Genomic DNA, 57,671 nt, shown 5'->3' on the forward strand with positions numbered 1-57,671 from the left:
TGAAAACCCCAAACGAGGTGCATGAAAAAGCCAGTAGGGAGTACCAACTGGCTTAATAAAAACCGTCAACCTATTTTAGGACTAGACATGATTTTAAATTAACTCGTAACATAATTATTGACGAATGAGAGGTGGCAGTTTTTTATGCTCTCTGCCCATTTGAACTGGACGACGTTCAACTTCAGTCGATATTGCCTCAAAGCCGCTCACTCTTGCTGGGTTACTTGAATTTACTGGCGTAATGGCAATATTATCATACCAATTTATACCAGCAGTCATATTAATGGGTTCAGGTAATGCATTAAGCAGTGTTTTACCGTCAACCTCTGGCATGATTTCATCAATAACGAAGGCTGCTCTATTTAACAGTTCAGCTGAGCCAACTCTGCCACGTTGTCCCCAATCAACGATTAAGTCCGTTGCATCAGTTACTGCAACATCACGTTGGATTTGATATCTATGACTCATGAAGGATTCTTCAAACAGCATTGCTGCATCCTCACGAGTTGAAGAGTATGCATAAAAGTCATTTGCATGATCTGTTAAAAAGAAGCTGGTAATGTCGCTCGGTAAATAGGCTTTTTGGGTTGCATTAGCGTCAGTGCCTTGAAAGCTAACACTGGCTAAACCATACATTTCACTGCTGGTGAGTGGGTCGACATTTTGAAGTTGGTCTGACACCAATGAATTACTATCGGTTCTTCGATAAAAGTCATCAATGAGAGTTGGCCCTATTAAAGTGCCATGTACTGAGCGAGGGAAAAAATCATTCGCATGAGCTAATTCATGATATAGCAAACTGGCTAGACTGGGGGTGATATCTGCAATGCTACGTGTTTGGCGCTCTGTTCGCTCTACACTGGAGTAAGCGTAATTATTATCCTTTACATATCGCCAAGGCATTATAAATTGTAACTCATTACCAAAATCACTACGGTAATCTGGTGCTTCGTTAATTGAATCTCGTTGCTCTGGTTTTAACCATAAATATTCAGGGTCTAGGTAAATAGCGCCAGTCGCAACCCAATAAAATGACGGTCTAACATCGTAGCTTATTACGACGGCTGTGACTGATTGTAACAGTTTAATAAAATCACTATTGGGGTCAGCTTGAGTTAAAAATGTTTCGAAATTTTTACCCATCCAATCGTGTGAAACAACAACACGATCCATCACAGAACTGATGTTTTCAGCATTATTCATTTGGCCAATTAAAGGTAAATCTACAATCTCACAAGTTTGCTGTAATTGAGTTGAGTAAACACATGAACTGGCAATATCTGCATAACTTGATTCAGTATTATATGAATAAGTTCGTGCTACGGGTTGATCAAAGTAAGGCGAGGTAATTGATGGTTCATTGGTTACCAAAACAAACACTTCATCAGATAAGCTTTGACCAGAAACTTGACCCGTTGCTTTTAAACCAATAATGCTGTCGGTGCTGACAGTTGGGGCGGTAAATAATGGACGTTCCTCGTTGGTTAAATCAAGGTTGATTTCTTGTCCTGAGAAGTAACACCATTCAATATCATTTGCGACTTGACCATTGATCCGCTGTAGTCTCAAACTCACGTCGTTACCTTCTACGACTTGATGGTCGCTATTGATGTTTAATTGGGCAATAGCAGCGCCTGCATCAATATTGACAGTTTCAGTAAGCTCGGTTTGATTGCCTGTAACAGTAACTGAAAATGAATAACTGCCTGGTTCAGGTATAACAAATGATAGCAAAGGGCTGTTTTCAGAAACCGTACTAATGATAGGGCCTGATAGTTGTTGCCACTTGAAGTTCATTCCAGATGACTGACCAGCGCTCATGCCTGCGATAATTGTTGCTGATTGCCCAGCAGTGTATTGCCGCTCAATATTAAAAATCAGATTTGATGCCGTTTCGACTTGAACTAAGCCTAAACTGGTTTCACATGCGTTAATTGGCAGTGAGTTGTCAGGGGTTCCATTGCTTTCTGAGTCGCTAGAAGAACCTCCACAGGCGGATAAAACTAATGCTGTAATACTCACAGCGAGTGTTGAAGATATTGAAAGCGAATTAATAGGGCCAAGTTTCATGCACAATCTCCGTTGCTTATTACTACTTACTTCGACGACCTTTTAAGCACTAAAGGCTAGTGCAAAGTTATTATAATTCACTATAGCATGGGAATTAAGTAACCTAAAGATTGTGTTAACCCATTGGTAACTTTAGTGTAAATATATATTCACTTATAAAATAAACCGAGATACTTGGAATAAAAATAATAAAAAAGCGCCATGAGGCGCTTTAAAAATCAACTATGACGATGTTATTTGTCTTGTTGGGGTTTTTTCTTTAAGCCTAAGCCTAACTCTCTACCGCGTTTACGGGCATAAAACGGAAAGCCTATGAGTAGGGCACTAATTAATAATGACTCAATAATGGCAAAGTATAATGCGTCTTCTGTGACCCAGACTAAAGTTAACCCATGTAATAGGTATAAGCAGAGAATGAAACTCGCCCAAGCATAAGTATAAGGCTTGCCTGTTAGGATCCCTTTAATAGGGAGCAATAGGGGAACAATCCATAATAAGCTAAACGCCATTGAATATACGCCACTAAGACCTTGTTGAATAAACCAACCTGTTAATAGCATTAGCAATGCAACATATCCTAGCCGGCACAGCTGAAACAAAGAATGTGTGCTCATGATGATCCTATAAAATCGCTAGTACATTTTCAGGCGGTCTGCCTATTGCCGCTTTGCCATTTGCAAGCGCGATAGGGCGTTCAATCAGTTTTGGTGTTGCAACCATCGCTTGAATTAGTTCTGCTTCAGTGAGCGCTGAGTCTGCTAAATTCTGTTCTTTATACTCAGTTTCTTTAGTTCGCATCAATTCGCGCGGAGTAAGATTCAATAATGAGAGAATTTGTTGGATATCTTCAACCGTCGGCGCTTGTTTTAAATATTCAACAATTTGAATAGAGGCATTATTTTCTTCAAGTAATGCAAGTGTTTGACGGCTTTTTGAACAGCGAGGGTTATGGTACAAAGTCACAGTAGTCATGGGCTTCACTTCTATTTATATTTTGGCGACAGTCTAGCAAAGAATCTTTCAAAAAGTTAGCCACTTCTAATGGAAGTGGCTAATTCATTTAGCGGTTATTTTAATGCGTCTAATGAGCGTTTAGCTTGTCTAAATTGCCTAATGCGAGCTTCAATTCTGGCAATCTGTAAAGCTTGCCCCTCTGAATGACGATAAGCATAATTAAGCTGGTCTATGGCGCCATCATAATTTGCTGCAAGTGCCATGGCTTCTGCATTGCTGTAGTGTTCTAGGGCTTTATTACCTAATTTACGATAAGCCTGCGTCATGATTTGATAAGGCAAGGTATTTTGTTTGTCGAGGAAAATTAAATCTTCTAACAAAGGAATTGCTTTTCTAGGTTGATCGGCTTCTACATAAATATTCGCTAAATTGGCAGCAATGACTGACGATGTTGGTTTTAATTTAAGGTGATGATTAAGCATTGCAATGGCTTCATCATAATCGTCTTTTTGCGCCAATAAATCGGTTTTGGTATCGATATAGAACAAGTTATTTCTATCTTGTTCTAATAATTTATCAATGATCTGCTCTGCTTCGTCAAAACGTTTAACTCTGAATAAAGCCAGTGCTTTACCATACTCAGCGGCACTTTTAAATGTGTAGGTCTTTTTACGCAATTGATCATCAAATAAAGACATTGCGGCTTGGTCGCTGTAATTTGAAAATCTTACTTGTATTCTGGCTTTTGCTAGTTGGTAATTAAGCTGATCTGGAATATAGCGATGAGGATATTGCGCTGCACGATTTCGAGCATCCGTGATCCGAGATTCAGGTAATGGGTGAGTAAGCAACATTTGTGGTGGCGTACTCGTAAAACGATATCGAATGGCCAGCTTTGAGAAAAAATCAGAAGCGCCGTTAGGATCAAAGCCTGCATCAGCTAAAATTTGCATGCCGATTCTATCTGCTTCACGCTCATGTAATCGAGTAAAGTTAATTCGAGCTTGAGTCGATAATGCTTGCGTGGTTGCTAGTGCTGCCATACCAGCTTGTGGGGCTGCAATTGTTAACAAAATAGCGCCTAACATACCAACAATTGTTGCTGTTGAGCTTTTGTCTTGGGCTTCTAATGACCGTGCTAAATGTCGTTGGGTTACGTGAGTAATTTCATGGGCAAGAACCGAGGCTAACTCACTTTCCGTATCGGCATGTAAAAATAGCCCTGTATGAACGCCAACATGACCACCAAAAAAAGCGAACGCGTTAATTTCATCATTTCTCAGTAAAAAGAAATAGAAAGGGGTTTTTACCCCTGTTGCGTGCGCAACTAGCTTATTTCCTAGCTCTGATAGGTATTGATTTAAGACAGGATCACTAATAACTGGCGCCGAAGAACGAATGACACGCATGTAGGCATCGCCATATATCATTTCTTTTTCAAGGCTGAAGGTATTAACTGCGGCAGTGCCAAGATCTGGAAGGTCATTATTGGCGAAACTTTTCGCAACTCCTGCCGTCAGTATTAAGGAGACTGCAGTAGTGATAACACCTTTGGAAAACTGAGAAAACGATAATTTGCGCAAATGAAACCTTTATTATAATTATTTCAATAGGGTGGTGTGTAAAATGACAATAATACTCACACAGTTTGGCTTGTGGTTTATCTTCCTTGCTAGGATAATAGCCAGAGAATATGTAAAGCAAGTTTAGAATGAAAATTATTGATTTAACTGCTCATCATTGTCCTTATCCTTTAGTGCAAATCAAGCTCGCATTAAAAAAAATGCAGCCTGGAGAATTGCTCGGGATTAGTATCTCTGACTCTGGTTCACGTCGAGATGTTCCGCCATTTTTAAAAAAAATTGGTCATCAGGTTGAGATTACTGATGATAACCCAAAAAAGCTATCGATGGTCATTACGAAAGGTAACACTTTCTAAGTTTAATTATGTGTATAGTTAACTTAATATCATTAAATAGTGAATTCAAAGTGCGACATTTTTTTAGGTATTTTACATGCTCTCTTATTTAGGCGATTGGTATAAAGCGAGATTCAGCGACCCACAAGCTATCACGCTTTTGTTTATCTTACTCGGAATTGGATTACTACTGTATTTTGCTGGTGGCTTGCTAGCGCCTTTATTGGTCGCATTAGTTTTAGCGTTTTTGCTTGAGTGGCCTGTGGCTCAAATTTCTCGTTTTGGCATTAATCGAAGTGTTGGGGCCTCGTTAATTTTAGTTTTATTTATCGGCTTGATGGTGCTGATCGCATTTGGTTTAGTGCCAAGTCTATGGCGACAAGGTATCGCTTTAGCCACTGATTTACCTGTAATGATTGATACAGGCATGCAGTCTTTAGTGTCACTGAGTGAAAAGTACCCACAATACATCAGTATTGAACAAATTGATGCGATGGTGATTGAGCTTAAAAAACTACTGGATACTCAGCACTTGCTGGATATCGGTAAGCAACTTCTGGGCTATTCAGCATCTTTACTTGTGTTAATGGTGTACGTCATTTTAGTTCCTTTACTTGTGTTCTTCTTTTTAAAAGACAAAGAACAACTGATTAAAAGCAGCAAACGATTTTTCCCTAATAACCGTGATTTAGCACGTAAAGTCTGGTTTGAAATGGATCAGCAAATCTTTAATTATATCCGCGGTAAAGTGATTGAAATCGTTATTGTTGGGGCAGTGAGTTATATCTTTTTTGCCGTTATGGGCTTGAGGTATTCAGCACTTTTAGGTGTGTTAACAGGATTGTCAGTGTTAATTCCTTACGTTGGCGCCACTTTAGTGACTTTACCCATTGCACTTGTCGCTTTTGTTCAGTGGGGTGTGAGCCCTGAATTTGGCTATGTGATGATTGGTTATGGAATTATTCAGGCGCTTGATGGTAATGTCTTAGTACCTATATTGTTCTCAGATGCTGTTGATTTACATCCTGTACTTATTATTGCCGCTGTGTTGGTTTTTGGAGGCTTATGGGGCGTTTGGGGAGTCTTTTTTGCGATACCATTAGCATCGCTAGTTAAAGCGGTTATTAATGCTTGGCCAGACAGCCAACCTGCTGAAAGCGAACCCATAGTCAAGGCCGATTGAGCCAACGAGTTTGAACTCATAACGGCCTTAATAATCGAATATAAAAAAAGGTGACATTATGTCACCTTTTTCTTGGGATACTTTTACTGATAGTGAAGATAATATTACTTATCTTTTTGAGTCTCTGAATCTGATACTGAATGCTCAGTGTTAGATTTGCCTTGGCTGTCAGAAGGCTTTTTAGGATCGCCAAACTGCGGCATTTTAAATTTAGCACTGTATTTCAATACGGCTAAATTACTTGCAATAATTCCAACCACCAAAATGATAATGATCCAAACTTCTAATCCAGATAAATCCATAGTTGCCTCAAATTTTGATGTTCAGTTAATCAACAGCTAAACGTTGTTCACATTTACGAATATCTTCAGGCGTATCTACTTCAGGTGAATCAAATGCACTGATTGCAACCTTAATCTTGTGACCGTACTCAAGCGCTCGAAGTTGCTCTAATTTCTCTAAGTCTTCTAATCTACCTAGAGGAAGCTTTGCAAAAGCATTTACAAAACGGCGAGTGTAAGCATATACGCCTAAATGCTTGTATACAGGATAGTCGTCTGTATCTCGGCCAAACGGAATACAAGAACGAGAGAAATATAAGGCATTAAACTCATTGTCGAATACCATCTTCACGTGTAGTGGGTCGTCTCTTTCTTGCTTATCAATGATTTCAAAACCTAATGTCGCCATCTCAAACTCACCTGGGTGACGTTCAAACAAGCTAATGATTTGTTCAATTGAAATAGGATCAATTAGCGGTTGATCACCTTGAAGGTTAATGACTAAATCGTCATCATCAAGACCCAATTGACTAATGGCATCATTGATACGGTCAGTACCCGACGCAGCTTCTGGGCTTGTCATGACGACTTGTCCACCAAATGATTCAACCGCTTCTTTGATACGGTCGTCATCTGTCGCAACGTAAATATTATCTAATCCTTTGGCTAATGATGCTCGCTCAAAAACGTGCTGGATCATTGGCTTACCATTAATAGGTGCTAGTGGTTTGCCAGGAAAACGGCTAGAACCATATCTAGCAGGGATTAAAAGGGTAACTTTCATTAAAAAACCTACTTATCATTATTCGATAAACAAAAGGGCTCAAAAGAGCCCTTAATTATAGCGAGGGGGGCTATTAAATACGACGGAAAAGTTTAGTCAGCATTTCGTCTGTTACTTTCTCTTCCCAGCCTTCGCCATAAACATTGTCCCATAATGGACCCATGCTCTTAGTTACAGCAACCATTTTAGCAATGGTTTCATCTGGTAAGTCTTTACAGATATTCTTAGGTAAAGTGATGTTGTGAACTTCCATCATTTTACGGAACTCTTTAACGCCTTCAGGGTAAAACTCTTCAAGTACGTCAAATGCTAAACAGTTACCTATACCGTGATGGTAACCCAACACGTAACCTAGACCATAAGATACCGCATGACATGCACCTACTTGGCTGTATGCGATGCTCATGCCACCCATGTATGAAGCCATCATGAGCTTGTCATCTTTTTCTTCATGATTGTCTAAGAACACTTCGCGGCATAAATCCATTGATTTTTCGGCAAATGCTTTAGCAAATTCATTTAAGTATGTGCCTTCTAATGACTCAACACAATGGATATAACAATCCATGCCCGTGTAGAACCATTGATCAGTTGGTACACCAGCAATTAACTCTGAATCCATGATAATTTGGTCAAACACAGTGTAATCTGAGTTCAAACCTAACTTACGTACTGGACCACAAAGTACAGCTGTACGTGATGCTTCTGCACCAGTACCTGATACAGTTGGAATACCAATATGATGAATAGCAGGGTTCTTAATTAAATCCCAACCTTGGTATTCAGCACTACCGCCTTCATTGGTCAGCATAAGTGACACAGCTTTAGCTAAATCAAGTGTTGAACCACCACCTAAACCAATCACACTTACAGGTGCTTTCGAATTAAATGCTTGAACTTGTGCGGTTAAGTCATCAACTTGTTTCGTTGTCGGCTCATCATCTACATTCACGTAGATTAATAAATCATGGTCTTTTGCAGGGACACGGCCAGCAAGTGGCTTATCTTGATGCACATCATCAACTAAAAAAACCACGAAATCGTTTGCTTCTTTACGCTCTTCTGCAAGTACGGCATCAAGTTGAGCAAAAGAACCGCGACCAAAAATCATTTTTGGCACACACTTAAAATTTTTGAAACTCATTACAACATTCTCCGTTGAGATTAGTACTGTAAAAAGTACTATTGAGCTATTACTTTGGTAAGCTTTAGCTCAATAGAAAGAGTAGGATTAATTAAGCAAAAGCACGCTTGATGTTTTCAATACGTTGAGCAATTTCTTCTTCTGTCCAAGATAACTTGATTAACATAGAGATAGTACGGCTCATGATTGCATCAGACTTTGGCGTTTCCACTTTAGTGTAATCTGGACGATCTTGAATTAATGTGATCGGTAAAGCAGCTGGCGATTTAAGCTCTTGAATATGCTTCCAGTTGTTTAAGTAGTGCCAGTTGTTAACATACCAATAGAAACAACCATCAACGCCGTTTTCTGCTAACTTCTTGTTGATTTCAATTGTGCGCTCTTCGGTCGGCATTAAGAAGGTTAAGAAACCTGCTGAGTCACCTTCAGGATCTGGGATTTCACGGAATGTGACTTCAGGGATTTCGGCCATTGCATCTTTGATTAGCTTTTTATTAGTACGCTGGATATCAATAATTTTATCAAGCTTACGAAGCTGTGCCAGACCCATCGCTGAGTTCATTTCTGAGATGCGGAAGTTCAGTCCCATGATAGGGTGGCCTTCAGCGCCGCGATCATTACCAACATGGTCATGACCGTGATCTGAGAACATGTGCGCATGGTTATAGATGGTTTCATTGTTAGTCATGATAGCGCCGCCTTCACCACAGGTGATGGTTTTAACAGAATCAAAGGAATAACAACCAACATCACCGATTGTGCCTAATGCTTTACCTTTGTAGCTGCCGCCGATAGCTTGACATGCATCTTCAAGGATCACTAGGTTATGTTTTTTACATACCGCTAAAATTTCATCCATTTTAGCCATAGAACCACACATATGAACAAGGTTAATTGCTTTAGTGCGTGGAGTAATTGCAGCTTCAATGCCTTCTGGTGATAGACATAGTGTTTCATCAATTTCAGCGAAAATAGGTACGGCACCAGCCATAAATACTGCTTCTACAGATGCAACAAAAGTAAACGGTGGAACAATAACTTCGTCGCCTGCGCCAATACCTGCAGCAGCCATTGCCGTTTGTAATGCAGCGGTACCACTAGAAACAAGATGCGCATGTTTTGCGTTCATCTTTTCACAAAGAAGCGCTTCCATTTCACGTGTTTTCCAACGATCGTTACGCATGTGATCGAAGTTGTAGCGAAAGGTAAAACCGTTTTCCATCACGTCAGCGACTTCTTGCTTTTCCTCTGGTCCAAATAATTCAAAACCTGGCATGGAAATTATCTCCTAAAAAATGCAGTGCGCGAGGTCGCGCTAAATAAACCCGAAGATTATAACTGTGTTAGGCAACTAAATGCATTAACAATATGACCTTATCTGAGCGAAGTAGGTGAGTTTACTTGCTCAAGAATGCATAAACAGCTAAACCTTCTCTATTTCGATTAATATTTAACCGACGTTATTAAAGATTGATGTTGTTCAATAATAGCTAAAGATGACAAATTTGAAGGGGTTTATTGAGTATCTAGCGATACGAGAGGGTTAAATACCAGGCAAACAAGTCCATATACCTATTATTGTAAATGTGTAAATGGACGTTAAGTTTGCTCTATGATTGATTATTACTGGTTATTACGCTTTATTGTCAGCATGCTCACTTGATACCGTGACATCTAAATCAGTCAATAATCCATTATTAATGCCGTAGATCCAGCCGTGAATAGCCAGTTCTTGACCACGATCCCATGCATCTTGAACAATTGAGGTGCTACTTACATTGGCGACTTGTTCCATCACATTTAATTCGCACAATCTGTCGAATCGTTTTTCGTCATCAAGCTGCTCTAAATCGCTACGGTGAATACGATAAATATCTTTTAAATGTCCCAACCAGTTATCAATTAAACCAAAGCGCTCAGTAGTCATTGATGCTTTAACACCACCACAACCGTAATGACCTACCACCATGATATGTTTAACTTTTAGTACTTCAACCGCATATTGAATAACTGACAAACAGTTTAAGTCGGTGTGAATGACCATGTTAGCGATATTACGATGAACAAAGACTTCGCCTGGCATTAGGTCAATAATTTGATTTGATGGAACACGGCTATCAGAACAACCGATCCACAAATATTCAGGGCTCTGTTGTTGTGCTAGCTGTTTAAAGAATTCAGGGTCTTCTTCGTTAATGCGTTCGGCCCAGCGGCGGTTATTATCAAAAAGTGGTTTAAGTAATTTCATCGTGTTTGGTAGACCCTAATAAATAAAAGTATGCTAATTCAGATTCGTAAACTGTCTGATTAATATCATTTTTAAAGTATATCAGTATTTATTGTTATGCTGGTCTATCCATTCGAAATAGATTGAGAATACTGATTTAGAAATAGCGAACTCAGCCACTACAGCTGAGTTCTTAAGCGTATTTGTCATTGATTGACGAGTGTGAGGCACAGCGTACAAGACTAACCTTTAGGTTAGCTTTCGAAAAAATTGATCAAATGTTGATTAACCATGGCAGCCTGTTCAACATTTGCTAAGTGACCTGCTGCAGTTAGTTGTTTTAAGGTACTTCCTGTAATGCAATCCTGCATTAAGTAAGCTTCTAAAACTGTTCTTAACTTGTTTTGCTCGCCAACTAAAATGAGGCAAGGCAAAGTTAATTGCTCCGCTAACTCGAGTGTGTCTCGCTTGTATAAAAAAAGTGGCGCCATCAATGCAAGCTCAGCAATGTTATTTGGACTGAGATTTTGAAGCGCTTGAGAAAACCTTTCTGGAGTTAATGAGTTATTCGTGTTTGCATCACTGCTATTCTCTGAATGACTCACTTCATTGTTATGGCTCTCAATTGCAAGATTAGCGAAATACTGCTCTGTAATAAGGTCAGCCATCTCTTTAGAGCAGCTTTGTTGTTGACTGATTTGATCAATCCATTGCTGATATTTGATGCAGTTAACTTGCGGCTCAAAACCAATAAAACCGTTTGCCATCACCATTTTTGTAACTGATGTGGGCGATATCAATGCCATCTCTGCGGCAATTGCACAACCTGAGCCGTTAGCAACTAATCTGAACTGGTTAAGGCCAAGTGATGATAACAGTGATAAACATTGCTCAGCGATGGTGACCAGTGATGTTGTTCCCTTAGGCATAGGATCTGATTGACCATGTGACCATAAATCAATGGCGATACACCGATGTTGTGATTTAAGCGCATCGATTTGAGCTTGCCACATACTACTGTCTGTTAAAAAGCCATGAATGAATACAATAGGTTGTGAATCTGTATTGTGTTTATCACTATCTGAGTAATACATAGATTGGCCATCAATTGTGGCAGTTAAGTAATGTAGCGGCTTTGTCATGTGGTTCTCGATGTTTTTAGCGATACTGTTTGATTATTTGAATACGGTCATGGCAGCTATCGTTACTGGAATCAATAAACATTATCAATGTTTATTGATTTGGCGGCTGCGCAACGTAAAAAACATATTCTTCTACAAGTTTATCTAGTCTTTTAAGTAGCGCAGATTGTAAAGCGATTTCTGATTGAGACAAGAGCTGTCTTAAAGATTCTACCTGATAATGTGACATAAATTGCGACGATTCTGGATAGTAACTTAAATGCCAAGGCTCTGGGCTAACACCACTCTTATTAGGTTGATACGGTAGGTAGAAACCAAACTCATGGGCATGTTGCGTTAACCAACTGGCTAACTGAGCACATGGTCCATTGCCCTTATATTCATCCGTAATCAAAGCTAAGTCAGCTTTTTGGATATTGTTGGCATCAAATATATCGATATCAGTCCCCCAATGATGGCGGGAGGCACCAGGCAAGGCTGACCAGGTTAAAATACAATCTATGAGTTCATTTTCTGAAAGACATTTGCTATCAATAGCTTGGTTATTAATATCGAGTAGTACTCGTTTACCATGAGCTTTAGCATTCCAAATTGCCATTTGCCTATGAAAATCACGATAGGCGGAGCAGATTTGAATATTAATACCTGAATCTGCCGCATGCTTTTGTAACCGCTGAAAAGCTGCAGCTGTTTTTTGAGTTAGCAGAAATTGATCAAAAGAGACAAGATGCTCAGCATCCAGCCCATAAAGAGCCGGATGAGCAATACTTTTGAGCGAAGAGGTTAGCAAAGGAGCTTTTCCAGAATAGACTCGTAACATTTGGCCAATAGTTCAAGATCTGAGATTTTTACACACTCATTCACTTTATGAATTGTCGCATTTACCGGGCCTAATTCAATAACTTGAGCACCAGTGGGGGCGATGAATCGGCCATCTGACGTGCCACCTGAAGTTTGCGGGTCGGTTTCATAGCCTGTGACTTCAAAAATGGCGTCTTTCGTTGCGTCCAGCAATGGGCCATCGCCAGTAAGGAAAGGAAGACCATTAAATACCCAATCGATATCATAATCGAGCCCATGAGCGTCAAGTATGTTTAGCACACGTTTGATTAATTCATCGGCTGTGACTTCAGTTGAGTATCTGAAGTTAAACATCACCTGTAAATCACCAGGGATAACATTAGATGCGCCTGTACCACCGTTAATATTTGCTATTTGAAAACTGGTTGGTGGGAAAAATTCATTGCCGTTATCCCAATGCATTTGCGCGAGTTCAGCAAGTGCTGGTGAGGCTTTATGAATAGGGTTATCAGCAAGGTGAGGGTAGGCAACGTGTCCTTGAATCCCTTTCACCGTTAAATTACCGGTTAAACTACCACGACGACCGTTTTTAACCACATCACCTAACTTATGAGTCGATGAAGGCTCACCAACCAGTGACCAAGTAATTTTTTCATTACGAGCTTCAAGGGTATCAATGACACGAGTTGTACCATTAATAAATGGACCTTCTTCGTCGCTGGTAATTAAAAAAGCTATGGAGCCATTATGATCTGGGTGTTTTGCCACAAAGCGTTCTGTAGCAATAACCATAGCTGCTAATGATCCTTTCATATCGGCTGCGCCGCGACCATGAACATAATCATCGATGACAGTTGGTTCAAATGGTGGAGTGTGCCATTTGTTTAAATCGCCTGTGGGAACAACATCAGTGTGTCCAGCAAAACAAAAAACGGGGCTTTTAGTGCCTTTTCTTGCCCACATGTTGGTGGTGTCTTCAAATACCATTGATTCAATGTTGAAACCAACAGCAGATAACCTATCAGCCATCAAAGTTTGACAGCCTTCATCAAGTGGGGTTACTGAAGGGCGTGCGAGTAAATCTTTAGTGAGCTCAAGTACGTCCTGGGTCATTAGTTAAACCACGCTTGATAGTCTGCAGCTTTGAAACCGATTAATATTTTATTATTTGTTATTAATACAGGACGTTTAATTAGCGTTGGAAACTCCAGCATCAGCTCGAGCGCCTTTTTCTGATCAATATCGGCTTTTTGATCATCGGTTAAATTTCGAAAACTCGTGCTACGTTTATTAAACAGTAGCTCCCAATCACTTAACTCAAACCACTGGTTGATAATATCAGCTGTGATGCCATCTTCGCGAAAGTCATGGAAGGTGAATGGCTGATTTTCTGCTTCTAGCCATTTACGTGCTTTACGCACTGTATCGCAGTTTTTAATACCATAAATAACACTGTTGCTCATGGGGTAATGTATTCCTTGAATTAAGTTATTGTTACGCATTGCAGTTATTGCTTTTCATCTATAGCTGGATATTGCACTACGCTCTGTTCAATGATGGGTTAAAGCAAGCCTGTTTTTAGCTATAACCCATATCTACAATGTAAATCGAATTTAAAGCTCAACGGTAAAAATGACACTTTTACCAGCTGTTACAGGACCTTGAGCTTTCACTAAGTATTGAATATCTTCCATGTTGGCAAGCACAACTGGGGTAAGCAGACTCTCTACTTGATCGGTTAAGTAGTCTAAATCAAATTGTAATATCGGATCGCCGACGTTTACTTGTTGTCCTTCTTCTGCGAGTCGCTTAAAGCCATTGCCTCTAAGCTCTACTGTGCCGACACCAAAATGAACAAATAATTCAAGCCCCTGAGGGGACTCAATACTGAAAGCATGATTAGTTTCAAAAATTTTGCCAATTGTGCCATCAATAGGCGCTAGAATTAGCTCGCCTGTTGGGTTAATTGCTAATCCATCACCGACAATCTTTTCAGCGAATACTACGTCGGGTACTTTTTCAATGTCTACTAGGTCGCCAGAAACAGGCGCAAAAATTTCAATGCCGCCAGTTAAGGTCGGCTGCCCAGATATAAGTCGGCGAATACGGCTTAAAAATCCCATGAGATATAGCCTCTTTTTTGTAATGTTATTATGGTTTTATTCTAGTGCTGTCTGATTTTTTTATAAACAATAATTATTGTTTTCAAGTAAATTAGTCAAATTAACTGAATAATTGATTAAGTTGTTCAATATGGCTAAACCCTAATGCTTGTTGGGCTTGCTGATAAAATTGTTGGTATTGACCATTACAAATGGTCGCTTTTACATCCAATAAGCTGGCAGTATTAACACTGAGCTCATCAATTCCTAGACCGACGAGTAAACTAATTAATTTCGTGTCACTGGCTAATTCGCCGCAAAGGCACACTTTTGTTTGGTGTATTTTACAGGTGTCTACAGCCATTTTTATGAACTTTATCATTGCTGGAGAAACTGGCGGATAATCATTAACTAGCACAGGATTACCGCGATCAGCTGCTAGAGTATATTGGGTTAAGTCATTACTACCGATACTAACAAAATCAAGTCGTGGCAATAGATGCGGTAAATTTAACACTGCTGCTGGTGTTTCAACCATGATGCCAATATTAAGATCGCCAAAGCCTTTTTCTTCTTCAATTAACTGTTGTTTACACCAATCAATTAATTCTAGCGCGAACTCCAACTCTTCAATTTGATTAACCATTGGGAATAGTAATCGGATACGTCCATGATTCGCTGCGCGAAGTACAGCTTTAATTTGAGTAGTAAAAAGGTGTTGGTGTTGTAAGCTATACCGAATACCACGCACGCCTAATGCCGGGTTATCTTCATATTGTTGAGTAAGGCAAGGGATTTCTTTGTCCGCTCCGATATCAAAGGTGCGTATGGTAAGGACCTTGCCATTTAAGCTATGTAATGCATCGCAGTATTGTTTGAACTGCTGTTTTTCATCTGGAACTGAGTCGACTTGCATAAGTAAAAACTCAGTCCTAAATAACCCAACGCCAGCAGCGCCGCTGCGCTCTATCTGAGTGAAATCACTCATGCTACTTACGTTGGCAAGCAAACAGACAGGGTGGCCGTCTCGGGTGACACTGGGTTTATCAACATAATGTAAAAGTGCTTCTCGGCGTTCTTTTTCTGCGGTGGCTTTTTGCTCTAGTTGCTGCTGTGTTTCAGCAACGGGATTAACATGCAATTCACCACTAAAGGCGTCTAAAATTAGCGGGGCACCATCTTGAATGTCATAGTCATCGAATTGACAACTTAATAACGCAGGTATCCCAGCAGCTTTGGCCAAAATAGCAGTGTGGCTTGTGAGCCCGCCAGTTTTAAGCACAATGCCTTTTATTTTGTTAAGCGGAATGGTTGCAAATTCTGCTGGTGTTATATCCTCAGCCAACAAAATACTATTATCAGTGAGTTTTGATACATCCCATTGAAGCGTACCATTGACGGCAGACATTAATCGCTTACCTAAACAAATAACATCATTACTACGGTTAGCGAGATAAGGGTCGTCTAGCTTGGCTAGCTCTTCAGCATGTTGCGCAAAAATCCGTTCAATGGAGACAACGGCAGAGAAACGAAATCGAGTAATATATTGGGTGAGTTCATCAGCTAAATCTTCATCTTCTAATAGCATGATATCAGCATCAATTAGATGAAAATGGTCGCTTTCAGTATTAAGGTTAACTTGACAATGCTTGAGGTGTTTTGCCAAAAAGTCTATGGCTTTAATGGCTTTGTCACATTCACTTTTAATTGACGCAACAGGCAGTAATCGGTAATCAACATGTTGATGATGCAAATTGATATGAACTGCTTTTCCAAAAGCAATTCCTGGTGACACTACGATTCCTGTTAAAGCCATAAACTATCCTGTTAACTGAGTGTAATTAGCAATTCAGACACGGTTTCTACCGCTTTTTCTGCCTGTTCTCCTTCAGCAAATACCTTAACCGACTGGCCTTGGTATAAGCCAAGAGTTTGCAATTTAAATAGACTTTTGGCGCTTGCTTGTTTTCCATTACATTCGACAATGACGTCACAGTCAAAGTTTTTTGCTGCTTTGACTAATAATGCAGCAGGTCGTGTGTGAATTCCGTGAGGGGCAATAATGGTAACAGTCTTTTCGTACATCAACAGGTAACTCTTAATAATAGGCTTGCGAAGTATGATACCGCAAAGCTTTTTAGGCTGACAGAGACTTTACGTGTTAAGGCTTATTTGAAGATGAATTTTACGAGGTCATTTAGGAGAGCGACAAAGAGATATACCAGCATTAACGCCACAATGTGGCGCTTGCTGGTATAGAAAGGTGACTTATTTATTACTAATACATTAGGCTTTAGCTGTCATTACATTAGCTGGTTTTAAATTGACCTAGTGTCTCAGTAACAGTTTGGCTAATCGTTTGTAATGATTGCGCTGCTTCAGAGTTTGTTTCATTGGTTTTTACAGCTATTTCGGTCAATTCAGAAATTCGGGTAATGTTACGGTTTATTTCTTCAGTGACTTGAGATTGCTCTTCTGTTGCACTGGCAAGCTGAGTATTCATGTCACTGATATTAGCAATAACGGCGAGTATCTCAGTCATGGCATCTTGTGACTGTAACGCCTTAGATTGCAATTGAATCGATTGTTCCTGGGTTTCAGTATTACTTTTGATAACAGACTCAACGCCGTTATGAATATCAGTAATGATTTTATTAATTTCATTGGTAGATGCTTGGGTACGTGTTGCTAACGCTCTTACTTCGTCAGCAACGACAGCAAAACCTCGGCCATATTCACCTGCTCGTGCGGCTTCAATTGCTGCATTTAGTGCTAATAAGTTGGTTTGATCTGCAATACCACCAATGGTATCTAGTATGGTACTAATTTCTACAGAAGACTTGCCTAGGTCATGGGTGGCGCTTTCTGCATTTTTTAACTCATTTACTAACTGATCTGTTTCATGCACAGTCTGCTGCATAAATGCGTGTGATTGCTCGGCTTGCTGTTTAACATTGTTAGCACCATCAGCGGCTTGATAGGTGTTTTGTGCCATATCATGGGTAGTGGCTAACATTTCATTGACCGCAGTAGCAACACTTTGAGTTTCACTATGGATCAACTCAGAGCTTTGATTCGACTCTTCTACAGCCACTAATAAATGTTGTGCATCATTATCTAGATCACGGCCAAGTGGTTTTAAATCCGACACCATGGCTGAAATTTTGATCACAAAGTCATTGAACGCATCGGCCATTTTAGCCACTTCATCCTTACCACTGTTATCAAGTCGCTGTGATAAATCGCCTTCGCCTTTAGCAATATTCTCCATTGCTGCAATTGCTGCATTAATCGGGGAGGTAATCGATACATTCAGTAATAAGAAGAAAGTAAAGATAGGAATAGAAATCAACATCATAATAATCAGATAGTTGATAACAACACTTCCCATGCTATCCATGACGTCGGTCGCACTGGCATGGGCAATAATAGTCCAGCCCAATTCTGGGTAGAACTGGGCTCCTGCAAGAATAGTTTCAACGCCAGATGTTGATGCAATATTATCTTTATATTCAACGTGACTTGTCGTTGTCGATTTAGCTTGTCTGGTAAGTTGCGCAAACGGTTTACTGCCATCAGCGGCAATATATTGCTCAAAAGAGCGGCCTTCTAGGTTTGGACTTTCAGGAAAGCTAATAATGACATTTTGATCATTGATAACAATATAAGCGTCATTAGAGCCATAACGCAGTTGAGAAATAATATTAAGAATGTCTTGTTGTTGCTGTTGGTCAGCAGATTGGGGCAAATCAGCTGATAGCGCGCTAAGCATTGAGGTAGCGGTGCTAACTTGCGCAGCAATTTGAACTTGCTTCTGTGCAATTAAATTATTGTATTGTTCGTTAATTGAAAAGCTGGCAAAGCAAACGGTTCCTATTGCTGCCAGGGCGAGCATTATGATCAGGCGCTTTAAGATAGTTAACTGTCTGAGGAAAGCGATCATGTTCGTCCTTAAAGAGAGTAAGTTCAATGTATTGCGCAAATATAGACAGAAACAGTTCCAGAAAGAACTGTTTAATAGTTGATATGTGATCTATTGAAAGATTTTTACAAAAAGATACATATGTTGAGTAGAGTTGGCCCACAAATAAACGGTAAAGAATATACGCAATATCAGCTTGTTAGTGTAACGCTTGTTAGCTTGTTTGTTTATTTTTGATAATGAGATGTTTAGTCTTTGATTTATTACTCGTTAAGCCTCAGAATGAGGGAAAAGTAAAAACTAGGTATACATTGTTATGGATTCAGTTCAAGTTGTTACAACAGATGATATTTTACTCAAATTATGTCACTCGGTTTCCCACGTTCTTTCAAGCACTAGCGACAGTCAAGTCACCCATGCCGGTATGGTGCAAAACATTACACGTACGTGTTTAAAGCCTGATCTAGGATGTTTTTCAATTTTTGATGGCGGGTTTTCTGGTTTAGTGGTGATTAACTTTTCCAAAGAAGCTGCAATAGAAATATATCGTCGATACATGATAAATATGGGGATGCCAGAGTCAGAGCTTGCTTTCTCACACACCTCTGATGACGTTGGTAATGTCATGGGGGAGTTAATGAATCAAATATTAGGTGATTTCATTAAAACTGTGTCTAAAGAATTACAAACATCTATCAGTCAAAGTCAGCCGAAAATGTTGACAATTAATAAAGAGTTAACTATATCGATTGATACTAATTTAGATGAAGCAGTATCAAGAAGAGTGTCGTTCAAAACGGCAGATAATCATATCTTTTACTTAGAATTTGCGATGGATAAAACTGAATTCATTAAATTAAAAGAGTTTGAATTAGATGAAGAATTTGACCCAGACTCATTAATTGAAGCACACAGAAATACACAAGGCGAAGCTGATAAATCAACTGCAAAAAAAGACCCAGCAGTCGTGGTTGCTGATGATGCTGACGACTTACTGAGTGAGTTAGGATTATAAAAGAAATTAAACGGTGAAAAGAAGCGTTATTTTAGGTATAAACAATACGTGAGTATCTAAAATAACTATAAAAAGGCCTGATGCAAAATGACATCTAAAGCTACCTCAATTGATATCGCATACCGTGCTGGCGTATCTCAATCTACTGTTTCTAGAGCGTTGAGAAATAGTCCACTTGTAAACTTGGAAACGCGGCAACGCATTCAAGCTATTGCCAAAGAGTTAAATTACAAAGTCGATAAAAACGCCAGTAATCTTCGTACCCAAAATAGCCATACTTTAGCGCTGTTAATTTGTGAAGATCCCACAAACGATGAGTCGTTAATTAATCCTTTCTTTTTATCTATGCTTGGTTCAATCACCCGTGCAACTGCACAGCAAGGGTATGACTTACTCGTTTCATTTCAACAGCTTTCGAGTGATTGGCATGCAGATTACGAAGACAGTAATAAAGCTGATGGGATTATTTTATTAGGTTACGGAGACTATGTAGATTATGAACATAAGCTGCAAAAGTTATTAGAACAAAATACCCACTTTATTATTTGGGGGGCAGAACATAATAACAAAGAAGTGCTGTCCATCGGTTGTGATAATCACCAAGGCGGTGTTATCGCCACAGAGCACATCCTCTCATTAAACTTAAAGAATATTGCCTTTTTAGGGGATGCATCAGAGCATAGCCCTGAGTTTCGAGACCGTTATTTAGGTCATGCCGAAGCGCTAAAAAAAGCGGGTATTAAACTCAATAAAAAATGTCAATTTGATGCTATTAGCACTGAAAGCTCAGGTTTTGATGCTGCAATGAAATTATTAGATAGCGGGCATCAATTCGATTCAATCTTTGCTGCCAGTGATTTAATCGCCATTGGTGCAATAAGAGCACTTAAACAGCGTGGCGTTAATGTACCAGAAGACATTGCCGTTGTTGGTTATGATGACATTCCGGTTGCAAGTTTTGCAAACCCTGCGCTCACCACGGTCAAACAAAATACTAAACTGGCAGGTGAAATTTTAGTTGAAAGTCTTTTGAAATTAATTCGTGGTAAGGACGTTGGACCGCAGTTAATTCCGACTAATTTAGTGGTTAGGCAGTCGTGCGGTGGCGTTGATAAGTCGTAACAAATAATGACTTTGGTTTATGTTAGCTACCTTATGATAGTCACTTTATGTTAACCACCTTATGATAGTCACCTTATGTTATTCAAAGTGCGGTAATCAGTGCTGCATTTTGTTTTAGTGACATTTGCCACGTTAATGACTATCGCTTAAGTCTTTGTTTCTTGTGTAAGTCCGTTTTATATCAGTCATTATGGAAAATGCTTTGTAATTTATGAAGGAATTAACCCGATTTAATCGATGCGCATTCACTTTGCTCACAAGGTTTAGCAAAATAAGTTTGTTAGGCATTACAGCGCTTTTTTGGCACACCCATGTGTATAGCCAAGATCTTGAACCTCGCAGTTATACCAATATCCCTATCGACATGCATTTTCTAGCCCTGGGCTATCTGCACTCAGAAGGGGCCTTATCGCCATCACCTTCAGTTCCACTCAAAGATGCACATTTAACGCTAGATGCTGCCGTGCTTGGTTATGCGCACTCATTTGCGCTAGCGGGTAGTTCATCAAAATTTGATATGTCCTTATCTCGCATTTGTATGGCAGGCTCAGCGAATTATCAAAACGACATTGTTGAAGCTGACAGATGTGGTTATGGCGATCCTAAAATGCGTCTGACTTGGAACTTTTATGGTGCACAAGCATTACAACGGAAAGATTTTGCCAAATCTAAAGATGGATTAGTTGTTGGCTCAAGTTTGCAACTTAGCTTGCCATTAGGAACCTATGATGAAGATAAACTGATCAATGCTGGTGCCAATCAATGGGTATTTAGACCAGGAATAGGGATGTCGTACCGAGTGGGTAATTGGTATTACGATGCCATGACGTCAATTCGAATTTATAGTGATAATGATGAGTTTTACAATCAAGTGTCACTTGAGAAACAAGCACAATACACGTTTCAAGCTCATGTTATATACAGTATAGGACCAGGACAATGGGTGTCATTGAGCGGAAATTACTTTGTTGGCGGAGAAACCAGCAAAAATGGAATTGACGCTGATGATGCTGAGGACAATTCTCGTTTTGGTTTGACGTATTCACTTGCCTTTAATCAACATCATAGTATGAAACTTTATGCCAGTACGGGCGTGATCACACGCATAGGGAATGATTTCGATACACTGGGATTAGTCTGGCAATACGCTTTTTAATCGCTTTGTCGAAAGTAAAACGTCGACTTGAGCTATCGTTAAGCAATATTAAACTTAGGTTTTAATCTTAAAAATACGATTAACATCATTAATCGCAACCCGATTAGTCAAAACGAAAACATTGACGACAAACAAGGACGAGATATGGCTGGCGCAAGTTTATTAATGTTATTGGATGACATTGCTGCAATATTGGATGATGTTGCTGCTATGAGTAAAGTAGCTGCCAGAAAAACTGCAGGTGTGTTGGGAGACGATTTAGCGCTAAATGCTCAGCAAGTGTCAGGTGTTGCCTCTGAACGTGAATTACCTGTTGTGTGGGCAGTTGCTAAGGGCTCTTTTCTCAATAAATTAATTCTTGTTCCAGCTGCTTTATTAATCAGTGCTTTTATTCCTTGGGCAATAACACCGCTGCTCATGTTTGGTGGGTTATTTTTATGCTTTGAAGGATTTGAAAAAGTCCATCATTGGTATGTTCATCGTAAAGATAGGCAAACTGACTTGTCAGAGCAGGCTGTTATTGAAAAATCAGTAGAAGATATTGCGGCTTTTGAAAAGACAAAAGTGAAGGGGGCAATTAGAACTGATTTTGTATTATCAGCAGAGATTATTGCGATTAGCTTGGGTGTTGTGGCTCAAAGCAGTTTGTTAAGTCAGTTTTTAACCTTAAGTGTCATTGCGATTATTATGACTGTTGGCGTTTATGGATTAGTAGCAGGCATTGTTAAGATTGATGATTTAGGGTTGTACTTAACAAAACGACAAGGCAAAGGGGCCTTAGTTGCTTTTTGGCATAAGCTTGGTTTTGGTCTATTAACCTCTGCACCGTACTTAATGAAAGGACTAACAATTGTCGGCACGATAGCAATGTTCATGGTAGGTGGAGGTATTCTGACACATGGTATGCATCAAGTTAGCGGTTTAATTACACAAACAGCGCTATGGATTGCTGAAGTTGAATATGTGGGCTATGTGCTGGCATTTATAACTCCAAGCATACTCAATGCGATTTTTGGTTTGATTGCCGGTGCCATTGCCGTATCGATATTTTCGTTATTTGCTAAACTAAAACAAGGACAATAAACGACAAAACGTTTAGGTATTCGCTAGATTTGTTTTAGCAAACTCCAAAATAAAAATGCCACTCATTGAGTGGCATTTTTTGATTTGTGGGTGTTGAACTGAAGATTGTTAATTTTCTGAATTCAATAACTCATTCTTTTAGCGATAGTTAATAATCTCTTTAAAAGCAAGCCAACTATCTAAATCTACAAGTTATTCAGCCAGTTTATCCGCAACAACAGGATAGAAATCCCATACTGCCTTATCAGTCATCGAGCGTACTAACTTGACGTATTCAGCATGTGTCCACGCAAGTGGTGTTGCTGAGTTAGTGCCTTGACCCATCGCGTAGTTATAACGAGTTGGATTACCAACACCATCCCAAGCTTGTTCTGGCAACATTAAGCCTTCATTAGCAAATGTTTCCATACCTTGAACGTAGGTATTAATTAATTGCTGGTGGACTTCTGGCGTTAAACTACCGGTCGATTTGGCAAGTGCCAACTCATAATGACCACGTTCACCGGTAAAGAATGGCCATACTCTGCCTCGTTGATCGGCGGTATTACCTTGCTCAGCATAGCTGAAACCAGTTGTGATATCTTCGCCATAACCATCATTACCATATCGACGGTAACCCGGAATTTTGCTGCCATCTTTGGCTGTAAATTCATATTTAACACGAAGATTATGCTCAAGAGTTGTATCGTCAATCAGCATGACGCTGTTCTGAATGATACCATCTGTAGCATCCTTAACACCGTAACGAACTAATTCAAGAAAACCGCCGTCTAGAATCTGGCGCTGATCTAACCCTGGCTTGCCATTATTATCCAGTAATTTATCAGCATTATTTGGGTTTCCGTTTGGACTGATACGCACATAGTAAGGTTTACCTTCTTTGGCAAGTTCGCCATTGTTAGTTACCATAGTGGTTTCAAGGCTTGCTTCTAGTTCTTTGGCTAACGTTAGATATTCAGCTGCTTTTTCATCGTTAACTAGTTGGGCAATATCACTGGCTGCCACTAATCCTGCAATGACAGCTGCAGTTGTCGAAGGTGAGAATCCTGCTTGTTCTTCCCAGCGCTCTTGTTGGGTACTTGGCGGAGTTATTTCAGTATCGTTCCAGTCTAATTTAACTTTACCGCCAGTGACTAAAAAGTCTGCAGCGGGTTTTAACATGTCTTGGTACCACTGAGTGATTTCAGCATCAGTTAATACGCCAGCTTGCCATAACTTCCACCCCAACATAATTGGCATAGCCGTTTGGTCTAACTGCACGCCAACCCATTCAATTTGACCGTCAACATGCGTTTTTTGTAAGAACCAACCAGGCGTGCCAACATATTCAGGCGTTTGCTGACTAACTTGCACTTTTTTCAAGTATTCAAAAGCCACTTTTGGCGTTTCAAGGTCGCCCATAGCAAGAAAGGCCATTGCACATTGATAAAAGTCACGTGGCCAAACTGCTTTATAGCCTGTACTACCGACTTTAGCAGAGACTGAGTCACCCCATGGGTTTGATAGCGAAGCAATTAATGCTCCGGCATGGGTTTTATCTTCTTGCGCTTTTAGCACTAACGCACTGGTATAAAGTAATTTGCCATCATCAGTAGTATTGCTGCTCATGGCATTAAGTGCGGGTAAGCCAGTTAAGTAGTCTTTCCAGCCAAGGTGTTTATCATCACCTAAATAAGCACTTAATACTTTGTCGTAACCTGCAGAAAGCGTGGCTTCAACACTAGCTAAGCTTTGGGCTTTGTCTGCACCAAAACCAATAGCCACATTCATTTCTAAGGTGTTTTCACCAGTGGCTTTGTTGAGTGTCTTGTACTGAGCAGTTAACGCAACGTTACCGACAGTTTCTGATGCTTTACTGGTAGATTGATAGTTGTTGTCCAGTACGCCATTATCTGCCAAATCTACTAAGCCGTCTGACTGACCAACAAAACCTGCTGAAGCTTTTGTAAAGGCTACATCGGATTTAATCGTCATCACAGATGAGTCTTTAGCATTGGTGTAAGCAACAAGTGCTTGCTCTTCAATACTCGCAATATCGTTAGCACCGCTATTATCTACATGCGGGTTGGCGTATAAATGAGGGGTTATTCCATCAGCAAAAGCGGTAAAAATAACTTTCATCATCATACTGTCACGGTTTGGATCAGTGAAAAAATGTTTTTCTATCTGATATTGACCGTTTTTAGCTTTATTAATGACTTTGTATGCTAATGAAAGTGGGCGACCTTGTTCATCGTGATGTAGGTATTCGATGGTGCTGATCGTGTCATCTTTTTCTGTATCGACAAACCCTTCACCAGTGATGATAAATTGCATTTCTTTTAGTTGTGCATTGTGGATCATGCCATACATGGTTTCGGTTAAGATCCCTTGTGCGAGTGAAAACCACACTTTACTGACAGGGTTCTCAGCTGTTCCTTGGTACTGACCGTCAATGTAAGGCTCATAAGATGTACCGATACCGGTCTTACCAGAAAAAGCCCATGTAGGCGCAGCACCTGGCGCGCCTGGTGCTATTTGCACTTGAGTTACTGCTGAACTGGTGTCTGCTGATGTTGGAACATCTTTATTGGCTGTAGTTTCTGAACAAGCCGATAAAGCGAAAATAGAGGCCCCAATTATTGCAATATTGATCGCACTTGCCAGTGTAGATTTTTTATAACTGTTAATGCTTTTACCCATCATGTGTAACTTTCCCCAATCAAGATCCGCGTATAGTCACGAAACGTTTTATAATTTGAATAATCAGAAATATGACTCAATAAGTTATTGTTTTGGTTGGTCTACAAACAACACTGCGATACCCGCAATAATCATAAACACACCGCCAGTAATTAATGCAAAGATTGGCTCTCCATCAAATAATGTATTAAGAATTACGCCTAAAACACTGGCCGCAAGCAATTGAGGGATAACAATGAAAAAGTTAAATATTCCCATAAACACCCCCATTTTCTTAGGTGGTAAGATCCCAGATAGCATTGCGTACGGTACTGATAAGATTGACGCCCAAGCGATGCCGACTCCAATCATAGGTATCCAAAGTAGGGCAGGATCGCTAATGAAATAAAAGCTGATAAGCCCCAAACCACCCAATGTTAAATTGATGGTATGTGTGAATCTTATTCCGACTGCTTTTGCTAGAAACGGTATTGCAATCGCAGCAACAGCAGCAAAACCATTATATGAAGCGAATAGCATACCGACCCAATCAGCGCCATCATTGTAGGCTTTGGTCAGTACATCACTGGTACCGTAATGGTAAGAGGTGACTGCTGAAGTGGTATAAATCCACATCGCGAATAAGGCAAACCATGAAAAGAATTGTACGATGGCCAGTTGGTGCATGGCTTTTGGCATATGGAATAAATTATCAACTACGTTAAATACCATGCCTAGACTTTCGCGCTCAGCGATGTCATTTGGATTAACTTTTGCGAGGGCTTTTGCGCAGTAAAATTGCAAAGGGCCAAATACAAAAATACCGATGGTCAATATATAAAGCTGCTTATCTAACGAAAGGCCAAAAACTAAACCTGTTAAACCACCACCAATAGCCATCCAAAGCATAGAAGCAAATTGATATTGCTTAGCTGTTCTAGTGGGGCTATCGCTATTGTTTTCAGTTATTAATTCTTCATCATTTTCTTGATGAAAAGAGGCCAGTTCTTCAGGTGAATATTCTTTAGAGGTTACGATGGTCCATCCAACCGCGAGGAACAAAACGGCGCCTCCAAAATAAAATGCGTAACGAACCGAGTCGGCAATTTCGCCTTCAGGAGCAGTATTCGCCACATCAAAATAGTTGGTTAATAAATACGGCAAGGCTGACGCTACAACGGCGCCGATTCCAATAAAGAAGCTTTGCATCGCATAGCCTTGAGTACGCTGAGACTTTGGTAGGTTATCTCCAACAAACGCACGAAATGGCTCCATGGCAATGTTAATTGAGGCATCCATGATCCAAAGCATGCCGGCTGCTACCCATAAAACTGGAGAATGCGGCATGATAAATAAAGCGAGTGTGGTACAAACTGCGCCAATTAAAAAATAAGGGCGACGGCGACCCAGTCCATTCCATGTATTATCACTTAAGTAGCCAATAATGGGCTGGACGATAAGTCCTGTTAACGGAGCTGCAATCCATAAGATTGGAATTTCATCAATCTCAGCGCCTAGGGTTTGAAAAATACGGCTGACATTAGCGTTTTGAAGTGCAAAACCAAATTGGATCCCCAAAAATCCAAAACACATATTGAAAATTTGCCAGAAGTTTAATTCTGGTTGCTGACGAAGCGATTGTTTATTCGGTGTACCCTGATGCGATGTATTATCGGCAGACATGTATCTTCCTTTATCTTCCATTATAAATGGGCTGTTCAGCATCATGGCTGAATTCTTATTGTTACTTGTTATTTTGCTAGGTATTCATTTCGGCTTGATTAGACGATAGTTAAAAAAATGGCGAATACACATCTCCCTAAGACGGGTATTCGCCAAAGACCTCGTATTCTGACTTCGATTGATAAAGAAGTTAGAAAGGTTCTTAAACCTGACACAATCCGATGAAGGTGATGCGCCAGTAACGACCTAGCCCATTTCATCCCCACAAGCAGAGGAAGAAATTTAGCAGGTTTTATATTAGCCTTGTGGTGGATTTTGGCACAACTAATTACATACGTATTCATCATTTATGCACAACGAAAACTGATCATATTTGTAACAAGGTTGTGGAGTGTTTTCTTAAATGTCATGGCGTCTTCGGTGTTGTTTTTTTGTGAGCTAAGGCAATGTAAATGAAGAAAAACCTGATGGCAACAATCACTTTGCGCATCAGGTTTTTGGGGGGAGACTTAAAGTTGAGTGTTAATCGAATGGGATAAAACGAATCGCTACACCGCCGCTGGTGGCAAGGGCTAATGTTAAGGTATCTTTCGCTGTTACTTGCTTGTTTTCAATAACATAATCGTATGGATTGGTCTTCCAATCAGCTTCGGCTCCATCACGATATATTTGTGCTTGATAGGATTTATCAGATGATAAAAAGTCTAACTTGATTGTTAACTCCCGCTCAGATTCGTCGGTTAGTGCGCCTAAATACCAATCCTCTGAAGCGCGGTCTTTTCGTGCAAAGGCAACAAAATCACCAATCTCGCCAGCGACTGCAATACTCTCGCTCCAATCCGTTGGTACATCTTGAATGAATTTAAATGCATCTAATCGTTCAACGTAATTTCTTGGTAAATCAGCTGCCATTTGAATTGGACTGTATAGTACAACATACAAAGCCAGTTGTTTTGCGAGGGTTGTCTGGACGCGGTTAACGGCATCAAGTCCCTCAGGGGCAAGATTAAAAATACCCGGAGTGAAGTCCATCGGTCCTGATAGCATGCGTGTATATGGCAATATTGCGGTATGCTCTGGACTGTTAGGAGGCGTTCCCCATGCATTAAATTCTTGTCCGCGAGCGCCTTCACGAGAAATCCAGTTAGGGTAGGTTCGTCTTAAACCAGTGTCTTTTATTGGCTCGTGAGTATTAATACTAATTTGACGTTTAGCAGCTTCTGTAATGCTATGAAGATACTCATTAACCATAAATTGACCATCATGCCATTCATGGCGAACAATACCTTGCGAGTCGACTCGCTTAATGTCGCCACCATCAGCAACATAACCTGTTTTGATTTGTGTTACGCCGTGTTGCTTATATAAATCATAAGCGTCACTCATTTGATTGCGGTAGTTGGTCACAGAACCTGAAGTTTCATGATGGCCAATTAAACGCACATTGTTGTTTGCTCCATGTGCACTGACAGCATCAATATCAAAATCATCATAAGACTGAGTAAAACTGAATACATCACCGTTATGGAACCAGCTTCCATCCCAACCAAGATTCCAGCCTTCAACGAGAACACCATCAAAACCGTACTTAGCTGCAAAATCCATATAACGTTTCGTTTCTGAGGTGGTTGCACCGTGTTTTTCGCCAGAACCCCAAGTGTTTTCATTAATGTGCATCCCCCACCAAATACCGACGTATTTACCAGGTTCAACCCATGAAACATCACCGAGTTTGTTCGGTTCATTCAGGTTAAGGATTAAATCTGAATTGAGTAGTCCAGTTGCTGCATCAGCAATTTGAATAGTGCGCCAAGGAGTAGTGAAACCAGGTTGAGTTTTGACTAAGGTGCCATCAGACCAAGGGGTGAGATCGGCTTTAAGCGTGCCATCTCGGCGCTGATCTAACACCATCGCTGCGTAATCTGTAAGAGCCGCTTCATGAATACTTAAGTGAAGCCCTGAAGTTAATTTGTAAGTGAAAGGTGTGTGGGCACGGTCGACTTTGTTAACCGATGTTGTTTGATATAAATACTCATAACGGTTCCAGCCTCGGCCAGGGATCCACCACGCAGTTGCTTGATGCGCATCAGGAACGGAAAATTCTGTCAGCTCATTGGTGATATTAAGGTGAGTCACTTTATCAAATGACGCTTGCTTGGGGACGAGATATCTAAATCCGATACCGTCATCAAATACTTTGAACTCCAGTGCAAATTGATGCCGACCATTAGAAAAAGTCGCTGTCAGCTTATTATGGTTGTCGTCTATCCATTCACGCTCGCCCCAAGGTTGTTGCCATCGAGAAGAGTGCGTTGACTTACTGGACTCTGTAATATCAAAACCGCTACCAAATTCACCAAATGTTTCAAAAACCAACCCTAGCCTTGAATTAAGTACGGCTTCTTTACCGTTAAAAGTTACTTTATATTCCGGTCTGTCACCGTCATCGGTCAAACTAACTGAAATACGCTTATCAGGAGAATTTACGGTTACTGTTTTTGCGAGAGCCGATTGGTGGGCGCCAAGCAAAAAAAGACTAATTAATAGCGGTAGACGAGCTAAATTTCTTTTGGGTAACAGCGAGACATTAGGTTGAGACTTCCTTGAAACCGGCGACATTGACAACTCCATTATAGATTTAATTATTTTTGTAACTTCATACTAGAGCTGTTCATATTTTTGCCGCAATTGACTGCATACGTATTCAAACCAAAAATTCGCAATGCTGATTTCAAAAATTAGAATTTGTTGTTTTTAAATACACTTTGCTGAGGGATAAATTTTTGGTAAGTCTTAGTTTGCACTTTTTAGGAAAATAACTGGATGTAACAGTGATTGTTTGATACTGACAATGTAAATATTGATCGCACGGATACATTTGTTTTTATTTTTACAGCTTTAAATTTTTAATGAGATATTTACTAACAATAACTTTTGATATGTGAAAACTTGATATCCAAAAGATGAAACTGTGATAGCGTTAAATGATTTTCTAAATGTTTGAACAGATTATATTTTTTAATCTTTTTTTGTTAACAAAACACAGCTATTTGCTATGGTTTTTTTGAATAACAATAAGGATTAAATGATGGCAATGAACAGACGTAGTTTTTTAAAAGGCAGTAGTGCTTTTGCATTTTCTGCGAGTATCATGGGGTGTTCTAGTAGCGATGATGACAATACAACAGAACCACCTGTAACAGAGCCGCCAACACCTGAACCCGACGGTGTTTTTCATACAACATGTCCAAGAAACTGTGGTGATAGATGTAGCCTGCTAGTTTCAACTAAAGATGGGGTTGCGGTTTCTGTTAGTGGCGATCCTTCGCATCCTGTTACTGCAGGTACGCCATGTGTAAAAGGCCATGCGTATCTTGAATCTATTTACAGTCCTGATCGCATACAGCAACCAATGAAACGCGTTGGTCCACGTGGTCCTGGCGCAACCTTCGAGCCAATTAGTTGGGAACAAGCTAATAGCGAAATGGCTGCAAAATTAAATGAAGTTATTGATACCTATTCTGGTAATGCCATTGTGCCTTATTTCTATTCAGGCTATAGCGGCATAGGTGCCAGTTCAGGTGCTAACCGTTTCTTTAACCGAATTGCGAGCCGTAATTTACAACGAAACATCTGTGCTAGTGCAGGTTATTCTGGCATGAGCTCAATTTTAGGCGAGTTCTCCGGTCCGAGCCCAGAAGATTACGTCAATACCAAGTGTTTTGTGTCGTGGGGAACAAACGAACAAGCGACCAATATTCATCACTTAAAATTTATCAATGAAGCGCGTGATAAAGGGGCAAAAGTACTGGTAGTTAACCCAGCAAGAACGCCGCTAGCATCACAGGCAGATATCTGGTTACAACCGACACCAGGGACTGATGCAACCTTGGTTATTGGTATTGCTAAGATATTGATTGAAGAAAGCTTGCATGATACTGGGTTTATTGAATCGTATACCCAAGACTATGATGCGTTATTGGCAAGATTAGAAGAATTTACCCATGAGCAAATTGAAGCTGAAACTGGGGTAAGCAAGTCACAGTATCAGTCTTTTGCAAGAGCTTATGCTGGCGCTGAATGTGCAATGATCCGTATTGGTTATGGCTTACAACGTACACTAAATGGTGGGCGTATGGTAAAAGCTATTCCAACGCTAGCTGCTTTAACAGGTAATATTGGTAAAGTCGGTGCAGGCGTTGTGTATCTGAACACTCAAGCTGGTGGGTTGTTTGACTGGGCATATTCTGGCGGTAGTCATTTAACACCAGAAGATGCTGTAAGAGATACTGTCAATATTAGTGAAATTGGTAAATCACTTCTGCCAGAAGATTATCAGCATGAAGACGGTCAAGTCGGCCCATTAGCGTTTGACGAACCATGCGATCCGATTAAAGCGATGATTGTATATTCAAGTAACCCGATTGCTATTGCTCCTGATGCTGATTTAATTGAAATTGGATTAATGCGGGATGACTTATTTTTAGTCGGGATTGATCTATTCCAAACCGATACCATGGACTACGTTGATTATTTACTGCCAACCTCAAGTTACATTGAGCAAGCTAATATGATTGATAGTTACCACTGTTATTATGCTAAACACAGCACGCAAGCGATTAGCCCGTTATATCAGTCAAAACCAGATACCATTATCTTCCAAGATTTAGCTAAAGCCATGGGTTACAGCGACCCTGAGTTTAGTGAAAGTATTGAGGATATTTTACGTGGTACTTGGAAGGGCAACATTAGCTACGATGAACTCTGTGTTCAAAACTGGGATAGCCCAGTGGTTGATTACCCATTCCGTAAAAATTATGACTTCCCAACGCCTAGCGGAAAAATTGAATTTAAAGACACCAGTGGTACTTATTTCGATCCTGAAAAATTCAATCCTGTTATCGATACTGGTACGCCAGAGTCAGATGACTTTGCCACCAAAGGCATGACAGATGATGAAAAATCACGTGAATTCCGTTTACTTTCACCAGCGCATCCCAAGCTGAGTAACTCGCAATGGGCAAACGTTAAGTATATTGAAGGCACTTTCCCGCAGCATATGGTTTATATTCACCCAGATGATGCTATGCGCAAAGGGATCAGTGATGGCGACCAAGTTAAGTTAACGGCAAGTCGTTATGGTCAGCGTGATGTGGTGATTCAATACACTGCAAGAGTTGAAGCTATGACACCAGCAGGAACAATTTTCGCTTGGAAAAATGCATGGAAAAAACTCAATGAAAACGGCAGTGGCACTGCTATTAATCAGCTTACCAATAGTGAATTAACCGATATGAACTTTGGTTCAACTTTCCACTCAACTCGTGTTGATATCGCTTTGGCGTAATCCATTACATTAAGGAAAAAACAAATGTCTGAACAAAAATGTTTTGTATTTCGCCAAGAAAACTGTGTCGGCTGTGAAGCATGTACTGTCGCTTGCCAAGCAGGTAACGACGTCAATGAATTCGTTACTTTGCGCGATATTAGCCAAGGCGAAAAAATAAATAGTGAAGGTAGAGAAGTTTCGGTATTTTTATCTCAGTCTTGTCACCATTGTGAGTCACCGGTTTGTGTCGAGAAATGTCCACAAGGTGCGATGATCCAACGAGATGATGGCATTGTATACATAGATGAATCTACTTGTATTGGTTGTGGTGTTTGCCATTATGCGTGTCCTTATGATGCGCCTAAGATCGACCCAAGTCGAGGTGTGCTAACCAAATGTGATATGTGCAAGGATAGGCTTGATCTCGGTGAAAAACCTTTCTGTGTAACGGGATGTCCTGTACAGGTTCTTGATGTGATGGATCTCAGTGAGGCGTTAGCGTTACCTGGTGCGAGTATGTCAGGTGATGGTCATCAAGATTTAGGTACGGCGCCAAGTACAGTCTTTATTAAATTAAGAGGTTAGTGACTGGCAAATCGTTAATAATATGAGCATTTAAAATATTAATGTCCTTTTTAAAGCTCAAAATGAAATGCTGTTATGTAAAAGCCTGTTAATTTAACAGGCTTTTTTAATACTAAAGTATAGTTTTTTAGACGAACAATAATAAATAAAGATTTGTTATCTAGGTGACAGAGTTTTTATGTTTATTTATAAACTAGCTTTAAAAATCATTACACAGTAAATCGAGTATTACGTCTTTGATTTAAATTTCTGATATGCTTATCCCAGTTATTTGCAACTTGAATAACTGAACTTGCTTGATCTAATAATGCTTGTTCATGGGATAAATCAATATCTAATGCAAAACCTCTTGCTAAAGCAATGATAGAATAGTCGGTTTTTGTAATGGTTTCTTGATTAATACTTTTATTAATTACTACGCTGAAGCCGTTAAAAAAAGCGCTTAATAATTCAGACTCCGTTAAGGTTTCAGGAAAGGTTTCCACACGTCTGAAGTCATTAATTACCATACTTGCAAGCTTTCTGCTGATAGCATCTATCGATTTTGCTGGGTTAGATGATGCTAACCACACAGCTTCATTCTTTAAGGTGTTTTCGATAGCACTGGCCAATTCGGCTGCTCGCCATCTTTCTTTAAAGCTCATGACTAACATAGTTTACCTATTATTAATAAACCGCATTGAAACATCATACGAATTTTTTAAGCATTGAATAATGATCTAAATCACTGTGCTTACAAATCATCGCTATTACTTTTTATAACTGGAAATGCATCACAGATATTAATAATAACCTGAAATAATATGGTGTAAATTAAATAATAAGGAATAAACATGAGTAATTCAGATAACGTTAAATCTATAGCGTTAATGTTTAATATTTTAGCTGAAATTTTTTATCGAAATCCTGATGAAGAATTTAAAAATACCTTATCTGAACTCGATACATCAATATTCATAACAAATAAAACGAATTTGCAAGATCTAGCTTTATTAAAAATAGATGAAATTAAACAGTTAGCATCACAACTGCCATTATTAGCACTTAAACAAGATTTTAATGCCTTATTTGTGAGGCCGAAGGGCAAGTTAGCGTATCCTTGGGGGTCAGTCTATTTAAATAAACAAAATCGTTTATTTGACCATACAACGCTTGCCTTTATGGACTTTTGTAAGCTTCAAGATCTTAATTTTAATCTTGAACATAATGAACCGACAGATCACTTTAGCCTGATGTTAGTTGCTTTGGTGCATTGTTTAGAACTTGATAGTGTCTCAGGCTTAGCATCTAGCCAAGGTGAAGAAGGGACAAGTCGAACAGAGGTGCTACTGAGCCAACATCTTTTACCTTGGAGTGAACGGTTTTTAACCTTGGTTATAGATAATGATAATAGTGGCTTATACAGTGCAGCAGCGCAGTTAAGCAAGCTATTGTTGGCTGAGTTAACTGCCGAGCTGAGTATTACCGTTGTTGAAGTTGAGTTATATAAATAAGTTGTTGTAATAAAAGTAAATAAAAAGCCAGATAACATGGCTATCTGGCTTAAACGGTTAATGATGAAAGACGTTATAGTTCAATCATTAGCACACTAGACTGTAATGGTTTTAGCGTTATCGATATTGTGCCAATATCTTGATTAACCGTCATCTCAGTCTGTTCTTCAGTCGTTAGTAAATCTGTCATCTTATAAACACCATCAGTTAAGCTTACCGCTTTAAGCAAGGCTTTAGGTAAACTTAACGTTAAGTCTGTTGCTTTTTGTTGACTAAAATTGCTGATGACAACGATAAATTGGTTTTCATCATAACGGCTAAATGCAAACAGCTTGTCTGAGTAACCATTTTTTGTTGCTACAGATGCATCACGGTTATGTGTATCTAGCTCAAAATATTCGCCATTGAGTGCAGATGCAGTATGGCTTAAATTTAACAATGTTTGATAGTAAGCACGAAGAGATTTCTCTGCTTCAGTTGATTGCCCGCCATCAAATTTACCATTGTTCATCCAACGTTGATGCGCTGGTACGCCCACATAATCAAAGATACTCGTACGTGTGGCCTGACCGAAACCTGCGTTTTCAGCGCCTTTTTCACCGACATCTTGACCGAAATACAAAAGAGTAGGTGAACGGCTAATCGTGGTCGATACGACCATAGCTGGTAAGGCTGCTTCAGGACTACCAGCAAAATCAGTGGTATTGATCCTTTGTTCGTCATGGTTCTCTAAAAAGTGCAGCATATGCTCTTCAATATCCGCGACTTTGGCCTGATCAACGGCTATTTGAGATGTAGCAGTTTTACCATGAATAATGTCTTTTAATGTGTCATATAAATCGACCTTATCATAAAGGTAGTCCATCTTTCCTAGGTGAATATAGTCACGATACAGACTTGGGTTATAGACTTCGGCTAATAAAAAAGCGTCTGGATTGATGTGTTTAATATTACTGTTCAAATAGCTCCAGAATTCTACAGGAACCATCTCTGCCATATCATAGCGAAAACCATCAACCCCTTTTGCTAACCAAAACTCGGTGATGTCTTTAAACTTAATCCATGAATCAGGTATGGCTGTTGGCAGTTGAGATTGCCAAAACAAGTAATGCTCAGCAGGGTTCTTTTTATTGAATCCTTCAGGAAGTGTAGGGAAGTCATAGCTACCGTCAGGTTTGACACCATAGTTAACTTTTACAGTTTCATACCAATCATTTGCATCTGGCTTTGCTAATCGCGATCCATTCCCGGTCCATTTAGCAGGGCTTTCTCCAAATAATTTATCTGAAAGTGGATGTCGTTCGCCGCCTAAAGGCTGCTTTCCTTGATGACTGTCAGGCACTTGAAATGCTTGATCTACAATATAGTAAAAGTTGTTATTTTTAGCGTATTCCACATTAGTGTCATCGTTTTGGCCAAAATTACGATGACTAGGTAAGCTAGATGATTGATCAATCGACTCATAGCGCCTTGCAACGTGATTCGGCACGATATCGATAACCACTTTCATGCCATTGTTGTGGGTGCGCAATATAAGTGATTCAAACTCATTTAAGCGATTAGCAGGATCATCAGCTAAATCAGGGTTAACGTTATAATAATCTTTTACTGCATAGGGAGAACCTGCACGGCCTTTTACAACGTCAGGATCATCATTACTGATCCCATAATCAGTGTAGTCATTGATCAATGCATGATGGGGCACACCTGTGTACCAAACGTGCGTGGTTCCAAGTGATTTTATGTCCTGTAAGGCAACATCAGTAAAATCACTAAACTTACCGACACCATTTTCATCTATGGTTCCCCAGGGCTTATTGGTTGTATTGGTATTACCATATAAACGCGTGAAGACTTGATATATGACCGGCTTTCCAGTCAAAGCACTTGTGTTGTGTTGTGCTGTATCGTGAAGCTTATCTTCTGATTCTGCAATGTGATTATCAATCGATGTGCTGGAGTGACTACACCCTGCAGCAAAAAATACGAGTGCGCTGGCGAGTACAGAAGTCCGCAGTTGTGGTTTATTAATTCTTGATAGGGTATGCATAATTATCTCTTATTATTGCAGCGGTTAAGTTGAATAATTTAATCGCTGCAGTCATTTTTGTTATTAGTTAGATAAGCTTAAGATAATGACACCTTTTTCTTGTAAACTGAGTGGCTTATCTAATGAATACGAATGTTGACTGAACAGTTCAACGCCTGAGGTATGCTGACTGAGCACTTCACTAAATCGATTTAAATCAAGCTCAACAGCGTTTTCATTCTTGTTGTATATGATCAGAATATCTTCATTTTTATCAGATTTTTGATAACGTCTTGCTTGCACGTAAACACCGTCTTTAGGCACGTAATGAGACAGGGTACCTTGTTGGATAGCAAGTGAGTTTTTACGAAAGTTTAATAAGGTCTTATTAAACGTTAGCGAATCTAATTGATCTGGCGTTAAGTTTGTTTGCTCAAATACATTGGTTTTATCCGTTGGCCAGCCGCCAGGGAAATCACTTCGCACTAACCCATCATTTCGGTCTTTGGTTGGGCTAGTCATTAACACTTCTGTTCCATAAAACATTTGTGGAATACGGTTACTTGTCATCACATAAGTCATCGCCATTTTATACGTCGCTAAATCTTCACCCATCAAACTGTATAGGCGGTTGGTATCATGGTTGCCCTCAAATAAGACTAAATCCGTCGGTTTGGCATAAATCACATCATTGGCAAGCATTTCATATAAAGTGATTAAGCCGCTTCCCCAGTCCTCTTTATCGGTAAAGCTTTTAATCATTTCTTCATATAGCGGAAAGTCCATCATGCTAGGAGTATGTGACACATAACCATCAGCATTTTGTTTTCCAGCTTGCCAGTAACTGACTGTAATCGGGTTTGCAGTCCATTCTTCACCGACAATATTGAAGTTTGGATATTCATCCATAATCGCTTTTGACCAGCGAGTTAAAAATGTTTTGTCGGCGTATGAATAGGTGTCTTCACGGATCCCACTTAACCCTGCATATTCCACCCACCAAATGCTATTTTGAATCAGGTAATTTGCCATAAACTGATCATGTTGATTCATGTCAGGCATGGTGTCAGTAAACCATCCGTTTTCGAACTTAGCTCTGTCACTTTTCAGTGCGTAAGGGTCTTGTACTGTTGTTCTTCGATGGCTGGTATATAAGATATCAGATGGATTTTGTTGCCATTGTTGCTGGCCGTTTATCCAAGTTGAAGTTGGAAAATCTGCCATCCAGCGATGTCCTGAACCCATATGATTGACAATAACATCTTTAATAATTCCAATTCCGAACTGCTTCGCTTCTTCGACTAATGACTTGTATTCTTCGTTACTGCCAAAGCGGGGATCTATGTTGTAAAAGTCAGTGGTGGAATAACCATGATATGAATACTTTTGCTGATTATTTTCTAAAAGCGGGTTAATCCATAACTGGGTAACACCTAATTCGCTCAAGTAAGGAAGTGATTTACGGATCCCCATAATATCGCCGCCATGTCGACCATCTTTGTCTGCACGATTAACTTTTTCGAGCATATCTGGGTGGCTATCATTATCAGGGTTACCATTTACGAAACGATCGGGTGTTATCAGATAAATGACATCTTTATTGCTAAAGCCTTGTCTGTCACGTGATCCTGGCTCACGTGCAAGGATAGGGTAATCAAAATGCTGCACTAGTTTATCGTTATCATAAATGGCGAACGTTAACGTTTGTGGCTTGGCATTAGCTAGGTCAAGATCGACAAATAAGTGGTTATCGCTGCTAGATTGATGAACGTCAATTAATTTAACCCCATTAGCTTGGGCGAGTCTGATTTGTTTATTGGCGATATTGTCACCATAAACTAGTAATTGCAGTTGGCTGTTATGCATGCCAGCCCACCATGACTCTGGCTCAACTGAAAATGATGATACTTCTGAAGCAACTGGCGCTGAAAACAGCAAACTTATTAGTAGTGGGTAAGCTAATTTAAACTGATCCGTCATATTATAAACCTTGCTTTATATATTTTATTTGGGGATGAGATTACTGGTTATAGCGTTTAAAGCCGCTGAATATAGTCATTATGTGTTGGCATATTAGTAACTGCACCGGAAATGATCTGTTTTACATTACTTAAAAACTCAGTGAGATCACTTTGGTTAATATTGTTAGCGAGTGGGTTATAATCTTTTGGTGTCACCCCTTGGCCAAGTAAGACCTGGATCCAAGCCGCTTCTGTAAACAGTTCATCTTGATATCGAGTGACTGTTCCCGTTGTTCTGAAACAGTCAATTTTTTGCTGTAATGATGCAGGTATTGGCATATCACGACATTGTTGCCATAAGTCAGTTTTATTGGATGAACTGCTTCGTTGATTCACGTGATAATGTAAAATGATAAAGTCACGAATCTGTTCAAACTCCAACTTTGATTGACGGTTATATTCGTCAACGCTGGATTGTTGAATACCTTGATGTGGGAAGAACTTTGTTAATCGAATTATTGCAGACTGAACTAAATGTAAACTGGTTGATTCAAGGGGCTCAAGGAACCCACTGGAAAGACCAATAGCAACACAGTTTTTATGCCACTGCTTTTCACGCCTTCCAGTTGTAAAGCTTATCTTTTTGGGCTCAGCAAGTGGTTTTCCATCTAAATTGTTGAGCAATAACGATTTAGCTTCATCATCTGTTATATGCTGACTGCTATAAACCACCCCATTTCCGGTACGATGTTGTAATGGTATGCGCCATTGCCAGCCTGCTTTATGAGCTATTGAACGAGTGTAGGGGACTAATGGCTCACTGCGCTCACATGGCACTGCGTAAGCACTATCGCACGGCAACCAATGTTGCCAATTCTCGTAACTGACATTTAATTGTTGTGCTATTAATAGTGCTGCAAACCCGGAACAATCAATGAACAAATCGCCGTTAATGACCTGGCCATCTTTAAGAGTAACCGATCGAATGTCGCCTTCTTGCTTGAGCTGTACTGAGCTAATGAATCCTTCAAGACGTTTTACTGATAAGTTTTCACTATATTGCCTTAGCAATTGGGCATAAAGAGATGCATCAAAATGATACGCATGCGTTATTCCAGCAAGAGGAGAGCCCTTAATTGTGTCTATAGGAGCAAATTTATTCTCTGCAGCAGCTTGATAGTTGAGTGAGTAATCCCAAAATGAATGAGCATTTTGAGGCGAGGATTTTAACCAATAATGATGAAATTGAGTGTAGCCAATATCCTTGCCAAAATTGCCAAAAGCATGCATGTAGCTGTCTTTATCCTTACCCCAATTCTCAAATTGGATTCCTAGTTTAAAACTCGCTTGGGTTTGTTTGATAAAGTCAGCCTCGTTGATTCCAAGGACACTATTGAATATTTGAAGAGGAGGGATGGTCGCTTCACCGACACCAATGGTGCCAATGGACTCTGACTCAATCAATGTGATGTTAAGTTGAGCTTTAAATAGTTTGATTAACATGGCTGCGGTCATCCAACCAGAAGTACCGCCTCCAACAATTACAATGTCTTTTATTTTATTTTTATTCATAGTAATCGCCTTTTATTTGTCGGTTGTAATAAACAGATTATGAAATAATAAAAAGCCCCTGTAACAGGTTACAGAGGCTCTTCAATGTTACTAACGAGACAAATCGTCTTAATTAGAACTTATAGTTAGCGCCTAACATGTAGTTACGACCGTAATTTTGATAATCACGAACATGACGTGCATCTTCACCTGTATAAGATGTGAATGGCTCATTGGTTAAGTTATTCACTTGGAAAAGTACAGATAAACCATAAAGGGCATCAATACCACTTTCAGAGAAGTCATAACCCACTTGAGCGTCAACCACAGTTTCAGCTTTGATGTTCACGTTTTGACGCGTCAAACTAATTGCGGTGACTTCACCTAAGAAGTCACTACGGTAGCGAGAGCTAACACGTGCTTCAAATCCAGAGTTTTCGTAGTACACAGTTGCATTAAATGTTTTCTCAGAAAGACCTGGTAAAGTAGTAGGATCGCTGTCTGGTGTTTCTTTTACTTCACTGTCGTTATAAGAACCACTCATAACAGTACCAAAACCTGTTAATGCATCAGCAAAGAAGCCAAAATCTAGTGAGAATGAAGCCTCGATACCTTGTACATAACCACCGTCACCATTTTGTGGCTGAGTTACGATGCCAATAGGGTTATCGCCTGGGTTTTGCGGCAAGATAGTACTGAAATCAAATGCTGACTGTTGGTCATAGACATAGTTTTCTAAATCTTTATAGAATACTGCTATGGCAAAGTAACCTTGATCACTGAAGTAGTTTTCATAACTTAAATCGTATTGACGAGCTAACCATGGACGAAGCTCAGGATTACCTGCACCACCAGACCAGTTTACTCCGTCATTAGGGTTTTCATTGTAGCTAAAGTTAACGTTTGCATTCATTTTGTCCATACGTGCACGAGTTAATGTACGTGCAGCTGCAAAACGAAGCATTTGTCCTTCAGCAACTTCTAAACCTAAGTTGACGCTTGGTAACCATTCTAAATAATCGTCACCAGCCGTACGTGGAGTAACAACTACTTCACCGTTTTCAACTGTTGCAACAGTACCGTCTGAAGTTTGATCTGTATGTACAGCTTGGATACCAAAGTTACCTGTTAGTGGTAGGTCAAATAACTCGCTTTCAATATTAGCCATAATGTAAGCAGTAGAAATCTCTTCGTAAACGCCCCAAGAGTTTGTGGCACGAGATAAGTCAACATTTGCTACATCAGTTTCTGTGTAATTACCGTCGTTATAAAAAGCTAGAGAATCATAGCTTAATACGTCGCCCATACCGAAGAAATCAAGAGAAGTAGGGCTCAGTAAATACTGATCAGGTACTGTCATTACATAGTTTGGGTCTGTACCGTCATAACCTTTTAAGGTTAAGTAGTAACCTTTGTCTAACTTGGTTTTGTCACGGTCTGTACGGTTTACACCAAATTCAATACTACGGAATGCACCATCATCAAATACATATTCAGCACTCAAACGGAAAGATTTTAATTCATCTTCAATCTCTGGTTTGTTAATAAAGCCGTCTTGAGTGTTTGCGCCTAACGGGCTACCCCAACCAAGTGGATCACCTAGTTTGATAACGTTTGGATCTGAGTAATCTAAATTGTGAGTGAAGTTATAACCACCACTGCCATTGTAGGCGAAGCCTAAGTCATCAACAGCACCAACACCAGTACCACGACCTGTACCACTGTAGCTTTCCATACCGATATCAGTACGTTCTGCTTTTGACAAAGCAACATCAGCTTCAACAGACCAGTTATCATTTAGGAAGAATTTATTATTCCACCCTACAGATAAAGATTCAGCATCACGCTTATTGACGTCATTACGAACAACAACTTCAGCGCCACGAATGATGCCTTCAGTTACCAAACCATCTTCAGTATTAGTGGCTTCAACACCACCATTAGCGCCCCATGCTGCTGGGATCTCAATACCACGTAATCGCTGATCATCAGTAAATTTTGAGTAATAAAGATCAACCGTTGTGTGGTAAAAATCATTTGGAGCATATTCGAATACCGCTAGAACACCATCACGCTCAAGCTCTGATGAACGAACAAATGGCTTAGCACCACCTAACACACTATCACCAGCATCATTTTCAGGGTAACCCCAAGCCTGCCAGCGTTCTTCTTGGTTAGGTGACACCATACGAGCGTAACCTAATGCTATACCGATAGTATCATCTGCAAATTGGTCAATGTATGAAATGCTGCCACGGTAACCAGTGTCATCTGAGCCGCTATTTAATGCGCCAAGATCGTTCATTTCGCCACGTAAACCAATTGCGAATGTTTGCTCGCCGTGTGCTAGCGGACTAATGGTTTGCATATCGACTGTACCACCGATAGCCTGAGCCATTACTGATGCATCTGGCGTTTTATAAACCACAACACGGTTTAATAATTCAGAAGGGTATTGGTCGAATTCAACACCACGGTTGTCGTTAACAGAAGCCTGTTCACGGCCATTTAATGTTGCAGTTGTGAAGTCAGGACCCATACCACGAATAGAGATAACGTTAGCACGGCCATCAAGACGCTGTGCTGATACACCAGGCAGACGTGCAAGTGATTCTGCAATACTGACATCAGGTAATTTACCGATATCTTCAGCTGAAATCGCTTCAACAATTGATGAAGAAGACATTTTTAATGATTGAGATTCTTGTAAGCTTCGACGAATACCGGTGACTTTTAACACCTCAATTGATTCATCTGCAGTTGTGCCTTCTTCTGCTTCAGCTGCGTAACCGTACATACTTGTACTGGCAGCAACCATTGCTAACGTTAGTAAGCTTGGTTTAAATAGCGACATCCATCTTTCCCCTTCTGAATGGCCAGCAGCCCTTAATTAATGTGTAAGGTTGAGCTGCTAGATTTCTATTATTTATATTTACAGTCTTTATAGTATTTCCTTCAGCTTGCTTAAATGACTGCATAAGCGCTGAGGTATATGTCCGTTTTGTTGCGGAACAGTGAAGATACTACTCCTAGCATTCTTTCTACGACAACGTTATGCATACGTATTCAAAGGTTATGCAGGCTAAAAAAGGCCGTTTTTTTACTTTTAATTAACATTCAAAAGTCTTGTTGCTGATTAATTAAGTTGTTGAATTGTAGCACTTAACTTGTGGTTTTGTATTTTTAAAATTTGTATTAATTCTTTGCATACGTATGCAGCTCTATTGAACCTGATTTCCATATTCACGTATCCTCGAGTCAATTAAATAATAATGACGGCTCGTTACTGGGTCGCAACAAAGAGTTAACTATGTCTAAGTTGTTTAATAGTTAATTCTCTTATTACAGAGGGTGTGCAATGAGTCAGTTATCATGGTGGCGCGGTGGAGTGATATACCAGGTGTATCCACGAAGCTTAATGGATTCCAATGGCGACGGAGTAGGCGATTTACAGGGAATTATTGCGAAACTTGATTACATTGCTAGCTTAAATGTTGATGCGATATGGATATCTCCTTTTTTTAAGTCTCCAATGAAAGACTTTGGTTACGACATTAGTGATTATCTCGATGTTGATCCTATGTTTGGCACCATGAATGACTTTGATGAGTTAATCGCCAAAGCGCACAAGTTAAATATTAAAGTGGTTATTGATCAAGTATTGAGTCATACCTCAGATGAACATGCGTGGTTTAAGCAAAGTAAATTAAGCCGTGATAATGATAAATCGGATTGGTATGTTTGGGCAGATCCACAAGAGGATGGAACGGCACCTAATAACTGGCTAGCTATTTTTGGTGGTTGTGCTTGGGAGTGGGAACCACGTCGTCAGCAGTATTATTTGCATAACTTTCTTAAAAGTCAGCCAGATCTTAACTTTCATAACCCAGAAGTGAGAAAAGCGGTTCTAGATAATGTGGAGTTTTGGCTTAAAAAAGGCGTCGATGGTTTCCGTTTAGATGCCATTACCTTCTGTTACCATGATGAACAACTTCGAGATAACCCTGCAAAACCTAAAGAACAACGCCAAGGGCGAGGCTTCAGCGAAGATAACCCTTACGCGTATCAGTACCATTATTATAATAATACTCGCCCACAAACGGTTGGTTTTATCGAAGACTTACGTGCATTGATCAATAAGTATCCTGGTGCAGTGACCTTAGGTGAAGTCTCATCTGAAGATTCGCTTGCGACGATGGCAGAATATACTCAAGGTGACGATCGTTTACACATGGCATATAGCTTTGAATTACTCACAAATGATTTCAGTGCTGCTTATATACGTCAAACTGTTGAAGAGTTAGAAGCCAGTATTGGAAATGGGTGGCCTTGTTGGGCTATTGGTAATCATGATGTTCAACGTGTCGCGACACGATGGGGCAAAGGTGAAGCGAACCCTGACTTAGTCAAAATGCTAAATGGCTTGTTGTTTTCACTTCGCGGCAGTGTGTGTAGTTACCAAGGTGAAGAACTGGGCTTAACTGAAGCGCCTATTGAATATGAGCAATTACAAGACCCGTTCGGTATAACATTCTGGCCAATGTTTAAAGGTCGAGATGGTTGTCGTACGCCTATGCCTTGGGATAATGCCCATTTGCAAGCAGGGTTCAGTCAAAGCAAGCAAACATGGTTACCCATACCTGATGTCCACAAACAGTTAGCTGTCGATGTTCAGGAACAAAATAGCAATTCAACTTTACACGCATATCGTCATTTCTTAGCTTGGCGCAAAGATTTCCCTGCATTAATTGCAGGTGACATTAAGTTTATTGATAGCAGTGAACCTATTCTTGCTTTCACACGTCATTTCGAAACACAAACCTTGTTAGTGATATTTAACCTGGCAAATAAAACTCACGAGTTTGATGTTTCGAACTTTACAATTAACCAAGTCATTACTGACCATGGTTTGGCGAGTGCAGTTGTAGATAAAAACAATAGCGTTTCTCTCGATGCATTTAACTGTTTCTTCGCTGTGATTGATTAAATCTTAAATAGCGATCTCACGATCGCTGTTCATATATTCAATTAACAACCATTACACAATAACAAGAGTAACAAGAATATGGCCTCTACTATCTCTAGTTCTAATACGACCGTTAGCCATTCAGGTGATGGAAAATACCGGTTTGCATTGGTTTCGCTGACCTCACTCTTTTTCATGTGGGGGTTTATAACGTGTCTTAACGACATTTTAATCCCGCACTTAAAGGCTGTATTTTCATTAAGCTATACCGAAGCTATGCTGATTCAATTCTGTTTTTTTGGTGCTTACTTTTTAGTGTCTTTACCTGCGGGTAAGTTAGTCAAAAAACTCGGCTACCAGCGCGGTATCGTTACTGGATTAGTTATTGCAAGCTTCGGTTGTGCGTTGTTTTACCCTGCAGCTGATTTAGCCGTTTATGGTTTGTTTTTAGGGGCACTTTTTGTATTGGCATCAGGGATTACTATTTTACAAGTTGCTGCTAATCCTTATGTAAATGCACTTGGGAGCGAAGAAACAGCTTCTAGCCGTCTTAATTTAACCCAAGCTTTCAATGCGCTAGGCACGACAGTTGCGCCATACTTTGGCGCTATCTTGATTTTATCGGTCGCTACAGGTGCGGTTGGGGAAATGAGTCATGCTCAAGCCGAAGCTGAAGTCGTTAAAATGCCGTATCTGTTTCTTTCAGCCACTCTAGCCATTTTAGCAATTATTTTTGCCAAACTGTCTTTACCCGTTATTGAAGAGCACGTAGAACAAGAAACAACAGGTGAAGTGAGCTATAAAGGCAAAACCAGTGCGGTACAAAGCTTACATCTAGTATTAGGTGCAGTGGGTATTTTTGTTTATGTTGGTGCTGAAGTCTCTATTGGTAGCTTTTTAGTTAACTTTTTAGGTGAAGAGCACATTGTTGGCTTACAAGAAGCTGATGCTGCTAAATACATTACCTATTATTGGGGGGGAGCTATGGTAGGGCGCTTTATCGGCTCAGCTGTAATGCAAAAAATTGCTGCAGGTAAAGTATTAGCCTTTAATGGTTTCGTTGCCGCAATATTGGTGTTAGTGGCAATGTATACCAGCGGTGAAGTTGCCATGTATGCCATTTTAGCCGTGGGGTTATTTAATTCAATTATGTTCCCGACCATTTTCAGTTTAGCACTAAGAGATTTAGGGCCGCACACGTCACAAGGCAGTGGTATATTGTGTTTAGCTATTGTTGGTGGTGCAATCATTCCTTTATTGCAAGGTGTCATGGCTGATTCAATGGGCATTCAACCAGCATTTATATTGCCTGTTGTTTGTTATGCTTATATCGTATTTTACGGTGCTAAAGGCTCTCAGATGTCATAATTCAGTTAGATAATTATGTCGTAACTAAAAAGCAGCCTTATGGCTGCTTTTTAGTTTTCTACTTAGACCTTGTTAATTCGGCTTAAAGCCTGATAAATCATAATCAATACTTGCGCTACAGCCTGATAGCTCCTATGATCCATCCGCTTTTCCTATATAAATTTCTTTTCCATAATTCTGTGAGATTTTCAATGCTGACTTTTCCACTTTCTGGCAGTTCTTCTGAGCTGGTAATCGATGTGCTAACCATGGTGTTAACTGATGGTAAACCATTAGATAGAGCATACTCTCACAATTTCTCAGGCCGTCAATTACCGCCAGCAGAGCTTGCGCGAATTACAACGGTAACGGGCGATATCCTGCGTCGACTAAACTTATATTGTGAACTTGTAGATATACAAGCTTCAGATATCGAACGTATGGGCTCGAAATTATTAAATGGCTGGCATTTGTTTCATGAATTAGATCTACCGAAAATGGAATATGCTTTACCCGTTGATCAAGACGATTTTGCGCAGAAACTCGCTGAAGCGAAAACTAAACCAGCACTGTGGGATGGTTGTCCTGAATGGTTAGATGACATTGGCGCTGCGCAACTTGGCGAAAAATGGCCTGCTGAGCGTGCTGCATTAGCAATGCCTCCAAAACGTTATATTCGCGCGAATAGTTTAAAAGCGAGTCGAGAAGAGTTAAAGCAACGTTTAACAAAAGAGCTGGTAGCAACCAACGAAGTCGAAGGTGTTGAGAGTGCATTAGAAGTGCGATCTGATTCAGCATTATTTAAAACGGCAGCGTTCAAAGAAGGCTTTTTTGAGCAACAAGATGCAGGTTCTCAATTAGTTGCAGCAGCAGTCGACGCTAAACCGGGGATGCGTGTTGTAGATGCTTGCGCTGGCGCTGGTGGTAAAACCTTACATATTGCAGCGCAAATGCAAGGCAAAGGTCGTTTGCTAGCAATGGACGTTGAACAATGGAAACTCGACAATTTAAAAGCACGTGCTAGAAGAGCTGGTGCTCACAATGTTGAAACTCGAATTATTGCCAGCAGTAAAACAATTAAACGCCTAAAATTAACGGCTGATCGCGTACTGTTAGACGTACCATGCTCTGGTTTAGGTGTATTAAAACGTAATCCAGATGCAAAATGGCGAGATACGCCTGAACGTTTACCTATTCTAATGGAGTTACAGAAAGATATTTTGCAAAGCTACAGCAGAATGGTGAAAGTGGGCGGTATATTGGTTTATGCAACTTGCTCAATTATGCCTGATGAAAATCGTAATCAAGTCGATGCATTTTTAGCCGCTAACCCGCATTTTAGCTTTATCGATGATGAAGAGATTTTAGTTTCAGAGCACGGTTTTGATGGTTTTTACTTAGCGAGAATGGAACGCGTTAGCGAAGCGTAAACTCAGTTGTTTTAATTTAAAACAAGTTATGAAAGCAGTCATGTCAGCAGACATTACTGCTTTTTTTGTTGTTCTAAGAACAAAATATACCAAAGCACATTTTTGTAAGATAATCATACTAGCTAGGTGTTTGTCCCAGATGGAGATGTTAAATTTTAGTAATACTTTGGTTGATCTTCTTTGTTTTTATGAATAATCTCAAGAGTAAATCAAAAATAAAAACTAGCATTGTAGGCTAGCTGTAATGCTAAGGAGCTCTATGGAAAGTGCCCAATATCAACCAATGAATATTGAAGAACATGCCGTACTAAGTCATCGTTCATCAAGTATCGTGCGTTATAGTACGATACTTTCTATGGTTTTAGATGGGTCACCACTCAGAGAAATCCTCCATTCATTAGTGCTTTCCATAGAAGCGCAAAAAATCGGTACTAAAGCCTCAGTATTATTGCTAAGCAATGATAAAAAAAGATTACTGACTGGTGCTGCTCCAAGTTTACCTGAAGAATATAATCAAGCAATTCATGGTGTTGAAATCGGTATTGATGTTGGTTCATGCGGCGCCGCTGCAGCAACCAAAAAACGTGTCATTGTTGAAGATATTGCAAATCACCCCAATTGGGCCGCCTATAAAGAACTACCGCTTAAAGCTGGGTTAAAAGCGTGTTGGTCAGAGCCTATTATCGATACCCATGGCAATGTACTTGGTACTTTTGCCATGTATTACGATACGATTAAATCTCCTGCTGGCGTTGATCTTGAGTTAATACAAGAAGCTGCAAAGCTTGGCAGCCTTGCCATAGAGCGTAGTCAGGGGCTGCATTTACAACGATTAACTAGCCGTATATTTAATAAACTGCCAATGGGCTTGATTATCACCAATGATGAACATTCAATTTTGTCCGTTAACCCTATGTTCAAAACCATCACGAGAGACTTTACTGCTGACAAGCAATGTTTCGATCCTAATGTTTTTTTTGAGCAATCCGATCCGGTAGTACTGGAGTCAATGCTGAAGAACATTCATCGTGGCAATACTTGGCAAGGTGAGTTACTTGCTTATAAGCGAAATGGGCAAACTTTTGATGCTGATGTTACGGTCACCACTTTTAGGGATTATCATGGTGAACAGAATTGTTTTTCTTGGCTTATTACTGACATTAGCGAGCACAAAAATGCTAATCGTTTGATCCATTTTCAAGCAAATAACGATGCATTAACGAGTTTAGCTAATCGTCGTTGTTTCTTAGATAAAATCTATGACTATGTTTGGCAAATAGAGCGTACCCATCAAAAAGGGGCGGCTTGTAGTGTTCTGTTAATGGATATTGATAATTTCAAACAGATTAACGATAGTTTGGGACATGAAAATGGCGACGTATTGCTAAAAGAAGTATCAAACCGTTTAGCCAATGTCGCTCCTTCAAATGGCTTATTAGCGAGAATCGCGGGTGATGAATTTGGTTTATTCATTCCTGGCAAAATCTCTACCTCAGATTTAATCAGCATTGCCAAAGATATCAACCAAGTGGTGACAGATAAAATTAATATTGATAATCAACAAGTTCACCCCTCTATTAGTATTGGTATTTCTCGTTATCCTGAAGATTCCACCATTGTTGAATCTTTGGTCAATTGTGCCAGCCAAGCGATGTATGACGTTAAGTTAACCGGTCGTAACGGTTATCAGTTTTTTAATAAGACAATGCAGCAAAACGCTGAACGTACCGCTTATTTGCAAATGGAGATGACTAAGGCATTAAATGAGAAAGGGTTTGAATTGTACTTTCAGCCAATAGTGTCGACTCAAAATACTCATATTGCTAAGGCTGAAATTTTATTGCGCTGGAAGCTTCACGGTGAGTTTGTGTCACCTGAGGAGTTTATTCCTATAGCTGAGCATTCGGGTTTAATCGTACCAATTGGAAAGTGGGTTAGAGAAAAAGCCATCAAGCTAATTAATCAATTTGTTGAACAAAATACGCCTATTGCACTGTCGGTCAATGTATCGACCTGCGAATTCTTAAATGATGAGTTACAACATCAATTTATTGATTCAATTAAATCCTGCAGTGAACAATCATGCAAGACCGCATTTCCGTTTGAGTTATTAACCTTGGAAATTACCGAGTCGCTAATGATGGACCAGCATCAAAATATTGAAAACTTACTCATACGATTAAGAGAGTGGGGAATTAAAATCTCGGTCGATGACTTCGGCACTGGTTACTCATCGTTATCTTATCTTGCCAACTTCCCAGTCGATCAGATAAAAATTGATAAAGCGTTTATCCAAAAAATTGAACAGGGTGCACGGCATAAAGCATTAGTAGAAGCCATTGCGAGTATGAGTAATGCTTTAGAGTTAACTGTTACAGCTGAAGGCGTTGAAACACAAACTCAGTTAGATTTCGTTAAAACGCAAAAAGTCGACGATATTCAAGGTTACTTTTTTTATAAACCAATGCCGCAACAGGAGTTTTTGGCATTAGTTGAAAAACAATTTTGCTCTTAAGCTAACTAAATAAATACTGAAATAAACTAAGCTTAGATAACCCTTAATACTTGATGTTATTTAACCGTGAAATGTCGGCTTATAAAATCAATATAACACCGCTTTCGATTACTATAAGACATCTGACTCACCATTTATTGTAACCAGTAAACGCCGACGTCCGCCATGGTTACGGTGCTCTCCAAGATATATTCCTTGCCAGGTGCCTAGCTCAAGTTGGCCATTTTTAATCGGTATCGTTACTTGGCAACCTAATAAGCTAGATTTCAAATGAGCGGGCATGTCGTCACTGCCTTCATAGGTATGAATATAATAAGGTTCATTTTCTGCAGCGACACGGTTGAAGTAAGATTCAAAATCTTGCCTTACACTTGGATCTGCATTTTCATTGATAGTGATGGAAGCGGAAGTGTGTTGTAAAAAGACATGCATTAAACCAACTTTCAGCTGATTAAGTTCGGGTATTTGATTGAGGATTTCGTCTGTGACGATATGAAATCCACGTGTTTTTGATGCGAGTTGTACTTGCTTTTGTAGCCACATAACTTAATCACTGAAATGGTAAAAATGAGTCCAAATTGTAGTTAAAATCAGTCATTTTTCCAACAGTTTAAAATACTGTTCAAAAAAACTAACTCAGTAGAAAACACTATTAGGGTGATTAACGTGATGATTTGGCGTGTTTTATTTGTTGTATTTTTTGAAACCCTTACCAGCATTGACTTATAGGGTATCCTTTAAACGCTTAATCAAAAAACACTAAAAATGCTGTCAAGAGCAGAATTATCAAATTATTTAATTAAGCAACAGCTAATAAAAAGGTTAACACGTGTTAGCTGAGTGTAAAACAAACGATTGATACAAATTGATGCATTTTATATTGCGTTTTATAGCCGTTTTTTGTGTGTACGTGGAGTGCATTAAACGCGCTTTTCAACGGCATTTAACGTGTTTGAAAATTGAGAAGTTTATGCATTTGGGATTAAAAAGTAAGACGTGTTTAGCTTGGGTATAACCGGTGAGGAAATAAAAAAAGCCGCTTAATCAGCGGCTTTTAAATATGATTTAATCAACTAAATCAAACTGATATTGTTTACGCCAGCATGCTTTTAGGCTCAGTAAATTCAAGTTCTAATGCTTCTGCAACTTCTTTGCAGACAAGCTTGCCATGAATAACGTTTAAGCCATTTAATAAATGCTTGTCGTCTAATAACGCTGCTTTGTAACCTAAGTTCGCTAACTTAATGATATAAGGCAGTGTAGCGTTATTGAGTGCGAAAGTTGATGTACGTGCAACGGCACCAGGCATGTTGGCAACACAGTAATGAACAACATCATCAACAATGTAAGTTGGCTCTTGGTGAGTTGTTGCGTAAGACGTTTCAACACAACCACCTTGGTCAATAGCTACATCGACAATCGCACTACCTGTTTTCATGCGTGAAATCATGTCGCGAGTCACTAATTTAGGGGCTGCAGCGCCAGGAACTAGGACACCACCAATAACAAGATCCGCTTCTAGAACATGACGTTCAATTGCATCAGCTGTTGAGTAAATCGCTTTAACTGAAGAGCCAAACTGAACGTTTAAACGACGTAAGGCATCGATACTTCTATCAAGCACAACAACGTCTGCGCCCATACCCACAGCCATTTGCGCAGCATTAGTGCCAACCATACCGCCGCCAATTATCACGACTTTCGCTGGCTCAACACCTGGAACACCACCAAGTAACATACCGCGACCACCTAAAGACTTTTCAAGTGCGCGTGCACCAGCTTGAATCGACATACGTCCAGCAACTTCTGACATTGGAGCAAGTAACGGTAAGCCGCCACGATCATCAGTGACAGTTTCATATGCGATACAGACAGACTTACTCTTAATTAAGTCTTCTGTTTGCGGCATATCCGGAGCTAAATGCAAGTAAGTAAATAGGATTTGATCTTCACGAAGCATAGCGCGTTCAACAGCTTGCGGCTCTTTTACTTTGACAATCATGTCTGACTGAGCAAAGACTTCAGCAGCTGTTTCTAAGATAGAAGCACCAGCGTCAATATAATCTTGGTTGGTAAAGCCAATGCCCATACCGGCATTAGATTGAACGAATACATCATGGCCTTTAATCGTTAATTCACGAACGCTTGAAGGAACCATACCTACACGGTACTCGTGGTTTTTGATTTCAGTAGGGATACCAATAATCATTTTGTGCCTCTATTTAAATTTGTCGGTGTCGACATCTCAATTGTTATTATATTCGGTCGCCTGAACGTGCTTATTTCAGGGAAGTCTAGTATAGTGCCCTAGACGCAGTTTATGCTGCTAAACTTTACACATTAAAAGATGAATATGTTGTTTTTGTGCTAAAGCAAGGTTAATAATATGGCAAATAATAAAAAAAATTCTGTAAAAGATTTAGATCGGATTGACCGTAATATCCTCAATGAACTTCAAGTTGATGGTCGCATATCAAACGTGGAGTTATCCAAGCGAGTTGGGTTAAGTCCGACTCCTTGTTTAGAGCGAGTTAAGCGTCTTGAGAAACAAGGTTACATTAATGGCTATACAGCATTAGTTAACCCGCATTATCTTGGTGCATCTTTACTTGTCTTTGTGGAAATCACGTTAACACGAGATACGCCCGATATTTTTGAGCGCTTCAACAAAGCTGTTCAGTTGTTAGATGATATTCAAGAGTGTCATCTAGTTTCTGGTGACTTTGATTATTTATTGAAGACTCGAGTATCTGACATGTCGGCATATCGTCGTTTATTAGGTGAGACACTACTTAAGTTGCCATCAGTTTCTGATACTCGTACTTACGTGGTCATGGAAGAAGTCAAACAAACTAATAAAGTCGCATTAAATTTATTAGCAGATAGCTACTAAACTTTCTGACCAAATAAAATAAAGGGCGTTGCCCTTTATTTTTTTATCTAAAATCCCACTTCTTGGCTTTTTTACAGCCTAAATTGCTTACTTTTTACTCCAAAATCGCTTTGTTAATTAAATATTGGTTATGCAGGCATCTATATGAAAACATTAGGTTGAGCTTGGCTTTCAAGCATTGCATAATCACTGCAACGTCATTGATATTCTGTTATTGTTATCATTCTTATTTAATTCATATTCAGGTGTTTTCGTTTGTCTCAGGGAAATAGTCTTCAAACACTTAGTGGCCTACAGCGTCTTCTTGAAGGTGGCCTAATCATTTGTTGCATGACAGCAACATATATCCTTTTAGCTTTAAGTAGCTTTGACCCGAATGATCCAGGCTGGAGCCAGTCCCATTATCAAGGGGAAATCAGTAATTTAACTGGTGCTGTGGGCGCGTGGACTGCAGATGTCTTGTTCTACTTCTTTGGCTTTATTGCTTACCTTATTCCCATCATTATTGCGGCAACAGGTTGGTTCATATTTAACCGAACTCATAAACTGTTTGAAATTGACTACTTTTCGGTTGGATTAAGAATCATTGGATTCATGCTTATGGTATTAGCCTTAGCTGCGTTAGCGAGTATGAATGCTGATGATATTTATGTTTTTTCAGCAGGTGGTGTTGCGGGAGATGTCATTGGCCAAGCTATGCTGCCTTACTTTAATAATCTTGGCACGACACTCTTGTTGCTTTGCTTTATTGGTGCAGGCTTTACATTAGCGACAGGTATTAGCTGGCTCACGGTCATCGAAGGCACAGGTTACGGCACGATATGGTGTGTCAAAAAAATTATTAGTTTGCCTACTTACTTTTCTGGAAATACAGAAACAGAAGATACGCGAGGTTTCTTGTCTGTTGTCGATAAATTTAAGCAGGGTCGTGAAAATGCCAATGTCACTGCTGACGGTAATACGCAATTCAGTGCACCACAACATGACGAAAGTCAGGGCGACAATCAAATTAACCCTGCAACGACTCGTGAATATGGCGGAAAACTAGAACCTCAGTTCACCGCCGACAACGAAGAATCAAACCATGATTCTGTTTACGTTGATGAAGATAATAGCGAAGATAAACCTTCGGTTTTCTCGCGTTTAAAATCTAAACTTTCACCACGTCGTCAACAAGTAAATGATGCTTTGGATGACGAATATATGAATGACTCAGAGCATGCTCAGGCAAATATAAATGAGCAGGGCAGAGTGGAACCTCAATTAAACACAAATGACGCTATTGTAGCTGATGACACGCCAGCGTGGGCCGCAACAGGTGATGCACCAGCGGTTGATCTTACTCAACAGAACCAACAAAACAGTGTTGCTGAATTTGGCGATGAGTTTGAACGTACTACTTCTATTGGTGCAACGGTTATGGCTGCTGCGGTTAAAAACCAGCAATCAGAATCGGTATCAGATTCTGTGGCTTCTACTGAAAGCGCCCCCGTCCAAGCAAGTGCAGCTGAAAAACCGTATGTTGCCGAGGGGATCATTGTTATTCCTGGTCAAGAGCCGCAAGTGGTCACGAGTCAGCCAAGAGTGGCAATGCCGCCATTACCGAGTATCAGTTTATTAGATGTACCCGATCGTAAAGAAAATCCAATAACTAAAGACGAGCTAGATATAGTTGCAAGGCTTGTTGAAACTAAATTAGCTGATTTTAACATTGTCGCAAACGTGGTTGGCGTATTCCCAGGACCGGTTGTGACAAGGTTTGAACTTGAACTTGCACCAGGTGTTAAAGCCTCGAAAATTACAAACCTTTCTAAGGATTTAGCGCGCTCTTTACTTGCTGAAAGTGTTCGTGTTGTAGAGGTCATTCCAGGAAAAGCCTATGTTGGCTTAGAGTTACCTAACAAATTCCGTGAAACGGTCTTTATGCGAGATGTGCTTGACAGTAAAACCTTTGATGAAAGCCAGTCGAACTTATCTATGGTGCTGGGTGAAGACATCGCGGGTGACCCTGTTGTTGTTGACTTAGGTAAAATGCCGCATTTATTAGTGGCGGGTACTACAGGCTCGGGTAAGTCTGTCGGTGTGAACGTCATGATCACCAGTATCCTTTATAAATCTGGTCCTGATGATGTTCGCTTTATCATGATTGACCCGAAAATGTTGGAACTGTCGGTTTATGAAGGCATTCCGCACTTACTTTGTGAAGTTGTCACCGACATGAAAGAAGCAGCCAATGCGCTGCGTTGGTGTGTTGGGGAAATGGAACGCCGTTATAAGTTAATGTCGGCGCTGGGTGTACGTAACCTTAAAGGCTACAACACTAAGATTAAACTGGCTAAAGAAGCTGGCACTCCGATCGTTGACCCGTTGTGGAAATCATCGGAAAGCATGGATGAACAAGCGCCTGAGTTAGATAAATTACCTTCAATAGTCGTTGTGGTTGATGAGTTTGCCGACATGATTATGATTGTTGGTAAAAAGGTAGAAGAGTTGATTGCTCGTATTGCCCAAAAAGCGCGAGCTGCGGGTATCCATTTGATACTAGCAACCCAAAGACCTTCTGTGGATGTGATTACTGGTTTGATTAAAGCCAACGTTCCAACACGGATAGCTTTCCAAGTTTCCTCAAGAATTGACTCTCGAACCATTTTAGATCAACAAGGTGCAGAAACCTTACTTGGCATGGGTGACATGCTTTACTTGCCACCAGGAACAAGCGTTCCTATTCGTGTGCACGGCGCGTTTATTGACGATCACGAAGTGCACAAAGTGGTTGCTGATTGGCATGCTCGAGGTAAACCACAATATGTTGATGAAATTCTAAATGGCGTAAGCGAAGGTGAACAAGTATTACTGCCAGGTGAAACAGCTGAGACTGATGACGATACCGATCAACTTTATGACGAGGCGGTGGCATTTGTTACTGAAACGCGTCGTGGCTCAATATCCAGTGTGCAACGTAAATTTAAAATTGGATATAACCGAGCAGCTAGAATCATCGAGATGATGGAAGCGCAGGGGATTGTCAGTACGCAAGGTCATAACGGAAATCGTGAAGTATTAGCGCCACCACCGCCTAGAGGCTAACATTAACCTAATTGGCAATGGCACCTCAGATATGAGGTAGTGTGTAATAAGCGTTCTGCACCTCAAACAAGTAGTAGGAAACAATATGACAAAAAGTGTTGGTGTAATTTCAATGGTAGCCTTGTTGCTATCTGCTAACGTGATGGCAGATGATTCACGCGCATTGCGTAGCAAATTGGAACAACTTGATTCATTAAAAGCGAATTTTACACAAGAAGTCACAGATATTAACGACAAAGTTATTCAAAGTGGTAGTGGCATCTTTGCATTAGCATACCCCAATAAATTCTTTTGGCATTTGACTGAACCTGATGAGTCATTAATCGTCGCTGATGGCTCTGATTTATGGATATATAACCCGTTTGCAGAAGAGGTGACTGTAATGGATTTTGCTGATGCAGTTGAAGCATCGCCAATCGCATTATTGGTACATCGAGATGAGAGCACCTGGCAACAATACCATGTTAGCCAAGTGCAACCAGAGTCTGGTAAAGCGTGTTATTTGATTAAGCCTAAATTATTGGATACGTCTGTTGTGACTGTCACTGTGTGCTTTAATGATTCAGGCATTAGTGATTTTAGCTTACTTGATCAGCAAGGTAATCATAGTCAATTTGCTTTAAGCGAGCAGACTAATGTATCAACAGAAGAAAAGGGGTTGTTTGAGTTTGTTATCCCAACAGATGTCGATATTGATGATCAGCGTCAATCAGAGCGATAAATCATAGTGGCTAATTTAGGATTTGACTTTGCCCCTGACTTTCGCCCTTTGGCTGCTAGAATGCGTCCAAGAGATATCAGTGAGTATGTCGGGCAGTCTCATCTATTAGGTGAAGGTCAACCTTTAAGGCAAGCTCTTGAAGCCAACCGTGCTCACTCAATGTTACTTTGGGGGCCTCCAGGAACGGGTAAAACTACCCTAGCAGAGCTCGTTGCCCATTATGCTAACGCGCATGTTGAGCGAATTTCTGCTGTAACGTCTGGTGTAAAAGAAATTCGAGCGGCTATAGAACAAGCTCAAGCCGTAGCACAAAGCAGAGGTCAACGTACTTTATTGTTTGTTGATGAAGTACACCGTTTTAATAAAAGCCAACAAGATGCATTTTTACCCTTTATTGAAGATGGCACGGTTATTTTTGTTGGCGCCACCACGGAAAATCCTTCATTTGAGTTAAACAACGCGTTGTTATCACGAGCAAGAGTCTATTTAATCAAACCACTTTCAGACCAAGACATT

General features: G+C 40.0%; 44 protein-coding genes (1 of these 44 running past the window's edge). 17 read left to right on the forward strand and 27 right to left on the reverse strand.

Going from position 1 to position 57,671, the window contains the following annotated elements:
• Window positions 1-114: 114 nt before the first annotated feature.
• The 4 genes from AN944_RS17770 to AN944_RS17785 all read right to left on the reverse strand — a co-directional run bounded on the left by AN944_RS17770 (window position 115) and on the right by AN944_RS17785 (window position 4,607).
• Window positions 115-2,070 carry a hypothetical protein gene (locus AN944_RS17770; RefSeq protein WP_082420052.1) on the reverse strand — a complete coding sequence of 652 codons (1,956 nt, stop codon included), beginning with the start codon at window positions 2,068-2,070 and terminating at the stop codon, window positions 115-117.
• A gap of 233 nt (window positions 2,071-2,303) precedes the next feature.
• Complete coding sequence (locus AN944_RS17775; RefSeq protein ID WP_055025989.1) at window positions 2,304-2,684, reverse strand: DUF2069 domain-containing protein; 381 nt, start codon at window positions 2,682-2,684, stop codon at window positions 2,304-2,306.
• A gap of 7 nt (window positions 2,685-2,691) precedes the next feature.
• Window positions 2,692-3,042: an arsenate reductase (glutaredoxin) gene (arsC, locus tag AN944_RS17780; RefSeq protein WP_055025990.1), complete on the reverse strand. Its 351-nt coding sequence runs from the start codon at window positions 3,040-3,042 to the stop codon at window positions 2,692-2,694.
• Between the two features lie 95 nt (window positions 3,043-3,137).
• Window positions 3,138-4,607, reverse strand: a complete 1,470-nt coding sequence (locus tag AN944_RS17785; protein ID WP_055025991.1) for a M48 family metalloprotease — start codon at window positions 4,605-4,607, stop codon at window positions 3,138-3,140.
• Between the two features lie 128 nt (window positions 4,608-4,735).
• Between AN944_RS17785 and AN944_RS17790 the strand changes: the two genes are divergently transcribed.
• Together AN944_RS17790 and AN944_RS17795 are read left to right on the forward strand one after the other, a co-directional pair.
• A complete protein-coding gene (locus AN944_RS17790) occupies window positions 4,736-4,963 on the forward strand; it encodes a sulfurtransferase TusA family protein (RefSeq protein ID WP_055025992.1) in 228 nt (75 codons plus the stop codon).
• Between the two features lie 76 nt (window positions 4,964-5,039).
• Window positions 5,040-6,125 carry an AI-2E family transporter gene (locus tag AN944_RS17795; protein WP_055025993.1) on the forward strand — a complete coding sequence of 362 codons (1,086 nt, stop codon included), beginning with the start codon at window positions 5,040-5,042 and terminating at the stop codon, window positions 6,123-6,125.
• 104 nt (window positions 6,126-6,229) lie between these two features.
• Here AN944_RS17795 and AN944_RS17800 read toward each other — a convergent pair whose 3' ends face one another.
• From AN944_RS17800 to AN944_RS17860, 13 genes are all read right to left on the reverse strand, one after another.
• A complete protein-coding gene (locus tag AN944_RS17800) occupies window positions 6,230-6,427 on the reverse strand; it encodes a DUF2897 family protein (protein ID WP_055025994.1) in 198 nt (65 codons plus the stop codon).
• 25 nt (window positions 6,428-6,452) lie between these two features.
• Complete coding sequence (kdsB, locus tag AN944_RS17805; RefSeq protein WP_055025995.1) at window positions 6,453-7,190, reverse strand: 8-amino-3,8-dideoxy-manno-octulosonate cytidylyltransferase KdsB; 738 nt, start codon at window positions 7,188-7,190, stop codon at window positions 6,453-6,455.
• A 73-nt stretch (window positions 7,191-7,263) separates the two neighbouring features.
• Window positions 7,264-8,334, reverse strand: coding sequence for a 3-deoxy-alpha-D-manno-octulosonate 8-oxidase KdnB (gene kdnB / locus AN944_RS17810; protein ID WP_055025996.1), 1,071 nt, complete (start codon window positions 8,332-8,334; stop codon window positions 7,264-7,266).
• Window positions 8,335-8,425: 91 nt separating this feature from the next.
• Complete coding sequence (gene kdnA, locus AN944_RS17815; RefSeq protein ID WP_055025997.1) at window positions 8,426-9,610, reverse strand: 8-amino-3,8-dideoxy-alpha-D-manno-octulosonate transaminase KdnA; 1,185 nt, start codon at window positions 9,608-9,610, stop codon at window positions 8,426-8,428.
• Between the two features lie 357 nt (window positions 9,611-9,967).
• Entirely contained in the window at window positions 9,968-10,582 is a 615-nt protein-coding gene (can, locus tag AN944_RS17820; RefSeq protein WP_055025998.1) for a carbonate dehydratase, read from the reverse strand.
• A 233-nt stretch (window positions 10,583-10,815) separates the two neighbouring features.
• The gene (locus AN944_RS17825; protein WP_055025999.1) at window positions 10,816-11,703 is read right to left on the reverse strand and encodes an alpha/beta fold hydrolase; all 888 of its coding nucleotides are present in this window, start codon (window positions 11,701-11,703) and stop codon (window positions 10,816-10,818) included.
• A gap of 91 nt (window positions 11,704-11,794) precedes the next feature.
• The gene (locus AN944_RS17830; RefSeq protein WP_055026000.1) at window positions 11,795-12,493 is read right to left on the reverse strand and encodes a M15 family metallopeptidase; all 699 of its coding nucleotides are present in this window, start codon (window positions 12,491-12,493) and stop codon (window positions 11,795-11,797) included.
• Window positions 12,487-13,617 carry a succinyl-diaminopimelate desuccinylase gene (gene dapE, locus AN944_RS17835; protein ID WP_055026001.1) on the reverse strand — a complete coding sequence of 377 codons (1,131 nt, stop codon included), beginning with the start codon at window positions 13,615-13,617 and terminating at the stop codon, window positions 12,487-12,489. The genes AN944_RS17830 and dapE overlap by 7 nt, the downstream gene beginning before the upstream one ends.
• A complete protein-coding gene (locus tag AN944_RS17840; protein WP_055026002.1) occupies window positions 13,617-13,967 on the reverse strand; it encodes an ArsC family reductase in 351 nt (116 codons plus the stop codon). The genes dapE and AN944_RS17840 overlap by 1 nt, the downstream gene beginning before the upstream one ends.
• Window positions 13,968-14,117: 150 nt before the next feature.
• Entirely contained in the window at window positions 14,118-14,627 is a 510-nt protein-coding gene (gene crr, locus AN944_RS17845; protein WP_055026003.1) for a PTS glucose transporter subunit IIA, read from the reverse strand.
• A 100-nt stretch (window positions 14,628-14,727) separates the two neighbouring features.
• Window positions 14,728-16,422, reverse strand: coding sequence for a phosphoenolpyruvate--protein phosphotransferase (ptsP, locus tag AN944_RS17850; protein WP_055026004.1), 1,695 nt, complete (start codon window positions 16,420-16,422; stop codon window positions 14,728-14,730).
• Window positions 16,423-16,433: 11 nt separating this feature from the next.
• The gene (locus AN944_RS17855) at window positions 16,434-16,691 is read right to left on the reverse strand and encodes an HPr family phosphocarrier protein (protein ID WP_055026005.1); all 258 of its coding nucleotides are present in this window, start codon (window positions 16,689-16,691) and stop codon (window positions 16,434-16,436) included.
• 223 nt (window positions 16,692-16,914) lie between these two features.
• A complete protein-coding gene (locus AN944_RS17860; protein ID WP_055026006.1) occupies window positions 16,915-18,549 on the reverse strand; it encodes a methyl-accepting chemotaxis protein in 1,635 nt (544 codons plus the stop codon).
• A 295-nt stretch (window positions 18,550-18,844) separates the two neighbouring features.
• Between AN944_RS17860 and AN944_RS17865 the strand changes: the two genes are divergently transcribed.
• The 4 genes from AN944_RS17865 to AN944_RS17880 all read left to right on the forward strand — a co-directional run bounded on the left by AN944_RS17865 (window position 18,845) and on the right by AN944_RS17880 (window position 22,904).
• Window positions 18,845-19,543 carry a DUF3334 family protein gene (locus AN944_RS17865; RefSeq protein ID WP_055026007.1) on the forward strand — a complete coding sequence of 233 codons (699 nt, stop codon included), beginning with the start codon at window positions 18,845-18,847 and terminating at the stop codon, window positions 19,541-19,543.
• A gap of 87 nt (window positions 19,544-19,630) precedes the next feature.
• Window positions 19,631-20,665: a LacI family DNA-binding transcriptional regulator gene (locus AN944_RS17870; RefSeq protein ID WP_055026008.1), complete on the forward strand. Its 1,035-nt coding sequence runs from the start codon at window positions 19,631-19,633 to the stop codon at window positions 20,663-20,665.
• Window positions 20,666-20,942: 277 nt separating this feature from the next.
• On the forward strand, window positions 20,943-21,821 hold the full coding sequence (locus tag AN944_RS17875) for a transporter (RefSeq protein ID WP_235530998.1): 879 nt from the start codon (window positions 20,943-20,945) through the stop codon (window positions 21,819-21,821).
• A gap of 144 nt (window positions 21,822-21,965) precedes the next feature.
• The gene (locus AN944_RS17880) at window positions 21,966-22,904 is read left to right on the forward strand and encodes a DUF808 domain-containing protein (RefSeq protein WP_055026009.1); all 939 of its coding nucleotides are present in this window, start codon (window positions 21,966-21,968) and stop codon (window positions 22,902-22,904) included.
• Between the two features lie 192 nt (window positions 22,905-23,096).
• Here AN944_RS17880 and AN944_RS17885 read toward each other — a convergent pair whose 3' ends face one another.
• The 3 genes from AN944_RS17885 to AN944_RS17895 all read right to left on the reverse strand — a co-directional run bounded on the left by AN944_RS17885 (window position 23,097) and on the right by AN944_RS17895 (window position 29,867).
• Window positions 23,097-25,589 (reverse strand): glycoside hydrolase family 15 protein, encoded by a 2,493-nt coding sequence (locus tag AN944_RS17885; protein WP_144430219.1) that lies wholly within the window; start codon window positions 25,587-25,589, stop codon window positions 23,097-23,099.
• A gap of 81 nt (window positions 25,590-25,670) precedes the next feature.
• Window positions 25,671-27,248, reverse strand: a complete 1,578-nt coding sequence (locus AN944_RS17890; RefSeq protein ID WP_055026010.1) for an MFS transporter — start codon at window positions 27,246-27,248, stop codon at window positions 25,671-25,673.
• A 522-nt stretch (window positions 27,249-27,770) separates the two neighbouring features.
• On the reverse strand, window positions 27,771-29,867 hold the full coding sequence (locus AN944_RS17895) for a glycoside hydrolase family 97 protein (RefSeq protein WP_144430220.1): 2,097 nt from the start codon (window positions 29,865-29,867) through the stop codon (window positions 27,771-27,773).
• Between the two features lie 469 nt (window positions 29,868-30,336).
• Between AN944_RS17895 and AN944_RS17900 the strand changes: the two genes are divergently transcribed.
• Both AN944_RS17900 and AN944_RS17905 read left to right on the forward strand, forming a co-directional pair.
• On the forward strand, window positions 30,337-32,595 hold the full coding sequence (locus AN944_RS17900) for a molybdopterin-dependent oxidoreductase (protein ID WP_055026012.1): 2,259 nt from the start codon (window positions 30,337-30,339) through the stop codon (window positions 32,593-32,595).
• Window positions 32,596-32,619: 24 nt separating this feature from the next.
• Window positions 32,620-33,162 (forward strand): 4Fe-4S dicluster domain-containing protein, encoded by a 543-nt coding sequence (locus AN944_RS17905; protein WP_055026013.1) that lies wholly within the window; start codon window positions 32,620-32,622, stop codon window positions 33,160-33,162.
• A 209-nt stretch (window positions 33,163-33,371) separates the two neighbouring features.
• Here AN944_RS17905 and AN944_RS17910 read toward each other — a convergent pair whose 3' ends face one another.
• Window positions 33,372-33,815 (reverse strand): hypothetical protein, encoded by a 444-nt coding sequence (locus AN944_RS17910; RefSeq protein ID WP_055026014.1) that lies wholly within the window; start codon window positions 33,813-33,815, stop codon window positions 33,372-33,374.
• A 180-nt stretch (window positions 33,816-33,995) separates the two neighbouring features.
• Here AN944_RS17910 and AN944_RS17915 point away from each other — a divergent pair, with 180 nt between their 5' ends.
• Complete coding sequence (locus AN944_RS17915; RefSeq protein ID WP_055026015.1) at window positions 33,996-34,655, forward strand: molecular chaperone; 660 nt, start codon at window positions 33,996-33,998, stop codon at window positions 34,653-34,655.
• 73 nt (window positions 34,656-34,728) lie between these two features.
• Here the strand turns inward: AN944_RS17915 and AN944_RS17920 are convergent, their stop codons facing one another.
• The 4 genes from AN944_RS17920 to AN944_RS17935 all read right to left on the reverse strand — a co-directional run bounded on the left by AN944_RS17920 (window position 34,729) and on the right by AN944_RS17935 (window position 43,050).
• On the reverse strand, window positions 34,729-36,705 hold the full coding sequence (locus AN944_RS17920; RefSeq protein WP_082420055.1) for an alpha-amylase family glycosyl hydrolase: 1,977 nt from the start codon (window positions 36,703-36,705) through the stop codon (window positions 34,729-34,731).
• 63 nt (window positions 36,706-36,768) lie between these two features.
• Window positions 36,769-38,664 carry a glycoside hydrolase family 13 protein gene (locus tag AN944_RS17925; protein ID WP_055026016.1) on the reverse strand — a complete coding sequence of 632 codons (1,896 nt, stop codon included), beginning with the start codon at window positions 38,662-38,664 and terminating at the stop codon, window positions 36,769-36,771.
• Between the two features lie 56 nt (window positions 38,665-38,720).
• Window positions 38,721-40,217: a tryptophan halogenase family protein gene (locus AN944_RS17930; protein ID WP_055026017.1), complete on the reverse strand. Its 1,497-nt coding sequence runs from the start codon at window positions 40,215-40,217 to the stop codon at window positions 38,721-38,723.
• 112 nt (window positions 40,218-40,329) lie between these two features.
• Window positions 40,330-43,050 carry a TonB-dependent receptor gene (locus AN944_RS17935; RefSeq protein WP_055026018.1) on the reverse strand — a complete coding sequence of 907 codons (2,721 nt, stop codon included), beginning with the start codon at window positions 43,048-43,050 and terminating at the stop codon, window positions 40,330-40,332.
• 504 nt (window positions 43,051-43,554) lie between these two features.
• On the opposite strand from AN944_RS17935, the gene AN944_RS17940 reads away from it, so the two are divergent.
• From AN944_RS17940 to AN944_RS17955, 4 genes are all read left to right on the forward strand, one after another.
• Entirely contained in the window at window positions 43,555-45,183 is a 1,629-nt protein-coding gene (locus AN944_RS17940) for an alpha-glucosidase family protein (protein ID WP_055026019.1), read from the forward strand.
• Window positions 45,184-45,261: 78 nt separating this feature from the next.
• Window positions 45,262-46,530: a sugar MFS transporter gene (locus AN944_RS17945; protein ID WP_055026020.1), complete on the forward strand. Its 1,269-nt coding sequence runs from the start codon at window positions 45,262-45,264 to the stop codon at window positions 46,528-46,530.
• 191 nt (window positions 46,531-46,721) lie between these two features.
• The gene (locus tag AN944_RS17950; RefSeq protein WP_055026021.1) at window positions 46,722-47,939 is read left to right on the forward strand and encodes an RsmB/NOP family class I SAM-dependent RNA methyltransferase; all 1,218 of its coding nucleotides are present in this window, start codon (window positions 46,722-46,724) and stop codon (window positions 47,937-47,939) included.
• Window positions 47,940-48,198: 259 nt separating this feature from the next.
• Window positions 48,199-50,454: an EAL domain-containing protein gene (locus AN944_RS17955; RefSeq protein WP_055026022.1), complete on the forward strand. Its 2,256-nt coding sequence runs from the start codon at window positions 48,199-48,201 to the stop codon at window positions 50,452-50,454.
• Window positions 50,455-50,565: 111 nt separating this feature from the next.
• On the opposite strand, the gene AN944_RS17960 is transcribed toward AN944_RS17955, so the two are convergent.
• Window positions 50,566-50,997, reverse strand: coding sequence for a secondary thiamine-phosphate synthase enzyme YjbQ (locus AN944_RS17960; RefSeq protein WP_055026023.1), 432 nt, complete (start codon window positions 50,995-50,997; stop codon window positions 50,566-50,568).
• A gap of 550 nt (window positions 50,998-51,547) precedes the next feature.
• Window positions 51,548-52,663, reverse strand: coding sequence for an alanine dehydrogenase (gene ald / locus AN944_RS17965; RefSeq protein ID WP_055026024.1), 1,116 nt, complete (start codon window positions 52,661-52,663; stop codon window positions 51,548-51,550).
• 177 nt (window positions 52,664-52,840) lie between these two features.
• Here ald and lrp point away from each other — a divergent pair, with 177 nt between their 5' ends.
• The 4 genes from lrp to AN944_RS17985 all read left to right on the forward strand — a co-directional run.
• Entirely contained in the window at window positions 52,841-53,347 is a 507-nt protein-coding gene (gene lrp / locus AN944_RS17970; RefSeq protein WP_055026025.1) for a leucine-responsive transcriptional regulator Lrp, read from the forward strand.
• Window positions 53,348-53,602: 255 nt separating this feature from the next.
• Entirely contained in the window at window positions 53,603-56,434 is a 2,832-nt protein-coding gene (locus AN944_RS17975; protein WP_055026026.1) for a DNA translocase FtsK 4TM domain-containing protein, read from the forward strand.
• An 85-nt stretch (window positions 56,435-56,519) separates the two neighbouring features.
• The gene (gene lolA / locus AN944_RS17980; protein ID WP_055026027.1) at window positions 56,520-57,155 is read left to right on the forward strand and encodes an outer membrane lipoprotein chaperone LolA; all 636 of its coding nucleotides are present in this window, start codon (window positions 56,520-56,522) and stop codon (window positions 57,153-57,155) included.
• A gap of 60 nt (window positions 57,156-57,215) precedes the next feature.
• Window positions 57,216-57,671: the 5' portion of a replication-associated recombination protein A gene (locus AN944_RS17985; RefSeq protein WP_408005090.1), read on the forward strand. It continues 822 nt past the right edge of the window; 456 of the gene's 1,278 nt are visible here — the first part of the coding sequence; its start codon is at window positions 57,216-57,218; the stop codon falls past the right edge of the window.

The sequence above is a fragment of the Shewanella sp. P1-14-1 genome, from assembly GCF_001401775.1.
Lineage (GTDB): Bacteria > Pseudomonadota > Gammaproteobacteria > Enterobacterales > Shewanellaceae > Shewanella > Shewanella japonica.

Excerpts from the sequence above, each read along its gene's own strand:
- AN944_RS17770 (WP_082420052.1), bottom strand. The coding sequence starts at position 2,070 with ATGAAACTTGGCCCTATTAATTCGCTTTCAATATCTTCAACACTCGCT.
- AN944_RS17775 (WP_055025989.1), bottom strand. The coding sequence starts at position 2,684 with ATGAGCACACATTCTTTGTTTCAGCTGTGCCGGCTAGGATATGTTGCA.
- arsC (WP_055025990.1), bottom strand. The coding sequence starts at position 3,042 with ATGACTACTGTGACTTTGTACCATAACCCTCGCTGTTCAAAAAGCCGT.
- AN944_RS17790 (WP_055025992.1), top strand. The coding sequence starts at position 4,736 with ATGAAAATTATTGATTTAACTGCTCATCATTGTCCTTATCCTTTAGTG.
- AN944_RS17795 (WP_055025993.1), top strand. The coding sequence starts at position 5,040 with ATGCTCTCTTATTTAGGCGATTGGTATAAAGCGAGATTCAGCGACCCA.
- AN944_RS17800 (WP_055025994.1), bottom strand. The coding sequence starts at position 6,427 with ATGGATTTATCTGGATTAGAAGTTTGGATCATTATCATTTTGGTGGTT.
- kdsB (WP_055025995.1), bottom strand. The coding sequence starts at position 7,190 with ATGAAAGTTACCCTTTTAATCCCTGCTAGATATGGTTCTAGCCGTTTT.
- kdnB (WP_055025996.1), bottom strand. The coding sequence starts at position 8,334 with ATGAGTTTCAAAAATTTTAAGTGTGTGCCAAAAATGATTTTTGGTCGC.
- kdnA (WP_055025997.1), bottom strand. The coding sequence starts at position 9,610 with ATGCCAGGTTTTGAATTATTTGGACCAGAGGAAAAGCAAGAAGTCGCT.
- can (WP_055025998.1), bottom strand. The coding sequence starts at position 10,582 with ATGAAATTACTTAAACCACTTTTTGATAATAACCGCCGCTGGGCCGAA.
- AN944_RS17825 (WP_055025999.1), bottom strand. The coding sequence starts at position 11,703 with ATGACAAAGCCGCTACATTACTTAACTGCCACAATTGATGGCCAATCT.
- dapE (WP_055026001.1), bottom strand. The coding sequence starts at position 13,617 with ATGACCCAGGACGTACTTGAGCTCACTAAAGATTTACTCGCACGCCCT.
- AN944_RS17840 (WP_055026002.1), bottom strand. The coding sequence starts at position 13,967 with ATGAGCAACAGTGTTATTTATGGTATTAAAAACTGCGATACAGTGCGT.
- crr (WP_055026003.1), bottom strand. The coding sequence starts at position 14,627 with ATGGGATTTTTAAGCCGTATTCGCCGACTTATATCTGGGCAGCCGACC.
- ptsP (WP_055026004.1), bottom strand. The coding sequence starts at position 16,422 with ATGGCTTTAACAGGAATCGTAGTGTCACCAGGAATTGCTTTTGGAAAA.
- AN944_RS17855 (WP_055026005.1), bottom strand. The coding sequence starts at position 16,691 with ATGTACGAAAAGACTGTTACCATTATTGCCCCTCACGGAATTCACACA.
- AN944_RS17860 (WP_055026006.1), bottom strand. The coding sequence starts at position 18,549 with ATGATCGCTTTCCTCAGACAGTTAACTATCTTAAAGCGCCTGATCATA.
- AN944_RS17865 (WP_055026007.1), top strand. The coding sequence starts at position 18,845 with ATGGATTCAGTTCAAGTTGTTACAACAGATGATATTTTACTCAAATTA.
- AN944_RS17870 (WP_055026008.1), top strand. The coding sequence starts at position 19,631 with ATGACATCTAAAGCTACCTCAATTGATATCGCATACCGTGCTGGCGTA.
- AN944_RS17880 (WP_055026009.1), top strand. The coding sequence starts at position 21,966 with ATGGCTGGCGCAAGTTTATTAATGTTATTGGATGACATTGCTGCAATA.
- AN944_RS17885 (WP_144430219.1), bottom strand. The coding sequence starts at position 25,589 with ATGATGGGTAAAAGCATTAACAGTTATAAAAAATCTACACTGGCAAGT.
- AN944_RS17890 (WP_055026010.1), bottom strand. The coding sequence starts at position 27,248 with ATGTCTGCCGATAATACATCGCATCAGGGTACACCGAATAAACAATCG.
- AN944_RS17895 (WP_144430220.1), bottom strand. The coding sequence starts at position 29,867 with ATGTCGCCGGTTTCAAGGAAGTCTCAACCTAATGTCTCGCTGTTACCC.
- AN944_RS17900 (WP_055026012.1), top strand. The coding sequence starts at position 30,337 with ATGGCAATGAACAGACGTAGTTTTTTAAAAGGCAGTAGTGCTTTTGCA.
- AN944_RS17905 (WP_055026013.1), top strand. The coding sequence starts at position 32,620 with ATGTCTGAACAAAAATGTTTTGTATTTCGCCAAGAAAACTGTGTCGGC.
- AN944_RS17910 (WP_055026014.1), bottom strand. The coding sequence starts at position 33,815 with ATGTTAGTCATGAGCTTTAAAGAAAGATGGCGAGCAGCCGAATTGGCC.
- AN944_RS17915 (WP_055026015.1), top strand. The coding sequence starts at position 33,996 with ATGAGTAATTCAGATAACGTTAAATCTATAGCGTTAATGTTTAATATT.
- AN944_RS17920 (WP_082420055.1), bottom strand. The coding sequence starts at position 36,705 with ATGCATACCCTATCAAGAATTAATAAACCACAACTGCGGACTTCTGTA.
- AN944_RS17925 (WP_055026016.1), bottom strand. The coding sequence starts at position 38,664 with ATGACGGATCAGTTTAAATTAGCTTACCCACTACTAATAAGTTTGCTG.
- AN944_RS17930 (WP_055026017.1), bottom strand. The coding sequence starts at position 40,217 with ATGAATAAAAATAAAATAAAAGACATTGTAATTGTTGGAGGCGGTACT.
- AN944_RS17935 (WP_055026018.1), bottom strand. The coding sequence starts at position 43,050 with ATGTCGCTATTTAAACCAAGCTTACTAACGTTAGCAATGGTTGCTGCC.
- AN944_RS17940 (WP_055026019.1), top strand. The coding sequence starts at position 43,555 with ATGAGTCAGTTATCATGGTGGCGCGGTGGAGTGATATACCAGGTGTAT.
- AN944_RS17945 (WP_055026020.1), top strand. The coding sequence starts at position 45,262 with ATGGCCTCTACTATCTCTAGTTCTAATACGACCGTTAGCCATTCAGGT.
- AN944_RS17950 (WP_055026021.1), top strand. The coding sequence starts at position 46,722 with ATGCTGACTTTTCCACTTTCTGGCAGTTCTTCTGAGCTGGTAATCGAT.
- AN944_RS17955 (WP_055026022.1), top strand. The coding sequence starts at position 48,199 with ATGGAAAGTGCCCAATATCAACCAATGAATATTGAAGAACATGCCGTA.
- AN944_RS17960 (WP_055026023.1), bottom strand. The coding sequence starts at position 50,997 with ATGTGGCTACAAAAGCAAGTACAACTCGCATCAAAAACACGTGGATTT.
- ald (WP_055026024.1), bottom strand. The coding sequence starts at position 52,663 with ATGATTATTGGTATCCCTACTGAAATCAAAAACCACGAGTACCGTGTA.
- lrp (WP_055026025.1), top strand. The coding sequence starts at position 52,841 with ATGGCAAATAATAAAAAAAATTCTGTAAAAGATTTAGATCGGATTGAC.
- lolA (WP_055026027.1), top strand. The coding sequence starts at position 56,520 with ATGACAAAAAGTGTTGGTGTAATTTCAATGGTAGCCTTGTTGCTATCT.